Below are 57,671 nucleotides of genomic sequence, written 5' to 3' on the forward strand. Positions count from 1 at the left end.
CTGCATACTTTATAAAAGCTTCGGCTGTAGCTATTTAATTTTTGCTCCGCAATTTGAGCGATGATTTTCATATACAGCCTGACCTGTTTCAGGGAAATAACTTGTAAATGTAGATAAATCACTTTTAAGCTGTAAGGTAGTACCACGTTTAATTTCACGGGAGATAGTACTTGGACTACGTCCTAATTTTTTAGCAATATAGCGAATACTTTTACCTTCTTTTAGTAATGCATAAATTTCTCCACGCTCATAGCTATTTAGGTGTTTAAAAGAACGTACAGTTGTGTTAGAATTAATTTTATCAACCATAGTGAAAACCTCCTGTATGTTTGGATTTGACACCTATATCATACATGATTTTCACTATGGTTTTAATATTTTTTATCTGTTGCATTTAATTTTACAATGAACCTTGTATGAAATTTAATTAACCTTTATTTATGTATTGACCATTCAGTATAATTTTTATGTTAATTTAACTGTTAAATTTATCCATAATATTGTTTTAGTAGTATAATTATTATAAGGTGTATAATTTTTAATTTTATTTAATATATATTGAATAGTAAAATATGGGAGGGGTTTTAAATGAATTTAGCCAAAACAAAACTTGGCGAAGCCGCAATTAAAGAGGCTGTTAAGTATATTTTAAGAGACCCTGAAAAAAATATTCCAAAATTAATACGTTGGGGTGAAAAAATTGCAATACGTGAACAGGATAAAAAATACATCGCTTCTATAAAAAAATATTTAGATGATCCAAACAGTAACTGGTACAAGTACACATACAAACTTTTAACTGAACTTCATCCTAATGTTAGAGAAAAAGTAGGAATAAACTACTTTTTAAATGCGACTATGTTTGGAATACCGATTCAACTTGAAAATGAAAAAAAATATGACTGTAATATACCTTGGGCTATATTAATTGATCCTACTTCTGCATGTAACCTTAAATGCAAAGGATGCTGGGCTGGTGAATACAAGCCTTGGAATTTGTCCTTTGAAGATTTAGATAGAGTAATTACAGAAGGAAAAGAACTTGGAATATACATGTATATATTCTCAGGTGGAGAACCTCTCATGAGAAAGGATGATATAATAAAACTTTGTGAAAAGCATAGTGAATGTGCCTTTCTATCCTTTACAAATGGTACATTAGTAGATGAAGAATTTGCTAAAGAGATGCAAAGAGTTGGTAATTTTGCCCTAGCTTTTAGTATTGAAGGGTTTGAAGAAGAAACAGACATGAGACGTGGAAAAGGTTGTTTCAATGCAGTAATGAGGGCAATGGATATATTAAGAAGTTATGGATGTGCCTTTGGCTTCTCAACCTGTTATCATAGATATAATACTGAAGTTGTAGCTTCAAAGGAATATATTGATCTTATGATTCAAAAAGGATGTAGATTTGGCTGGTACTTCACTTATGTTCCTGTTGGAAGCGATAGTGATGTAAACTTTATGGCTACAGTTGAGCAGCGCGAATATATGTATAGGAGAATAAATGAAATTAGAGCTACTGAGCCTATATTTGTGCTGGATTTTTGGAATGATGGTGAATTTTCAAATGGATGTATTGCTGGGGGAAGAAGGTATTTCCACATAAATGCAAATGGAGATTGTGAACCATGTGCATTTATCCACTATTCTAACATGAACATAAAGGAACACAGCTTAATTGAGGTTCTTAAGTCACCTCTTTTTATGGCATATAGAAGAAATCAACCATTTAATAATAATATGCTAAGACCTTGTCCTATGATAGACAACCCTGATGCATTAAGAAAAATGGTTAAAGAATCTGGAGCATATTCAACACAATTAAATGACAATGAAACTGTTGATGAACTTGCTGATAAGCTTTTAGAATATGCAAAATCTTGGGGAGAAAGAGCAGATAAAATAATGATGGAAAAACAACAAAAAAATACATGTGCATAAATTATACAAGTGCCATGAACAATTGTTCAATGGCACTTGTTCTTTATTTAAAAATTCTTCTTAATATCCATGGTCTTTTTATATTAACTGCTTTTTTAGGACAAAGTTCATGGCAGCAAAAACATCTTATGCACTTTTTATAATCTATACTTGGTATTTTGTCACCCATTTTAAGAGCTTTTGGTGGGCAACTTTCAACACAAACACCACACCTTACACAAATATCTTTTGAAAACTCTGGCCTTGGGGATAAATAAAAGGTTAAAAAGTCCTCTACTCTTTTTGGAACTCTTCCTCTGAAAAAATTTACACTTCTAATATTAGGTACCCTAAATTTAGTTACATACTTTTCTATATCTTCTCCAACTATTTCTAATTTTTCTATACCACCTTTTATTAACCCTCTCTCTAAACTTCTTTTTATTGTAGGAACATCATCGACTTTTAATCCCATAATATGTGCTCCACATACGTCTAATTCATAAGGGTTATCTGAAGCTAAAAGTAAACCTACATGTTTTGGAACACCGGCGGTTGGTCCATCCCCCTCCATAGCAACTATTCCATCAATAATTGAAAATGAAGGTTTTACAGTCTCACATATATCAACTAATAAATTAGAAAAATCATATATCTCAGGCATTTTAAAATGATACTCTACCTTTAACACCCCAGGTATCATACCAAATAATACTTTTACAGCCCCAGTATAAACAGCCATACTATGTGTTTTAAGCTTTGAAATTGTAATTATTTTATCACATTTAAAGGGTGGATCAATCATAGTTAAAACCTTAGATATACAGCCATCGGAGGTTTTATAATCACTATAAGAACAATCAAAGTTCAGTTCGGCTCCGCTATTTTTGGCAGCCTCCTCTATCCCACATACCTTATAGAAGCTTCTAAGTATCTTCTCATTATATGGCCCACCTGGACTATCTCCTATAATCACTCTACACCCGTTTTCAACAAGTCTTTTACTTATCGCCTCTATAACCATTGGATGAGTTGTTGCTGCCTCATCTGGATGCTTTTTTATTACTAAATTAATCTTTAAAAAAACTGTTTCACCTTTTTTGGCTATTTTATCTATTCCACCATAGTGTTTTATCAATTCATCAACAGCCCTATACACATTTTCTCTTTCATAATCATTGCATTTAATTGCATAAACCTTTCCCATTCTATCACCTCAGTACATATTTTTTGACTTTTTACCTATTCTAATTTATAAAGGAGGGTTTTCATATGCTTTTTTATCCAAAACGTGCCTTTTTTGAACCTAAAACATTAGACTATCCAACAGGAAAATACATATACAATAAATTAAAGGAACTAAACATACCTGTATTTATTGAAAATAAATCCGTTAGTTTTGAAAAGGACTTTGATGACATAAAAGAATACTATGCTTACGCTAAAAGCTCTCTTGTAGTTTCAATTAAAAAAAGCATGAAACTTGAAAGTTGCAGACCTTCTGCAGATTATCAGTTTCCACTAGTTACAGGTTGTCCTGCTAGCTGTCAATACTGCTATTTACAGTCTAACCCAAATATTAAACCATTTGCAAGGGTATATGCTAATGTTGAAGAAATTTTACAAAACAACGAAAAATATATAAATCAAAATAAACCCAAAATTACATCATTCGAGCTTGCAAGCACTAGCGATCCCTTATCTGTTGAACATCTAACTGGTTCTGTAAAAAAGGCAATAGAGTTTTTTGCAGATCAAGAATACGGTAGACTAAGGCTTGTAACTAAATTTGCATATGTTGACTCACTACTTAATATAGATCACAAACAACATACAAAAATAAGATTTAGTATAAATTCAAAATATGTGATAAATAAATTTGAATTCAATGTTAGCCCACTAAACGAAAGACTAGAGGCTGCACAAAAAGTTTATGACGCAGGATATCCATTAGGATTTATTATTGCACCAATATACTATTATGATAATTACAAGCAAGAATATGCTGAACTTCTAGATATGTTAAGAGATAAAATTAAAAATCCAGAAAAAGCTGAAATAACTTTTGAACTGATACAGCATAGATTTACAACAAAGGCTATGGACACAATATTAGCTCGTTTTCCAAATACAGAGATAGACTTTTCAATGGAAAATAGACAGCAGAAATGGGGACCCTATGGAGTTTATAAATATGTATATAAAAAAGATATATCAACAGAAATGAAGGACTTTATAATTTCAGAAATAAAAAAGAGATTTCCTAAGGCTGAAGTTGAATACTTTACATAACTAAAGTGCCACCCAGGTGAAATGTGATATTATACACAAAACGGAAAATGTCACATTTCACCTGGGTGGCACTATTTGGCGGAGAGGGTGGGATTCGAACCCACGGTGGAGTTGCCCCCACGCCGGTTTTCAAGACCGGTGCCTTAAACCAGCTCGACCACCTCTCCATATTTAATTGGTGACCCCTAGGGGATTCGAACCCCTGTTACCACCGTGAAAGGGTGGTGTCTTAACCACTTGACCAAGGGGCCATGCCTTAAGCACATGTATTAATATATCATGTATTATGACATATGTCAACATATTTTTTTAAATTTTTTTAAGTTGAATTCCTCATTTACTAGTAATAAAATCAAAATATATTACTTTTATTAAAGAAGGTGTAAATATGAAAAAATTTATACACACTCTATACTACATATCTGGTAAAATATATATACCATCATCTCTTCTAAAGGTTAGAAATACTATTTTGCACATTAGCGACACACCTTCAAACATCTATCCAGAATTGATTAGACTTGTGAAAAAATTATCACCAGATTATATTATACATACAGGCGATGTGGTAGATAATATAAAGCTTGAACTATACCCCTTTAAACTAAAAGAATATGAAAAATTATCTATTAACTTTATTAAAAGCTTAACGCCTTTAGTAAAAAAGAAGTTATAATAGTACCTGGAAATCATGATTATCCTTATTTACTAAAGAATATTCCAAAAGTTAAACTAATAAATGAAGGAGAAACTATATCCATTAATAGTACAACAATTGGTCTTGCACATAAATTTGATAAATTGCCTTCTAAGGAATGTTCTTTCTATCTTTATGGACATGATAAAAGTACATCATCTAAAAAATTTTTAAATGGAATAAAAAATATACATGTAATAGAATTAGATACACATAAGGTATTTCATCTTAAATATCCTATCAATACAGATAGCTATAGATTGTTAAGAACAAAAATCGGTATGTAGTGTGGGGGGAAAATTTATGCTTTCACTTTTTAGATTGGGTCCAAAGATGATTGTAATAGGTAGTGAAAAACCAGAAGAGTTTACAAATTTATTGTTAAGTAACTTCGAAGCTGTAAAGACAAGTATTGTGGATGCTCTAAATACTTCATATGAAAATTCAACTATAGTTTTTATAACAAAACCAGGAATAAAAATTGCACACATTAAAGATATTATTGCAACAATTTATATAAATTTATCTGCTGATGAATTTTATACAACATTAATAAATAAAAGGTTATATGATCATATAAATGACATACGTAGTGCACCTGGAATGTTGATTATGAGAACTCAAGGAGATAAAGATAAAATCATAAGTTCTGTTGCCTATGAATACAAAGCAAATATGTATTCAATATTTGAAAGTTTGGACAATGGGTCATCTAATCAAACAATAATATTTTTTACAGACAGACCGCTTAACAGTAGGTTAACATTAAACTCCTTTGAAACAACAGCCCTATTAATTGATGAAAATATTAACACTGTATCAACTAAAATGCGAACCCAAGCTCTTAGATTTTTAAATGAAGGTCTTGTTGATAGAAATTGGTATGAAGTTAAAATACGCATTTATGATAGATATAGTGAATATGATTTACACTATAAAAGACTATCAGTTGCCCTTGATAACCTTGACATAGGACTTATATTGGGAGAATCATGGACAAAAGATACACCAAGATTTTTATTATCTGTACTAGTTTATCAGGTTAAACTTTTTACACTACTACCACCAACTGAAATTAAAAAAATATTATTAGGTTTAGAATATGCTGATGATGGCACAAGAATAGTTGATTTAGATTTAATATATAAAAATAAAAAAATTGATTGGACAGATGTAAAAATAAATAATATGGAAAGAAAAGAATTAGGCATGATGTTTAGACAAGAAATATTAAACAGTTTAAACAATGAGTCAAAAAAGAAACTGCTAGATCTTGAAAATGTAATTTTAAATACTCGAAGCTAAAAACAATGCCCATGAATAGATCACAATCTATTCATGGGCATTGCAATCTTTTAATACTATTTATTTAGTACAAACTTCTCTATAGCCTTTGCAACTCCATCATTATCATTTGTGTCTGTTACATATGCTGCTATTTTTTTAATTTCCTCTTCTGCATTTCCCATAGCAACTGGAAAACCTGCAAATTCAAACATAGTTTTGTCATTTTCATTGTCACCAAAACAAATTATCTCCTCTTTATTTATACCAAAATATTCTGCAAGTATTTTAAGTGCTCTTCCCTTTGATACCTCTTTATCCATAACTTCAAAATTATTAACGTATGATGAAAAAACAGATACATCCATATTTTCCCTAATATATTTTTTCAATCCCTGAAGCCTCTCTATTTGATCTTCATCTGCCATAACAACTACCTTTAAAAAATTTTCTCCCTCTTTATTTACAACATCCTCTAATCTATCTACTATTTTTATATTTATTTTTTCATCCTCAGGAACTGTTTCATTCCACCTTGTATAATTTAAGGATGAATGAATAAGCTTTTCTGAATATATTGTATCAGTTGTGTATATGTGAGGATAAAATCCCCATTCTCTTGAGACTTTTATTATTTTAATCAATGTATCTTTATTTATGTACTTTTCATATATAACCTCTTCTCTATCTTTTTCACGAATATATGCACCATTTGATGCAATTATAGGCGCCTTGGTACCTATTATTCTTGCGTAGGATTTTGCAGAGGTAAAAATTCTACCTGTACATACAACAAGTTTTACTCCCTCTTTAGCTGCCCTTCTTAAAACATCCTTTGTATATTCTGTTACTTCTTTTTTACTATTAAGAAGTGTCCCATCCATATCCATGGCAATAAGTTTGTATTTCAAAATCATCATCCTTTCGTTTTTAGTCCATAAAAAATTATACTATAAAATAATTTTTTATCAACCAACAACATAAAAAAGGATAGGCTACTTTAGCCCATCCTCAAGATACTTCCATTCTAATATATCTCCATTCTTCAATATATACCCTCCAGCACCAACAGGTGCCTTAACACCATTTACATAGTAACACCATCCACTTTTTTCACCATAGTCCCTCTCCCTTAATCCTGCAATTGAGGAGAAGTATATGCTACTTCCAGTACCCTTTGTTCTATAGGATATTTTGTTTTCTATTAATACCTTAAGCGTCACCTCTGCTGCTGTCTTAGAATTTATTTCTACATACCCTTTATAAATCACTTTGTTATTTATTGTATCAATAATATATACATTAGGCTTTTTAATGGTGTTTCTGCTTTCTAAAGTATTTTTTTTGTTGTCAGTTAATGTTGAAACCCCATTACTTTTTTGTTGTTTAGCTGTTTGTTTATTTTCGATTTGTTTTTGATTATTCTTCTCTTTTATGTTTGAGCTTTGCTTACTATTTTTGTTATCTGGTTTAGTTTGCTTTTGTATGTCCTCTTTTTTTACTTCTTTATTTTCCAATTTACTTTGTTTATTACTTTCAACTATCTTCTTACTATCTTTACCCTGCAGTTTATTCTGTAGACTTCCTGCAAATGAAATAGCTGATATTGAAATCACAAGCATTGCTACTATTAAAAGCAGCTTCTTTTTCATCTTCTTTCCTCCTAAGCCCTTGTTTGCTTTCTAACCATTATTACCCCTAAAACAATCATAATCACTGCTGAAGCTAAAATTACATTTAAATCAAACATTCCACCTGTTTTTGGCAGAAGCTTAGTAACCTCAACCTTATCTTCCTCTATTTCATAAATCTTTAATTTGCTAACGTCTATAGTATTTTCAAAGAAATTATATCTTCCTGTCTTTTTAAACTCTCTTATTGCAATTAATGCTCTAAGTGCCTGTTCTGTTGCCATATAGTCTGCCTTTTTTCCTATCTCATGGGCAAATTGTCCATTATCAAGTCTAAAACTTAATAATGCAGAATATAAGTCTCCATTTTTCTTTGTAAATTTTATTCCCTCTGGATTTACTCCAACAGCAGTTAATCCCAATATAACAAAGGATAATGTTTCACTATACGCTCCAAAACTATCTGGTATATATCCAGAATCAAGTTGCATCTTTGATAAACTATCAACTGCCTTATCTACTGCTACCTTTACCTTACTATTTGACATATAAGGTGATAATGCAGCAAGTGTAATACCTGTTATATCTGGGTTAATTCCCATTTGACTATTTAATGTCCAACCATAAAGCTCTATACCGTTTTTATTTACTGTAACTGCCTTATTAAGTATAAAATCCACAAGTTTTTCTCTTGTTATTTTATAATCCTTTCTATCGCCTGTATAGTCTAAAGCAAGAAGTGCAAATATTGCATCGTTTATAAGGAATTTATCTAAACTTCTTTTGTTATAAAGCTCATCCATTAAATTGTAACCTGCAAAATCATATGGGCTGTATCCTGCTGCTGTTAATGTTAGAATTAATTTTTCAATATCAGTATTAGTATATTCATCTATACCATAAGCTTTAAGTTCCTTTGCAGCTTCATCTACAAGGCCTTTATCTATTGATTTGCCCATTTTGGCTAAACTTAAAAATGCCCACATATCTAGCTGATTCTTTTCTATATAATTTAATGTTAATTTAACATCCTCTTCAATATTCTTATTGATTAAATTATTATTCTTTGAAACAAATTCTAAATACGCACTATCTCTATAATCTATATTTGGGCTATGAACTCCATCTATTGTAAATACACCCTCATCTTTAACAACAGTAGGTAATTTATCCACATTATACCCACTAATTCTGTAGCTGTGTACTCCCTCTTTTAATCCCTCTACACTAATTTCTCCATTTGCATCTGTTATATAATTCTTTTCATCTATAGTAACAATTGCTGAATCAATAGGAATTGTTACATTTTTATTTTGATACCAGTCAAAATAAGTATATGCAAATTGAATCTTTAAAGGTTTATTAGGCTCTACTATATCAGGCGTAAACTTTATTGTATTTGCATATGCTGTTGTAAAATCTCCATAGAATACAACTATCTCATCGCCTTCATTTGGAATATATGAGTCTATTCCCACCATAGGAGTCTCTATTTTATTCCTGCTCTTTATATAGTACATCCATCCATCATATCCACCAAATTTTCCTGCCTTTAGTCCATTTATTTCTTCAATATATTTACCCCACTGACCATCTATTACCTTATATGAAATCCCATTCTTATTTAGAAGTTGTTCCACTCCAGATAGAGCATTTACTCCTTCTACTTCTCCTCTTACTACTGTATCATGTAATCCTTCTACCCTTACAGTAAACTTAGGCCTTTTAATTTCAAATGTGATAGTATCTGCAACAATGTTAGGTATATCATTTCCTTCTTTAAAATCATAAAACTTAAGTTCATGTACTCCCTCTTGTAATCCCTGAGGAATTTCTATTCTATTTTCTACAACTTGTACACTTTTACCATCAATTTCAGCTTTAAATCCCTCTATCTTAGTTACTGTTCCATCCCAACCAATATTGTTGAATGTTATTGTAAGTGATTTGTTTGGGCTTAATGTTGAAAAACTAATATCATTTGCTAAATATGGCTTTGGATAACACACGTAGTAGAGTAATAGTTTATCGCCACTTTTTAACTCTGTTGAATCTATTGAATTCGGTATTTCATACTTGCCATCCCTTTGTATTGCATACATCCAACCTGAATATAAACCTAAATCATTTTCCTTAAGTCCATTTACTTCTGATATATATTTGCCATAACTACTGTCCTTTACTACATAAGTAATTCCCTTTGCCTTTAAAACTTCATCTAATGCCTCTAGTGCATTAGTTTTTGTTGTAGTACCTTCTGCAACTATACCTTGATTGCTTTGAACTACTACATAAACCTTTTGTGTATCTGCTAATACTTGTTTTGGTATAATAGATAGAAATTGTAATAATATGAAAATAGAAAGCATTAATTTTGATACTAATTTTTTCATATGTCTCCCCCCGCTTCTTTAATATATGTCACCTCAAGCCTATCCTTAAATCGTTTTAATATCTTATACATCTCATCATAGAACAGAACAGAAAAGACAAAGTTTGAACTTGCATGCAATATATCAAATACCAATCCTGTTAGATAGGCTAAGGCTATAGTTTTTATATTAATAGGCCTAATAAAGCCTATTACATGCCATAAATTCATTATCCAATCAAATAAAAATCCATAAACAAAACAGATTATAGAGAAATATTCCATTTTAATCTTTTTCCTTACTAGTCCTGAAGCTGCACCTATAATTCCCCATGCAAACATCTGCCATATAGTCCATGGTCCATGTCCTAAAAATATATTGGAAATAAAAGCAGCTGTACATCCAACTATAAATCCCACAAAGGATCCAAAAACATTACCTACTACAGCAACTATAAAAGTTGTGGGTTGAACATTAGGAATTGCCCCAAATGGTATCCTAAAAACTCCTGCAATAGCACCTAACGTTGCAATAAGGCTTATTTCCTTTGTTCCCATTTTACTTTTTTCAAAGTAAACAAATATAGTAAATATAAAAATTATAACAAACAGATTTATTAAAAACTCAATATTCACCTATTTCCCTCCAAAGCATTTAAAAACTGATTAAATGTAAAAACTCCACTTATAAACTCTCTAGTTAGCTTGTTAATTTCAGTTGTGTAAAAGATACAATCCTCTAATACTCTGCTATCACCAATATCAACTATTTCTCCATCAAACATTAGCATAAACTTATCGGCACAATCTGTTGCAAATTCCATATCGTGAGTTATAAGTAAAATTGAAACCCCATCCCTTGATAAATCCCTTATTATCTTTGAAATTTCACTTTTAATATTTACATCAATCCCCCTTGTAGGTTCATCTAAAAGCAAAAGTTTAGGTTTTAAAATCAAGGTATTTGCAAGTGCTAATCTCTGTTTTTCTCCACCACTTAAATCTCTTGGATTTTTGTCTTTATGTTTATATAAATCAAGCTTTTTTAAAATTTCATCTATAATACTTTTATCTTGTATATTAAAATTATTTAATGTAAATAAAAGCTCTTCATACACAGTATCTTTAGTAATATAATCATTAGGATTTTGGGAAAGATATCCAATATATTTTGCTCTTTCCTTTACCTTTAATCTATCTATCTTTTCTCCCTCTAATATAATAGTTCCCTTATAATCTAAAAGCCCCATAATCGCTTTTAAAAGTGTTGACTTACCAGCTCCATTGGCACCTATTAAGGCAGCTACTTCTCCCTTTTTTAAATTAAAACTTACTCCCTTAACTGCTGTTTTACTTTCATATTTTACCTTAACATCTTTAACTTCAAGCATATTGCTTTCTTTTTTTTCTTCTCTAGTTATTTTTTTAAATTCAATATTTTTTAACCCAATTTTTATACTTCTACTATCCTTTGGATATTCAATAATTCCTATCTTTTTGGCTAACTTTAATCTTGATGGAATGAGGTCCTCTATAGCATTTAAGTTACTCAAATATGCTTCTTCCTTCTTTCCACTAAATTCAATTTTTCCATCATTCATAACTACTAATCTATCTATATGATCAAACCATCTTGATACCCTCTGTTCAATAACAATAACATTAATCATAAGCTCTCTATTTATCTTCCTTACAATATTTAAAACCTCATCAGCACTAATTGGATCAAGCTGTGATGTTGGTTCATCCAATATAATACACTTTGGCATAAAAGAAAGAGCAGATGCTATTGCAACCTTTTGCTTTTGTCCTCCAGATAAAGTTGATATATCCCTATCATAAAGATCTGTAATACCACAGAACTCTAGAGATTCCCATATCCTTTTTTTTATTGTTCCTTCATCAAGTGCTATATTTTCTAATCCAAATGCTATCTCCCTATATACCTTATTCATTAAAATCTGCTTTTCTGGATCTTGAAATACCATTGTAACTAAACTCGATCTATTTTTTTGATTTAATTTAAATACATCTTCACCATCTAAAAAAACTTGACCACCAATTTTCCCACCATAAAAATTAGGTATAGCTCCTGTTATACACTTTGCCAAAGTTGATTTTCCTGAACCTGAGTACCCCACAACAAGTACAAACTCCCCATCATCAATATTTAAATTTATATTGTCTAACGCTTTTCTATTTGAGTTTGGATAATAATAGTTTAGATTGCTAATTTTAATCTGCATACCTATTCTCCTTATAATAGTAATTAATTACAGCAGTAAGTAAAAAAATCATAAAGGTAATTATAAGTGTTTCTAAGTTTAAACTTAATCTATAATCTTCATATGCGTTGTAGTCAATGATTTTTCTTAATAACAAAACAAGTATAAAAGCTACTAGGCTTAAAATAGATATAGCATAATCAACCAATTTAAACTTCTTTTTATTAAAAATACTTCTTCTACCCGATAGAAATCCCCTAACATAGCTTGACTCTGCAATATCAAAGGATGACTCTAAAGATTCCTCTATTAAAACCATCATCAAAGGAATTTGAGCCTTAATCCTTTCAAATCTACTCTTACTTTCAAACTCTACACCTCGAATTAAGTATATATCCTTTAAATCCTTAAGTTTATTTTTCATAGTAGGTATTAACTTTAAACACACCATAAAAATTAGCCCTGTCTTTGGCATTTTAGATAAAATAAATGTTAACGCTGAATCCGAATCAATAAGCATTTCCATTATGTAAAAGGCATATATTATAATTAATAGTTTTACTGCAAACAAAACAGAATATATTAAACTTTCAAGGGTGACATACTTATTAAAAAGTCTAAATAAAACTACAACTCCAGCACTTGAAAAAAACATATTAATCAATATTGTTATAATTATCAGTGGTAAAAAAACTTTAATTGTTACTAATATAATCCTTCTTTTTTTAAAATATAAAAACATCCCAAGTTCACATATCAATATACTCAATAGCAAAATTGGATTTAATGTTAAAAAGGATATACTAATTAGCATTACTGTATATAAAACCAAAGATAAAACATGTAATTCCATATAATCAACTCCATCAAAAAAAGGCCCGGTTAGGGCCTTAAAATACTCTTTAAATATTTTAAGTCTCCCTTCCCTCCGAAGGTAACTTTCCTCTTTACAGGCAGGTTTCCTGGCTTGTGGTTCATCCTCTGCCTAACCTTCCCAAAAAGGTGGTATACCTAGGCTTCGTCACCACTCACAGTAGCGGGGGCTGCAACGGATTCTAACCGTTTTCCCTTTTAACCATATACATGGCACCTGTAAAGCTATTTACTTTTTCATCTATAAATATATAACAATTATAGAAAATAATCAATGCTTTTTTCAAAAATTTTCTTTAAATTTATATTGAATAATATTTAGTATTTACTTAAATATATTTTTAATATAAACTATTTACAAATAGTCTATCGGGGGGATAGTATGACAAATATATGTCCTATGTGTAAAAAAGAAGGTGACCTAGTTCAAAGAATAACAGTTGAAAGCCTTGTTAACGACCATTTTAAAAAGCATCTTAAATCATTTGAATATGGACTATGTAAAAATCCTGATTGTGACATAGTGTACTTTAATAATGAAACATCTGAAATATATTTTCAAAGAGATATAAAGGTTCCTGTTTGGTATAAAAATCAAGAAAATCCCATTGTATGCTACTGTGCCAATGTGACGTTAAAGGATGTAATAGATCTAGTAGTGGAAAAACAAAAAATTAAAACTTTTCAAGAACTTGTTGATTTAACAGGTGCAATGAAAAGCTGTAGATGTAAAACACAAAACCCTTCAGGCAAATGCTGTAAAGAAGTACTAGAAGATGCCTTCAATTACGCATTAAGCTTAATTGATACTGAGATATAATTAAGTATAAATATTACCCCATGATGAATTTTAAGGTATTCATCATGGGGTGTTTTTGTGATTAATTACTAAAACATTTATGTTATTTTAAAAATGCAAATAACAACATTCCCGTTAATGAACTTATAAGATATAGTAAACCTATAATCTTTAAAGCATCAAGTTTACTTTTTGACTCTTTTACTAAATATATTAATCCTAAACCAGCATTTGCACAAAGACCTGCAATTGTACTTGAAAAACTTAAAATTCCTAATACAAAGGCCTGTATTATACCAACCGAAATAGCACAGTTTGGTATAAGACCAATTAATGATACAAATACAGGCTGTATAGCTGATGATTTACTCAAAACTCCTACACTTTTATCAATATGAAACATATCAACCAAATAAGCTAAAACTATGTTTATTAAAAACATGTATATAAATATTCTAAAACTCTTTCTTGCTGAATGTATTAAAACTTCCTTTAAATTAAAATGCTCTGTTAAGCACTCGTCTGCTACAGCAAGTTCAGCACCAGCATCCTCAATTTCAGATGTTTTTGATTTTAAAACATAATCAATTATATATCCCCAAACTACAGCTATGCTAAACTTAATAAGTATAAAAGGTAATACTTTATCCATAGCCTCTGGATGAGAAACAAGAACTGGAAGGGCTTCATCTGATGTTGCTAAAAATATTGAAAGCAGTGTACCTAAAGTAATATATCCTTGTAGATAAAACATAACTCCAAGTATTGAAAAACCACACTGAGGTATAATTCCTAAAGCTGCACCAATTATAGGACCAAATTTACCAGCACTCTTTATTTTATAGTCATATTTTTTACCCATCCTGTGTTCAATAAACTCAATGAAAACAAAAGCAACAATCAATATAGGCAATGCAATTATTGTATCATGAAGAGCTTCATGTATAAGTTCCATAGTCTCCCTCCTCTATTTGCAAATAATTTGCATTTTCTATTATAATATTATTCCCAATATATTTCAATATATACATTATTTAAGCAAAATAATAAATAAAGGCCTTATCAAAACAAATAAAAGTCTTGATAAAGCCTTTAAAATTCTATAACCATATAAACCAAGCAATGATATAACCTGAAAGAACAGCTGATAGCGTAAATGGAACGCTTAACTTCATAAAATCCCTTGCTTTTACTTGATATCCTTCATTCTTTAGTATTCCTAATGTTGTAATGTTAGCTGATGCACCAATTGGTGTTATATTTCCTCCAAGAGTTGCACCAATTAATAGTCCATAATATAAAATATATGGCTGAATTCCCATACCTGCAGCCACCTTTGCTGCAACTGGAAGCATTGTAGCAGTATATGGTATATTGTCTATAAAAGCTGACACTAAAACTGAAAACCATACAAATAGCGAATAAACTGTAAAAAGTCCTCCATTTCCAAATTTCAAAAACAGTCTACTTATGTCATTTATTACTCCAACCTCAGTTATTCCCCCTATTATTATAAAAAGGGACATTAAAATTAATATTGTTTGATAATCGATTTGAAGAAGTGTTACATTTAATGCATTTCTATTTTTATTGATTAAAAGTTCTTTAACTAAACCTATTTGTAAAAGAATAACGCAAATCAGTCCATTTGTTATGGATGGCTTATTTGGTATAAATGAAGCTAGTATTAAAAGCACTACCATTGCTATTATAAGATATGTTGGAAACATATCTTCAACCTTTTCCTTTTCTTCTAAATGGATAGGCTGGTTGTATTTTCTAAAGAAAACTATAAGCACTAAGCTTGATACTATAGCTCCAAGTTGAACAATAAAAAACAGCCCTATTCTCCCTTTAAAAAAGAAAAAGTCTAAAAAGTCCATATTGGCAAATCCACCAAGTAATAAAGATGTTGTATCACCTACAAGGGTAGCAGCTCCCTGAAGGTTTGAAGAAATTGAAATTGCAATAAGCATATACACAGGTGATATATTTATCCTCTTTGCTAAGTTTAATGCCACTGGAGCTACTATTAAAACAGTTGCAACATTGTCTATAAAAGCAGATATTATACCTGCAAATAAAGATAATGAAATTATAACCCACTTTACAGATCCTACCCTATCTATTATAAAATCAGCCATAGCTGCAGGCATTTTAGATTCTATAAACAAAGATACTATACCCATAGTACCAGAAATCATAAGTATTACGTTCCAGTCTATAGTAGTTAATACCTTATTAAATGGGAGTATACCTAAAGCTACAAATAAAATCGCAACAACTACAGCCGTCTGAGTTCTATATTTAGGTAAAAGTATTAACAATAAATATGTTAATAAGAATAATACTAATGCTAATGTTTTCATCATATGTCCCCCTCATTTTAAAACACATTTGAAAATATATCTTTTGAAATGCTTTTTAGGTACTACAGCATAGTCAACCGTTTTAAAGCCTACTTCTGCTAAATCCTCTCTTATGTCGCTTACGGCAGCTATTACTGCTTCTTTTGTTATATTTGTCGCTGATTTTAATATGTGCATAATCTCTTCATGGGAAGTTACTGATAGTATTCCATAGGGTAAATCAATTATTGCCAAGTCAAACTTTTTTTCTATTTGTGATATATCCTTATTTTGAACTTTAATATCATATCCAAAAAACTCAATATTTTTTATTGCGTTTTCAACCACCTTATCATTTAAATCATATCCTTCTATATCAACACCTAAAACTGCAGCTTCAAGTAGGACTGTTCCAACTCCACAACAAGGATCTACTACTTTTTTATTTAAATCATCTCCTAGACCTATATTAAGCATTGTCCTTGCTATTCTAACTGGCAGTGCATTACAATAATATACAGGTTTATGTTCGTGTTTATGCCACTCACCACTATTTTTTATGTACTTACCAAATATCCAACTGCCTTCAACATATGTCAATGCATAAATGGTACTTGGCTTATAGACATCAACATCTCCTTCTATTTGTTCGCCTATAATTCCCTCTAATCTATGTTTTTCATTAAACTCAACCTTAACATCATCATCCACATCGTAGTATTTAACTTTATATCCTTGAGTAGCTAAATTCAACTCCCTAACTTTAGTTACTAGATCCTCAAATTCTTTAGATTGTGCCAATATATCAATTTTGTACTTAATAAAAACACTTCTATTAATATCAAAATTTTTATCACTAAAAAAATATTTTTTATCTGGATTAACATCAAAAATAACTCTCATCTCTAATCTGCATAGTTCTGTTTCATCTGGCCTGTAATTTATGAAATACAAATACATATTATCACCTCAAAATATAAGGCTGCATAGTGCAGCCTAAATTCAATGCTTTATATTATCCCATACATAGGCTATTTTTCCAACTTTTCTACCATCAATCTCAACAACGATTTCCTTAAATACCTTTCCACCCATTTTTTCATAAAAAACTCTATTTTTATTATCTTTATATGTCCAAACTATAAGATTTAATATATCTTCCTCAACAAGCTTATCTAAAGCTGCATTAAAAAGCATGGTTCCTATACCTTGACGTTGGTAGTCTTCATAAACATAGATAGATTTAATAACTCCTCTATATCCTTCATCACCATCTGTAGCAACTACTATAAAACCTACAATATCTCCATCATCATTTTCTGCTACAAGCATAAATTCCTTAGTATCAGGATCTTCAAATAGTCTGTCTAACCAACTGTCCTCTAGTTCATCATATGTTCTTTGACTCAATACTTCACTAGGAATTATTCCCTCATAGGTATCTTTCCATACATCCATATGGATTTTGGCGACCGACGGGACATCGCTTGGAATAGCTTCTCTAACCACCATCACAACTCCTCCAAAATATAGTCTTATTATATTTATATTATCTTACAGACTAATTTTACATTTTTAATGATAAAAAGTAAAGAAAATATAATTTAAATAAACTTATATTTTCCTAATATAATAATATTTATTTCAAAATTTCTTTTTATTTTTAAATCACATTCCAGCTGCTATATTTATATTCCTATAGTGCATCTCAACATAACTTGATGATGTATCTTGACTGTGTGGCAGACTATTCTTTAAATATAAATCAAAATGTCCCGTTACACCATTATTGGTTATGGTTTGTGCTCCATGAGGCATTCCTGATAATGAAGCTGCTATATTCATGCCATCTTTAAATACTACAACTGGCCTTGGATTCCACTCCCATGTACCAAATAAACTTCTCATTATTTCTGTATCTTGAGAAGTTAAAGGCTCAACGTCACTATGGTTATAACCACCCATCATTTTAACTTTAAATTGTCTTCCTGTTTGAACATCTACAATTGTAAATATATCGCCCCTTTTTAATATATACTGGCCCTCCAAAAACCAATCCACAATTTTGCCTCTAGTTGATGGTGAAGTTGATTCACCTGGAGTTACTGTGTAAACTCTTGGTGCATATCCTGATATTGCAATTTTATCACCAGCATCTAACCAATCATCTGGAGACATATAATTATATCTTAAAATGTTATCTACAGTAGTATTAAACTTTTTAGCAACAGAATAAACTGTATCTCCTGGCTGAACTATATAAGTTACTGCTGGCCATTCGTATACTGGGGTTGGTGTTGTTACTTTGGGCTTAATTTCCTCTGAAGTCTTTTCAGGTATAAATAATCTTTGACCGATATTTATTATATCAGTTGTTAGTTTATTTATTCTCTTTATCTCATCAACTGATACACCAAAGCTTTGAGCTATCTTCCATAGGGTATCACCTGATTTTACGGTATAATAAGTTCCATATATAACTGTTTCTTTTACCTTTAAAACTTGACCTGGATATATAGTATCGGATGTTAAGTTGTTTAAAGCTTTTAGTTGAGATACAGAAATATTGAAACTCTGTGCTATTTTCCATAGAGTATCTCCTGCTTTTACTGTATATGTATCTGTAAGTGTTATTGAATCCTTTTGTGCTGCTCTTAGCCTTAGCGTCTGACCTACATATATAGTATCACCAGTTAAGTTATTTAAATTTTTTATAGTTTCTACGGAAATCCCAAAGGTCGTTGCAATCTTCCATAATGTATCTCCTGCTTTTACTGTATAAAATTCTGGTATCTGCTGTGCGGTTGTTTGTGCAGATGCTTTTGTATTAAAAGGATTTATACCAAGTGGAACAGTAGCAAGAAGCATTGTACCAAGCATTATTTTGGCTGACGAGATCTTTATATTAGGAAACTTATCATCTATAATCTTCTTAACATACTCTCTTAAGTCTTCGGAATTCTTTTTAATTATTTCTCCAAGTTCACTTGATATTTCTGTTGAATTTGTATTAACGTATAATATAAGTGTATATTCATCACCATGTCTTTCTAAGTTATATCCACGAAAAATTGACATCTTAACACCTCCTTTTATTTAGTTTTTCCAAAATAAAAGGAGTTATAAATAATAAAAATCCACCCATTTATTATTATTGATATTTAAAAAGCCCCATGATGTTTACATCATGGGGCTTAATATTTACTGAATTATACTATATTTAATGCAATATCTATCATTTGTGTAAATGTTGTTTGTCTTTCTTGTGCTGTTGTTTCTTCACCTGTTACTACGTGATCTGATACAGTTAAAATTGTTAATGCATTCACACCATATTTTGCAGCAAGTGTGTATAGAGCTGTAGTTTCCATTTCAACAGCTAATACTCCATATTTTGCCCAAATCTTATAAAACTCTCTATCATCATGATAGAATGAGTCTTCTGTTAGTATATTTCCAACTTTTACGTTTATTCCATTCTTCTTTGCATATTCGTATGCCTTATATAAAAGATCAAAACTTGCTGCTGGAGCATAATCTAATCCATTAAATGTTATTCTATTAATATTTGATGTAGTACATGATGTCATTGCTAGTATTACATCTCTAACCTTAACATCTTCTTTTATTGCACCACATGTTCCTATTCTTATTAAATTCTTAACACCATAGCTGTTTATCAATTCATTTACATATATTGAAATTGAAGGTACACCCATACCAGTTCCTTGAACTGATACTCTTTTACCCTTATAATATCCTGTAAATCCGTACATTCCTCTAACTTCGTTATAGCATTCAACATTCTCTAAAAAGTTTTCTGCTATAAACTTTGCTCTAAGTGGGTCACCTGGTAGAAGAACTGTTTCTGCTATTTGACCTTCCTTTGCACCAATATGTACGCTCATGCTCTTCCTCCTATTCATAATGTTTTTGTAATCATTCCACTTTTGCGAATTGTGTAACAAATCCTTTAATTGAGTCTATTTTAAATATTATCATATATAAAAAACCTTCTCAATATAAATTTTATTAAATTATTAGAACATATTTAGAATAAAATGGAATATATTAAATTACCCTCGTCCCCTTATAATTTTAGGTGACGAGGAGTTTTATATTAATCATCTACTTTAAATCCTTTTTTTTCAACTGTATATTTAATTTTATCCTTTATAACTTGATTTTCATCATAGTAAACATTTACTGTACCCTCTTGATAGTCTACATCAACATCTTGAATACCTCTAATTCCACTTATTATACTTGCAATTTCCTTTGCAGAAGTTTCATCATGCATTGATGGCACCCTAAATGAATATTCCTTCATACTATGCACCTCCTATTTTTATTTTTCCCAAAACAATTTATAAAATCCTAACTGGATTAAAATTAATTATATCGCAGGAGGTACATATGTATTCTATTCCATCAATTAAACCATTTTCACAAATATATCTTGCATCATAGTGAATATGACCATAAACAACCTTTTCAACTTTGTATTCCTTTAACAAATCTACAAACTCCTGATTTACTGCAATTTTAGTTACAGGTGGATAGTGCATCATAACTATTATTTTGGATAGTCCAGTTTTTACAGCACTATCAAGAGACATTCTAAGCCTTATAAGTTCCCTTTTATGAACTTTAACATCATGCTCATCATCGGTAGATTCTAAATTAATCCATCCTCTTGTGCCACATATAGCATAATCATTATAGGCATAATGAGTATTTTGGATAAAATACATATCTTCAAAAAGGGAATTGATTTTAGTTATTGAGCTCCACCAATAATCGTGGTTACCTTTTATAAAAACTTTCTTTCCATTCAAGTTATGTATAAACTCTAGATCCTTATATGCATCCTCAAGCTTCATAGCCCAAGATATATCACCTGCAACCAAAACTAAATCATCACTTCCTACTTTACTATTCCAATTCTCCATTATCTTTAGATGATGATCCTTCCACATCTCTCCAAAGACATCCATGGGTTTGTCTGCAGATAAAGATAAATGTAAATCTGATATTGCATATATTGCCACATTACCACATCCTAATTTATTATTTTATATTCCTATTTATTTTATAACATTTTTTCCGATAATTTAATAGGTGATTTGTATGAGAATAGAAGCTTTAGAAAAACTATTAAACAAATATCAAGATAACACTAAAAGACTATATGAAGGTTCGATTATTAGTGCTAAAATTATTGCTCTTGAAGAAGGAAAAGGAGCAATTAAACTTTATGATGGAACAGTTATACCTGCAATATTTATATCAAAGGATATCGACAAGAAGGATCAGTTTCTAAAATTTAAAATTGAAAAAATTGAAGATAACACAGTTATTTTAAGAGCTATTGAAAAAAATCAAGTTGAAAGGGAATATTCAAACATAAAACAGATTTCAGACAAGCTGTCAATTCCCATAAAGGATGCTGAAGAAATAATTAAATCTCTTATTAAATTTAGTTTACCAGCAACAGATGAAAATATTATGTTCATTTATAATTCTTCTAAAGCAGTTGATTCAATAAAAAGGTTAACTGAAGAGGATATAAAATCTTTACTTAATAATCTATTTAAAATAGATATTTCAAACGAACAGTTAAATGAAATAAAACAATATCTTAAAGAAATAAATGATATAGATACTGATTTTTTGACCTTCATGTTGGAAAATAAGCTTAAATTATCTTTACAAAATTTAATTGGTGCAAAGCATTTTTTAAATGAAAGTAAATTTATAAATGAAATAATTCAAAGTATAAACAAATTAAACGACGGCAAATTAACTAAAATTTTCACTCTTGAAGATATATCTAGGGAACTCTTAAAAAACTCTGACATACTAAAAACTTCTAATGAATTTATTGAAAAATTTGATATAATAAGATTGTTAAATAAAAATTACAATTTCTATTTTTTTAATACAAATATAAATAACCATACCTACAGCAACAGCATTATCATTAAAAATAAATATAAAAATAAAAATTTATTGGATGCCAACAATATAAAGTTTTATATTAAAGTAAATACTCAAAATCTAGGTACTGTTGAAAGCTATATTCAAAAATACAACCAAAACATGGTTATAAATTTAAAATGTGAAAAACAACACATACACTACATTAAAAATAATTTAAATCTATTAAGTTCAGCACTAGATGAAATTGGTATTAAGCTTATAAACGTAAATGTTGAAGAGATAAAAGAAAGCCATAAAAACATAATAAACTTTTTCAATGATTTCATAGTAAACGAACTGGATGTGAAGGTATGAAAAGAAAAAAGGCAGTTGCACTAAAATATAAAAAAGAATTTAATGCCCCTATTGTAACCGCAGTAGGATTTGGTGAAATTGCAGAAAAAATATTAAATAAGGCAAAAGAAAGTAATGTACCCATTGTTGAGGATGAATCTTTAGTAAATGAACTTTCCAAAATTGAACCTTCCTCTCCAATACCTTATGAGCTTTATGAAGCTGTTGCAAGGATTATAGCATTTATTTACCACTTAGACGAGAAACAAAATATCAAGGAGTGATATAAATGTCAGATCTTTTTTCAGGACTTGAAGATTTAGGATTTAAAGATATCAAATTAAACATATATGAAAAGGAGCAAGAGGCAAGAAAAAATACTGAAACTACTGTTAAAACTACAGATACATTTTTATATGAAAAGACTTTTGTTTGCCCTGTTTGTGAAAAGGAATTTAAATCAAAGGCATTAAAAAATGGTAAAACAAGAAGGATTGGGAGCGACACAGATTTAATGCCCATTTATCAAGGACCAAATCCTCTCTTTTATGACGTACACATATGTCCAAACTGTGGATATAGTGCACTAAATCAATATTTTGATAAAATTAAGCAGGAACAAGCTTTATTAATAAAAGCAGTTATTTCTCCTAAATTTAGACCTAAAACTTATCCAGAAACATATGATGAAAATATAGCAATAGAAAGGTATAAACTTGCTCTTTTAAATGCTGTTGTAAAAAAAGCAAAGACAAGCGAAAAGGCCTTTATATGTTTAAAAATTGCATGGATGTATAGGCTATTAAAAAACTTTGAAGAAGAAAAAAAGTTTTTAGAACAGGCTTATATTGGTTTTAAAGAAGCCTTTGAAAAGGAAGCATTCCCTATTTGTGGAATGGACAACTATACCCTATCCTACTTAATAGGAGAATTAGCAAGACGATTAGGAAATAATGAAGAAGCTCTTCTTTGGTTTAGTAAGGTTATTGTAACCCCAGGAGTAAATCCTCGTCTTAAAGAAATGGCAAGGGATCAGAAGGATTTAATAAAAGGAATGTAAACTATTTTTAAAGCCCCATTAACAGATTTTGCAATCTATTAATGGGGTCTTTATAAAATCACTTAGTCATTAATATCCTTACAATTTCTTCTTCAATCAACTTTATGTACTTACCTTCTCTGTACTTGTTTATTCTATCCTTCATTTCTTCGTAGGACAAATTTATAAGCAAATTTTTAAATTCTTGTGGAAATTCAACTATAATACCTCTTAAAGTATCATCTTTATTTATAAATATAACTGTAGGTATTCTTGCTTCACCTGTTAATTGCTTTAAAAGTTCCTCATTTCCCTGTCTTTTAAGAATTTTTACATCTATACCCATTTGATCATTTAAAAAACTTATAAATGGGAATAATATTAAACAATCAGGACAGAAGGATTCTGAAAACATCAGTATTCTAAAATCCAAATTTTCCTTCTTTAGATTATTTAGAAGGCTTGATCTATAAATTTCTTTAGCAAGTTCTCTGTGTTTATTTAATTTTTCTTCATCATAAGTTTTTAAATATTCTTCTACTGTTAATGCATTTATTAATTCTAACATAAAAACACCACCTATTTACAATATCTGTATTTAATTATACAATAAAAATAAAAAATATTCTATAAAGGGGACAATCAAATATGTACTACGAATTTAAATCAAGTTTTATAAGCAACGAAATAAATTTATATAAGATAGCCAGTCACTTTGGAATAAATAAAAAATTTAAATGGGAAGAACCTCTCATTTTAGATGATAGAAATCTTAAAGGTATAATTCCGCATCCTAATAATAAATACGTATATATATTCCACTTTGGATGTATAGTCTCTGCCAATCTCGCCTTCCACGAACTTAGAGATGTAATAGAATATATTAAAAAAGTTGACACAACCTTGAAAAACAACACGCCATTTAATTATATTGAAGATTTCAGAATGGTTGTAGATAATCGTATTAAGGAAATGGAACTTAGTTATGATTCTATAAAAGTAAATAGTTTAAAACCATACTATATGGAGATTGTTGCAACTGTACTTGCAAAATCAGTTGCTCTTAAAAAAATTGAAGTTGATATAGACAATTTGCTTGATGAAATTGAAAACATAATAGTCTACTTAGACAACGGAAAACTACACCTTAGTGATAATCATCTTGCTAAAATGTCTGCAAAGGTACTTAGATTTAAATATAATACGATATCATATATAATGCTTTTAGATAAACCTGATATTGCTTGGAAATTAGAAGATGCTGAGGAATTTTTCTTAACACTTTCTGATTTTTATGAACTAAAGGATAGATATGAAAAAATACGACATAAAACTGAAGTTCTGCTTGATATTACTGAAGTATTCACTAGCCTAACCCATGCCAAAAGAGGAACCAAACTTGAATGGATGGTTATATTACTATTTATAATTGAAATAATTATGTCAATACTTGAAAAAATATTTTAGGCACCATTATAGGTGCCTATAATTTATATGAACAGATTTACATTTGATTGTTCTGCTTCTCCAAGGTATGCTGCAACTCCACCAATTTCTACACCGTCAATTAATTCTTCCTTCTTTATTCCCATAACATCCATTGACATTGAGCAAGCAACAAGCTTTACACCATTTGCCTTTGCTTGTTCTATTAGCTCTTCAAGAGATGCTATATTCTTCTTCTTCATTATTCCACGAATCATCTTTGCACCAATTCCACCCATATTCATCTTAGATAGTGCAAGCTTTTTGCTTCCTCTTGGCATCATCTTAGCAAACATCTTTTCAATGAATGTTTTATTAACCTTAACTGCTGTATCCTTTCTTAGTATATTTAATCCCCAGAATGTAAAGAACATTGTAACAGGTCTTCCCATTGCTGCTGCACCATTTGCAATTATAAAGGATGCAATAGCCTTATCTAAGTCACCACTGAATACAACTATTGTCTTGCCCTGTGGCAGTTCTACATTTACTGGCTGGGCATTTGTCTTTTCTTTTCTTCCCTTCATAACATAAGCAACGTAATCGCAACAAGTCTTTTCAACTCCAATTAGGGTATTACCTGTTCTTTCACACCATGCCTTAATATCCTTTGTAAATCCTGCATCTGTTACATGTACTTCTAGTACATCTCCCTCATTTATCTTTTCTATTTCAGTCTTTACCCTCATTATTGGCCCTGGGCATTGAAGACCACAAGCATCTATCTTTATTGTATTTCCACTTGGCTTAACTTCCTTTTTTTCCTCCATTGGTTCAAATCTTGTCATCTCATCATTTAGCTTTAGTCCTTCTCCATACTTCATTTGATAAGCTAAAACTAAATCATATCCTCCGCTTAAGTTATATACATCATATCCATTTTGAACTAATATTCTATATGCTATATATCCTCTTAAACCAATCTTACAGTAAACAATTATCTTTTTGTCCTTTGGAATTTCATTCATTCTCTTTCTTAACTCATCAACTGGAATGTTTACTGCTCCTTCTAAGTGTCCACCTTCAAATTCTACATCTGTTCTAACGTCTACTATAAAGTATTCATCTGGATTAATATTCTTTAATTCATCAGCATGTATAATCTTCATATCTCCCTTTAGTATGTTTGCTGCTGTAAAACCAGCCATATTTACTGGGTCCTTAGCTGATGAATATGGTGGTGCATATGCAAGTTCTAATTCTTCTAGATCATATACTGTCATTCCAGCTCTTATTGCTGTTGCTATAACATCTATTCTCTTATCAACACCATCTCTACCTACTATTTGTGCACCAAGTATCTTTCCATCCTCTGGTGAGAAAAGTAGCTTTATTGTCATTGGGAATGCTCCTGGATAATATCCAGCATGTGAGCCTGAATGTGTATAGGACTTAATATATGGTATTCCTTGTCTCTTTAGTATCTTTTCATTATTTCCTGTTGATGCTGCAGTTAAATCAAACACCTTTATGATTGAAGTTCCTTGTGTTCCCTTATATACACTTTCTCTACCACAAATATTATCTGCAGCTATTCTTCCTTGCTTATTTGCTGGACCTGCAAGTGGAATTAGTGTATTTGTACCATTAATATAGTCTTCAACTTCAATAGCGTCTCCAACTGCATAAATATATGGGTCTGATGTTCTCATGTGAGCATCAACTTTAATTCCACCACGTTCACCAATTTCAAGTCCTGCTTCCTTTGCAAGCTTAACCTCAGGTCTTACCCCTATTGCCATTATAACCATATCCGCATTAAGCTTCTTACCACTCTTTAAAGTCATCTCTAGTCCGTTATTCTTCTCAAATCTTTCAACAGCATCACCAACTATTAGGTTAACACCGTTGTCTATCATATGCTTTTCTATCATTTTTGCCATTTCAAAGTCAAGTGGTCCCATAACTTGATCTGCAGCTTCAACTAGAGTAACATCTACTCCAATATGCTTTAGGTTTTCTGCCATTTCTATACCAACATATCCGCCACCTATTACAACTGCCTTATTTGGCTTATTCTTTGTAACGTGTTCTTTGATTCTATCAACATCTTCCATGTTTCTTAAAGTATAAATCCCATCTAAGTTTACTCCTTCAATTGGCGGAACAAATGGGGCTGCACCTGGTGATAAAATTAAATAATCATATTTTTCTCTATAAGTTTTACCATTTGATACAACTTCAACTTCCTTTGTATCTCTGAATATCTTTGTAACTTCACTGTGAGTTCTTACATCGATGTTAAATCTTTGTTCCATTCCTTCTTCTGTTTGAACAAGAAGGTTTTGTCTCTCCTTTATAGTCTCACCAATGTAGTATGGAAGACCACAGTTTGCAAAGGAGATATATCCTCCTCTTTCAAACATTATAATTTCTATATTCTCGTCAAGTCTTCTAAGTCTTGCTGCAGCGCTAGCGCCACCTGCAACTCCACCTACTATTAAAACTCTCTTTGACATATTATCCTCTCCTTAACATTGTTATAAACTTCACTAATTTAATCATTATATTGCTATACTGTAATTTTATAATATTACAAGTTTCGTCAATTGTCAATATACCCTGTAAGGGTAACAAAAATTTTATATTTATATTATTTGCAGTTTTTGAGAAAATAATTATAAGGAGGTGTTTTAGTATGACCAGAATTGCAGTTGACAGCAGTCTAAAAAGTATAAAGGAAGCTTTGGAACAAAATGGTATAAATTATACTGTTGTTCCTCAGAAGAATATAGGTCAGATAAAACCCTCTGATTTTGACATATTGATTGTATCGGAAGAAGATTAGGCGTGCCTCTTTGCACGCCTTTTTATGTTATAATATTAAAGAATAAAATATGTGAGGTGATAAAATGCTAAAAGACATAAAGGCCGTAATATTTGATATGGATGGTACATTAATTGATTCTATGTGGGTATGGAAGGAAGTTGATGTAGAATTTTTAAAAAAGAGAGGAATAGAACTTCCTGAAGATCTACAAAGAGCAATAGAAGGACTAAGTTTTAAAGAGACTGCTGTATATTTTAAAGAAAGATTTAATCTTAAAGAGAGTATTGAAGAGATAATGAATGAGTGGATGGAAATGGTAGATCATTATTATAGAAATGTAATTGAAGCTAAAAAGGGAGTACATAAATTTCTTGATTATTTAAAGGAAAATGGATATTTAATAGGTATGGCAACCAGCAACAATCGTCAACTTGTAGAGGCTGTTCTATCTAGAAATAATATACTTCACTATTTTGATGAAATAGTAACAACCTGTGAAGTACCAAGGGATAAATCCTTCCCTGATGTGTTTTTAGAAACAGCAAAAAGACTAAATGTTTCTCCTCAAGAATGCATTGTTTTTGAGGATACTGTTCCTGCTGTTCGTGGTGCTCGTGCTGCAGGTATGAAGGTTGTGGGTGTATATGATGAACATGGTACATGTACACCTGAGGAACTTAAAGAAATTACTGACCACTTAATTGAGGATTTTGAGAACATTGTAGAAGAGCTAAAAAGATAACCTATTTAAATTAACTTTAAAAGCCCCAATGTTTATTGGGGCTAATATTGTTCAACTACATCTAATCTATTATGTTAAGTCCCCTTAAAAGTTAAAAATGCTCTCCATTTTCATAGTATCTCTTCTCTTTATATTTTATAAAAACAACATCTACAGTTTCTGCTCCTGTTACATCTTTAACCTTTTCAGTTATCTTCTTTGCAACCTTATCCTGAACTTCACTTCCTCTATCAAACCAAGCAACTTCAATAAAGGGATACATTTTTACCTCTTCACCATCAAATATAAAATCTGAGTTTATCACTTCTAATACAAAATAGTCTCTAGGACATCCTATGATTTCTTGTAGGTTATCTACTAAATCTTTGCTTATTGCCTTAACCTTATCTTTCTCTACGCCTCTAAATCTTAAATGTGGCATTATATCCCTCCTAAATATTTATATATCTTTCAAGGTATGGAGTTATGTTGAATTTTTCCTTTAAAGCCTTGTATTCATTTATAGCCTTAATGTTTTTATCTGAAACCTTTACTGCTCTAATAAGCAAGTTCTTTGGAGTTTCAAGTGGGGATATATATTCAACTACTGAAACCTTATATCCTTGAGTTTCAAGTAGAAGAGCTCTAACACCATCTGTTAGAATATCTGAAAATCTTGCTCTAAACACTCCATGTTTTAGTACAGAATTGAATTCATCAAATCTGTACTGATCTAGAAGTTCTCTATGACAACAAGGAACACACATTATTGCCCTTGCATTTACATTTATTGCAGTACCAAGTGCCATATCTGTTGCAATATCACAGGCATGAAGGCTGATTACTATATCAATCCTTCTATCTGGTATATATTCATTTAGATCCATACACAAAAACTGCATATTTTTGTAATTTAACCTTTTTGCAATTTCCCTGGAGGTATTTATTACGTTCTCTGATCTATCAATTCCGATAAAGAAGCAATTCTTCTTTTTTACTTCCTTTATGTAATAGTTTAATACAAAGGTTAAATAGGACTTACCACAGGCACAGTCTAAAACGTTTATAGTGTCTACATCGCCAAGTTCATCTATCATTGAATCTACAAGCTCAACAAAATGGTCTATCTGATTGTATTTTCTTATCATATCATTTTTTACTTTGCCGTCTTTAGTGAGTATTCCTATCTCCTTTAAAAGCTCATCTGCCTCTCCTACTCTAATTAAATAGTTTCTATTTAAAAGAGTTGACTTGGTAAATGCGTGTTCATCGCTTTTCTCTTCTCTGCTGTCAACCTGCTTAGTCTTAACATTTTTATTATCTGCATTTAATATAAACTTTTTGCCTCTTTCATTTATTACAAATTCTAGTTCATCATATTTTAAAGCATGTTCAGATATGTAGCTTGGTATATCATCTATTTTTAGTTCTTCATCCTTACCATTAAAATTAACCTTTTCATCATCAATATAGATAATTCCTATATAATTCTTTGTACCTGATTTGAATTTAAATGTAACATCGTTTATAAAATCTTTATTCTCCTTAAGTCTTGATGTCATTCCCCAAAGCATAAACTTTATCTTATCGCATATTCCTTTATTCATCTATCTTCCTCCCTTTTGTTTTGCATCCTAATTATAGCAAAAAAATAAAGGGAGAAAACTCCCCTTATACAGCCATGTACTCAATATTTAATCCTTCCTGAGCAGTTTGTTCACACTTTGCTCCTATTACAAACTTAACTGAGTTTAATTCTGCGAATTTTTTTGCATCTACAAAGAAGCGCACTATATCATCGTTTGATATAATCGCATTAAGGTTGTCTATAAATATTGTTTCTATATCGTAATCTTCGGAAATCATGCCGTACAGGAAACCTATGAAGCTGTCATAAGAGGAAATGGGGAACTCTGAGATATTCACAAGACGGATTTTTGAATTTAATTGATACATACCTTCAGAAGAATTGCTAAGATACACAATGTGACCCTTTGCATCTTGAACAAGTTCATTTGCCATTGAAATTAATTTTTTGGTCTTTCCGGCTCCTTTGTCACCGGTTAATACATGAACCATCTTAATCACCCCATTTTTTTATTTACCCTTAATATTAGGATACTATATTCTGAAAATTTTTGCAATTGAAATAAGTAATTTTTTTAATCTATTTTTATTCTTATCAAATACGCTTTTTTTATACAGTTAAACTTTATTTTTCTCAAATAAAAAAGTGTTGTAACAACTAGTAGCTACACTAGTAATTACAACACCCTATTTATATTATGATACAAGATAAAAATTTACATCCTTCATGCTTTCCTTTAAAAGATCCACTATGCTTTCCTGTTGACATCCCTTTGGAGGCTCTCCTAAAACTATATGTCCCACACCATTTTCAGTAGCAAACTTTGTAATAGCAGCACATACATCATTTGAACGCAAAACTGTCATATCTGCGCCTACTGACTTTGAAATACCATATAAATATTCTATTGCATCTGCTTGTTTGCTATTACCTAAAAAGTTTTCATCTTCACGTGCAACATGAACAACATGTAATTCACCATCTATCTTATCCTTTAATTCTTTACCCTTTTTTATCAATCTTTCACATGTTTTTTGTTGTGTAACACATACCATGATATTTTTATCTTTTTTCACATTAATTCCCCTTTCTGGGTATATTATTTCTACTATTATTATACTTCATTTATTGCACTAACAATACAATTTTATCAAATTTTAATTAATTATTCAAAATTAATCTGTAATTACAACCTTTGTTCCTATAGGAACGAGAGGAAATAACCTTTCAATATCTCTATTATACATTCTAACACACCCATTTGTAACAGCATAGCCTATAGATGAAGGATTGTTTGTACCATGAATACCATAACCCCTGTAAAATCCCATCCACCTTGTTCCAAAAACTCCTCCAGGATTAACAGCCTTATTTAATATTCTAAAAACTCCCTTTGGAGTTGGAGTTGTTCTTTTACCTACCGCTATCCTAAAAGCCAAGTATACTTTACCATTTACAATTAAATAAAGCCTTCTCTGATTTAATCTTATTAAAATATATTTATTCAAAATAGATCCCCCCAAAGTGCCACCCAAGTGAAATGTGACATTCTCCATATTTTTCTAATTTATTATATTAAATACATAATTTTTATGTGTAATAAAAATAAACACCACATATATTCAATTTGCTATGTGGTGTTTATTTTTACCTAAAATATACCTTTTGCCTTTTCCTTTATAGCTCTTATACTACAGCTAATATTAGTGCATTCTCTACAGGAATGCCTTCTCTTTATCTTTTCAAGCTTCTCATCCACTCCATGCACATAAGTTAAAGATTTTGGTGGATGAACTGCATAACCTTTTATAGTGTATATGCCATAAGGCTTTGCAGCCTCTAACCTATCGATTATATCTGACTGATACTCGATAGGTATTTCACCATCACCCGGTGCAACTCTACATGTTATACCAAATCCTAAATTATAAAAATAGTTAAAGATGTGTTCATACATTTGACTATTATATTCAAATAAAAGTGTGCTAGCCATTACATCCAACATTACAGCATCTACAAATTTATTCTCATTAAATAAATTATCTATCTTATCAGTAATCCTAGAACCTAATGTTATAAGACAAGGAGCTATTTTGCTGCATTCTTTAAAGGATTCAAAATCATATTCCTTTGGTTTATCTATTAGCTTAAAAAATCCAATAGGATCTATGTTATCATAAAGTTCATTAATTAGTGTATCATAAATCTTGCTTCTATCTTCCCCACTTGAGGGAAGATATGTTTCAAGAACTTCAAGTACATGCTGTTTATCTAAATTAAATGTAAAATCTTTAATAAGCTCCATTAGCATCACCCCTTAATTTAATTATTATATATCAAAAAAATAAAAAAGTCTTCTATATAAAACATAGAAGACTTCAAAATTGACTAATTATAAAATATAGCAAAAGTGATTAATAGAGATCTTTAAAAATCTTATTACTAATAAATAGAAAATGTCACATTTCACCTGGGTGGCACTTTTTTATTTGATTCTAACAAGGACTGATGCTATGTTGGTTGCTCCGCTACCACCTATATTTAATGTTAAACCAGCCTTTGCGTTTTCAACTTGAAGTCCTATTGCTTCACCTAAAAGCTGTTTTGCAACTAAAACATGCATTGAAACACCTGTTGCACCAACTGGATGTCCTTTAGCCTTCAATCCTCCTGATGGGTTAACAGGTAATCTTCCTCCAACATAAACATCACCATTTAATATGGCATCAAATCCTCTTCCTTCCTTTGCAAGTCCCATAGCTTCGTATATTAATAGTTCTGTTATAGTAAAGCAGTCATGAACTTCTGCTACGTTTATATCGTTTATTGTCATATTAGCATCCTTTAATGCCCTTTGAATTGCAACTTCTGCTGCTTCTAGCTTATAATTTGGCCTCTTTCCTTCAACAATAGATAGATAGTCTGATGTATGTGCAAGTGATCTTATTTCAACTACTTTATCCTTAAGAGAAAGTGCTGTTTCTGTCTTAGTTAATACAACTGCAGCTGCACCATCTGAAACAAGTGAGCAGTCTGAAAGTTTAAGTGGATCTGCTATAAGTGGGTTCTTTTCCTGTATAGTCCTTACATACTCTCTTTCATATTCAACGTGCATTTGAGCAAGTGGATTTGCCATAGCATTTTTATGTGCCTTAACTGTAATATAGGATAGCATATCCCAAAGTTCTTCCTTGGAATATCCATACTTTGCCATATATCCCTTTGCATATTCTGCATAAAGCCCTGGGAAGGAGTATCCCTTTCCACCTTCTTCTGGATAGTAGGAAGCCATTGCTAGAACCTCTGTAACTCCAGCAGTTTTTAGGGATGTCATCTTTTCAACGCCTATTACAAGAGCATTTTTTATTCTACCAGATTCTATCGCAAACATTGCTTGTTCAATTGCTGTAGACCCAGAAGCACAGGCATTTTCAACTCTTATACAAGGCTTAAATCTTAAGTCAGGATGAATCTCAACTGCAAAAGGAGCTATATGTTCTTGCTTATTAAATCCGCCACCACTATAATTTCCAACAAATATAGCATCAATATCCTTAGGTTCAAGTCCTGAATCTTCAATTGCTCTTCTACCAGCTTCTACTAACAAGCTGTATATAGTTTCATTCTCTAATTTTCCTACCTTTGAATGATAAAATCCTATCATTGATACTGACATTCTAAACACCCCTTTATCTTATTATTCTTTAATATAAATCATACATGTGAGGACAGCCAAGCTGTCCTCAATTATTAAAGAACAATTCCTCCATCTACACTTAAAACAGCACCAGTTATAAAGCTTGCCTCATCTGATGCTAAAAATGCATATGCATTTGCTATATCCTCAGGCATACCTAGTCTCTTAAGTGGAGCCTTATCCTTCATCATTTCAAGAACCTTCTCTGGCATCTTTTCTGTCATAGGTGTTAGTATAAATCCAGGTGCTACTGCATTTACTCTTATTCCCTTCTTTCCAAGTTCCTTTGCCCAAGTCTTTGTCATACCTATAACTCCCCACTTAGTTGCAGCATAATTTGTTTGTCCATAATTACCATATAGGCCTACAACAGAAGTTGCATTTAATATAACTCCACTTCCTTGGTCCACCATAACCTTAGCAACAGCTTGACCACAATTAAATACTCCCTTTAAATTTATGTTTATTACTCTATCCCATTCCTCTTCAGTCATTTTAAGCAGTGTATTGTCTGCTGTTATACCTGCGTTATTTACAAGGCAGTCTATTCTACCAAACTTTTCAAGTGTAAACCTTACCATTTCATCTACTTCAGCTCTATTTGTTACATCAACTTTAATCCCTGCAATGTTTTCACTTATAGCCTTAAGTTCATTAACTGTAGCATCAACTTGTTCCTGACTAATATCACAGATTACAACACTTGCTCCTTCCTTTAAAAATTTTTCTGCAGTTGCCTTACCTATACCTCTTGCTGCTCCTGTAATAATTGCCACCTTTCCATTTAATCTCATAATAATTACCTCCATTCTTTAATTTTGATTTAATGTTAAATTTGTTTAATTTTTATCATTGTATATATACTACTAAAGGACAGTACCAAAATCGGCACTGTCCTTGTATACTAATTAAACTATTCCAAAGCTTGCTAGTATTAATGCTACAACTAATGCAATTAATGGAATAACAACACTTACCATACCAATATCCTTATATGATTCCTTATGTGTCATTCCACAAATTCCAAGCAATGTTACAACTGCACCATTATGTGGAAGTGAATCTAATCCACCACAGGCAATTGTTGCAATTCTATGAAGTGCTTCTGGATTAATTCCCATTTGTGTTGCCATTTCCATATATTGTTTTCCAAGTGCACCAAGTGCAATACTCATACCACCAGAAGCTGATCCTGTAATACCTGCAAGAATATTAACTGATATTGCTTCTGAAATAAGTGGGTTTGATGAAATTCCAAGTATTGCATTCTTGATAATTACAAATGATGCAAGTGATGCAATAACATTACCATATCCAACCTCTGATGCTGTATTTAATATTGGTAAGAATGATCCAAATATACCATTGTTTAATGTCTTTAAAATATTATCTATTCTATTTCTATGGATTACAAAGGCAGTTATAATAGCTATAACTAACGCTATTATTAAACTCCAAATACCTGCAACACTCTTTAGAGATGTTTTATATGGTTCTTGTGCTAAGTAGTCTGCATTAATTCTTGGGAAGTAGTATTTTGAAAGTATAAAGTTAATAACAAGAACTAATATAATTGGAACTAGTGCTACCCAGAAGCTTGGAAGCTTGCTTTCGTCTATTTCTGTAAAGGATTCATTTGGATGATATCCATAACCTTCGCCTTCAGCCATTGCCTTTTTAGCTCTTGTTTGTAGCCACCAAATTCCAAGACCAGCCATTATGATTGCTGCTACTATACCAAGTATTGGAGCTGCATATGCGTTTGTTCCAAAGAATGGCATAGGAATAGCATTTTGAATTTGTGGTGTTCCTGGAAGAGCTGTCATTGTAAATGTAAAGGAACCTAATGCAATAGCACCTGGTATTAATCTCTTTGGAATGCCTGCTTCTTTAAATAGGTGTGCTGCAACTGGATAAACAGCAAAAGCAACAACGAAAAGTGATACTCCACCATATGTTAAGATAGCACATGATAAAACAACTGCCATTATAGCCTTTTCTTTACCTAATTTGCTTGCAATGTAATGTGCAATAGCCTTAGCACTACCTGAATCTTCCATAACCTTACCAAACAATGCACCTAACATAAATACAGGGAAGTACAATTTTACATAGTTAGCTAAGTTCTTCATAAAAACTTCTGTATAGGTTGCCATAAGAGGTGTTCCACCTGTAAATAGTGCAGCAAGTAAAGCTAATAGTGGAGCAAGTACAAGAACTGTAATACCTCTATAAGCTAAATACATAAGTAGGGCAAGCGATAATATAATACCTATTACTCCTAACATATTAATCCCCCTTTATTTATTTAATTTTCAATCCCATAACCTCGTCCTTAAATATCCTTTCATCCATAATCTTTAAGTGTTCATCAATGATTGGCTTAAAGTCCATTAAATTTAATACATCCTTTTCTAAGTCAACACCTGGTGCTATTTCCTTTAATACCATTCCATCCTTTGTTAGCTCAAATACAGCTCTTTCTGTAATATAAAGTACCTTTTGACCTACTTCTCTTGCATAATCACCACTGAAGGTTATTTGTTCTACATGCTTTAAGAACTTCTTAACCTTTCCCTCTGATTTTATAACTAGCTTTCCATTATCTACGCCTACCTCAAGTCCTGATGCTGTAAATGTTCCGCAGTAAACAACCTTTTTAGCATTTTGAGTTATGTTTATAAATCCACCACATCCTGCTATCTTTGGTCCAAACTTACTTACGTTAACATTACCCTTTTCATCACATTGTGCAAGTCCTAAGAAGGCAACATCTAGTCCGCCTCCATCATAGAAGTCAAACTGACAGTTTTGATCAATTATTGCATCTGGATTGATAGTTGCTCCAAAGCTCAATCCTCCTGCTGGAACTCCTCCAATTCCACCTGCCTCAACAGTAAGTACCATGTCATTTATTCCCTCTTCACTTGCAACCATAGCAACACCCTCAGGCATACCTATACCTAAGTTTGTTACTGCATTAGGTATAAGTTCCATAGCTGCTCTTCTTGCTATTATCTTTCTTTCATCAAGAGGCATCTTTGGAATTTGTCCAACAGGAATCTTAATTTCACCTGTGTAGCTTGGGTTGTATTGTTCTGCAAATGTCTGCATATGGTTTTTAGCTTCTGCTACAACAATTGCATCAACAAGTATACCAGGTATCTTTACAAGCTTTGGATCAAGTGATCCATATTTTACTACCTTTTCTACTTGTAAAATAACTATTCCACCTGAATTCTTAGCAGCCTGTGCCATTGCTAGAGAATCTAATGTAACAGCTTCTTTTACAAGTGTTGCATTTCCGAATTCATCTGCATATGTAGCTCTAATTAAAGCAACATTTATAGGAAATGCTCTGTAGAAAAGGTATTCTGAACCATGAATATTAATAAGTTCAACTATATCTTCCTTTGTAACTTCATTTATTTTTCCGCCCTCAATTCTTGGGTCAACAAATGTTTTAAGTCCAACCCTAGTTATAGTACCTGGTTTACCTGCTGCTATGTCTCTAAATAGATGGCTTATAACTCCTTGTGGTAGGTTGTAAGCTTCAATTTTGTTCTCAATTGCTAACTTTTGAAGCTTTGGAGCAAGTCCCCAGTGTCCACCTATAACCCTTTTGATAAGTCCTTCATGAGCGATATGATTTAGTCCTCTTTCCTTTCCATCACCTTGACCTGCAGCATAAACCAATGTAATATTTCTAGGTTGTCCCTCTTCTAAGAAGCGCTTTTCAAGTGCAATGGTGAGCTCCTCAGGATGTCCATTACCAACGAATCCCCCTGTTGCAACAACATCTCCATCCTTTATAAGCTTTACTGCTTCATAAGCTGTCATAACCTTGTTTCTCATAGTCTCCCCTCCACATCATTCGAATAAATCTTTAGTCACAATTAATTAAAGCAAAATATATGCCAATTCTTTTATGTTTTAAGTTCCATAAAAAGTTATCTGCTTTTTTATTATTCTGAATTTTTGTATTATTTTTCGAACACTTTTGCCTTAAACATATAAAATGGTGTCCTAATTTTAGGACACCATTTTTGACATATTTTTAACATTGTCCTGATTTTTGTACACATTTAATACTTAATTATCTTTTTACTTCTTCATTCAGATTATATTTTTGTAACTTTTCATAAAAATTAGATCTACTTATCTTTAAAAGCTTTGCTGCTTCGCTTTTGTTACCTTTTGTATACTTTAAGGCATCAATCAAAACATTCCTTTCTGTTTCCCTCAAAATATCATCTAAAGGCTTTATGTATGTCATCCTGCTTATTCCTGAAATCTTGCTAGGTAGATGATGAAGATCAAGCTCCTGTTCATCTTCAATTATATTAACCGCTCGCTCAATTACGTTTATAAGCTCTCTAATGTTACCTGGCCAGCTGTATTCTACTAGCTTCTTTAGAGCATTTTTGGATATACTCTCTACCCTTTTATTATATTTAGCCGAAAGTTTATTTAAATAATAATAAGCAAGCTCGCTTATATCCTTCTTTCTTTCACGAAGTGGAGGTATATTTAGCGTTATTACGTTTAGTCTATAATACAAATCTTCCCTAAATTTGCCTTGAGCTACAAGTTCCTCAAGATTTTTATTTGTTGCTGCAATTATTCTAACATCAATCTTTTTAGGTGTTGTACTTCCAACCCTTTCAATTTCCTTTTCCTGAATTACCCTTAAAAGTTTTGCCTGCATATTTAAAGGCATGTCTCCTATTTCATCTAAAAAAATAGTTCCTCCATCTGCTATTTCAAACTTACCAATTTTTCCACCCTTTTTAGCACCTGTAAAGGCTCCTTCATCATATCCAAAAAGTTCAGCCTCAAGAAGTTCATGAGGAATTGCTGCACAGTTTACCTTAACAAAAGCTGAATAACATCTCTTGCTGTTTCTATGTATAGCATGGGCAAATAGCTCCTTACCTGTCCCACTTTCAGCCATGATTAAAACATTTGAGTCTGTTAGCGATGCCTTCATGGCTAATTTTTTCACTTCAACTATTTTTGAACTACTTCCAATTATATCTTCAAAGTTATACTGTGATTGATTTAAGTTCTTAAGTTCTCCTTTATACTCCTTAAGCTCATTTTCAAATCCTCTTATTTTGTTATGTAAATCCTCAAGTTCATCTAAATTTCTAAATAGGACCTTACCAACTACCCCCATTATTTTACCATCTTTAAATACAGGTATTCTTGTCGCCACCATGTAATTTCCATTTATCTTTTGAATATGAGCATACTCTGGAATACCAGTTTTTGCAACAATATGCATCCTAGTGTTTTCAATTACCTGCGTAACGTGTTTGCCTACTACTTCCTCCTCTTTTACTCCTAAAAATTTACAGTATGCTTTACTTATAAATTTTATATATCCTTCTGCGTCAACAACTAGTATTCCATCATATACTGTCTCTAGTATAGTATTTAATACAAAGGAATAGTCCATCTGCTTATCAAACTCATCTATAATTTCTTTAAAACCAGCTCCTAACTTGTCATAATCAATCATTCCTAAAAATTCATCTTTTTCATCTAAAACAACTGTTTTATATATATTGCTTACTATCTCTTTTATATTTGTTTCTCTTTTTGCTATGATAACTTTACTTAAATCCTTATCAATCATTTTGCAAAATTCTTTATCCTTTAAGCATTTAAAAATATCCTTTCTTTCAATAAATCCTATAAATTTCTTTTTTGAATTTATAACTGGTAATATATCATACCTGCTTTCTATAAACTTCTCAATAACATCTTGATTATCCTCATAATCCTTTAAACACAGTGAGTTTTCATTTATATAATTTTTTACTTTAAATTGAACCAACTTAATCCCCCTTTACCCTTTATCTAATAATATTTTATCTTTAGAAAATTAAAAATAAAAGAGGGCAAAGCCCTCTTTATGCTTTTTTAGGTGGCATTACAGTAGCAATACCATCTATTACAACCTTACCCTCTTGATTTATGCATTGTGTCTTTAATTTAATTCTATTCTTTTCCTCTATCTTTTCTATAACCTCAACCTCTGCCCTTATAGTGTCACCTATTCTAACTGGAGCTAAAAATTTCAATTCCTGTCCTAGATATATTGTTCCAGGTCCTGGCAAATACATTCCTAAAACAGTTGAAATCAACCCTGAAACTAATATCCCATGAGCTATTCTTCCTTTAAACATGCTCTTTTCAGCTTCAACTTGATCTATATGTGCTGGATTTAAATCCCCTGTAATACCTGCAAATAAATATATGTCTGTTTCTGAAATTGTCTTTTCAAAGGATGCCCTATCCCCTAAATTAATTTCATTAATTGATTTACCTAACATAGTCTCCCCCCTATTTTATATTAAAGGTCAACTGCCAATATGGTCAGCTGCCTTACATTACTTCACAGGACTGCTTATAGGCTTTAATTTCATTAATAAGTTCAGGAACAACTTTATATAGGTCTCCAACAATAGCAAGGTCTGCAACAGACATAATTGGAGCATCTCCATCCTTGTTTATAGCCACTATATACTCACTCTCCTGCATACCAGCAAGATGCTGAATAGCACCTGAAATACCGCAGGCAATGTAAAGCTTTGGTCTTACTGTCTTTCCTGTTTGTCCTACTTGTCTGTCCTTTTCTATCCATCCTGAGTCAACAGCTGCTCTTGAACCTGCAACTATTCCTCCAAGTACATCTGCAAGCTCCTTAAGTAAATTAAATCCTTCCTTATTTCCAACTCCACGTCCACCTGCAACTATAATATCTGCTTCAGTTATATCTATCTTTTCCTTCATTGACTTTACAATCTCTTCAATCTTAACCTTTATATCATCTTCCTTTATGTCAACATTAAATCTTTCAACTTCTCCCTTTCTTGCATAATCAGCACAAGGAACATTAAACACCCCTGGTCTTACAGTTGACATTTGAGGTCTATGGTTTGGACACTCAATTGTTGCCATAATATTTCCGCCAAAGGCTGGACGAGTCATAAGAAGGTTCTTTGTTTCATCATCTACATCAAGGCCTGTACAGTCTGCTGTAAGTCCTGTTTTTAGCCTTGCGGCAACTCTTGGACCAAGGTCACGTCCTATATATGTTGCACCTATAAATATGATTTCAGGTTTCTTTTCATTTGCTAGTTCACAAATTGCCTTAGTGTAGGCATCTGTTGTATAGTGTTTTAAATTGATGTTATCTATTAATATAACCCTATCTGCACCATGGTGGATTAAGGTATCTGTTAACTTGTCTACTTCATATCCTAATAAAACTGCAACAACTTCACCATCAAGCTTATCTGCAATCTCCCTTGCCTTACCTAAAAGCTCAAGGCTAACCTTNAGGAAGCTTAACGCGTAGCGTTTCGTATCCATCCTCTAGTGCACGTCTTACCCTAACTTCACCATCTAAAACCTCAACCTTTTCAACATATGTAACTTGAGGAAGGTTTAAGTGCTCCGCAATTTCAGGTCCAACCTGTGCAGTATCACCATCTATTGCCTGTCTTCCTGCAAATATTAAGTCATAGCCAAGCTTTTCTGCAGCCTTTGCAAGAACAAGGGATGTTGCCCAAGTATCTGCCCCTGCAAATGCTCTATCTGTTAATAAAACAGCCTCATCAACACCCATAGCAAGTGCTTCTCTTAGAGCCTTTTCTGCTTGAGGTGGTCCCATAGTAACAACAGTTACCTTAGCTCCAACCTCTTCCTTTATTCTAAGTGCCTCTTCAATTGCATTTTTATCATCTGGATTTATAATACTTGGAACACCTTCACGAATTAGAGTTCCTGTCTTTGGATCTATTCTAACTTCGTTAGTATCTGGAACCTGCTTTATAAAAACTAAAATATTCATACCATCACCCCACTACTTTAGAATGTTTGCAGAAATAACCATCTTTTGAACTTCTGAAGTTCCTTCGTATATTTCAGTGATCTTAGCATCCCTCATCATTCTTTCAACAGGGTAGTCCTTAGTATATCCATAACCACCAAATATCTGAACAGCCTTAGTTGTAACCTCCATAGCAGTTTCTGAAGCGTAAAGCTTTGCCATAGAAGCATCCATGCTGTAATTTTGTCCTGTCTGCTTTTTCCAAGCAGCCTTGTACACTAAGTTTCTTGCAGCCTCAACCTTAGTTGCCATCTCTGCTATATAGAACTGTAGGCCTTGGAATGTTGCAATAGTCTTTCCAAACTGTTTTCTCTCCTTCATGTACTTTACAGCCTCATTTAGTGCGCCTTCGGCAATACCTAGAGCCTGTGCTGCAATACCTATTCTACCGCCATCTAGTGTTGCCATAGCAATCTTAAAGCCCATACCTTCTTTACCAAGTAGATTTTCCTTTGGAACCTTACAATCTTTAAAAATTAACTCTGCTGTTGAGGAAGCACGAATACCCATCTTCTCCTCAATTTTTCCTATTGAAAAGCCTTCAAATCCCTTCTCTACGATGAAGGCTGATATTCCCTTTGTTCCTTTGCTTCTATCTGTCATAGCAAAAACAATAAATACATCAGCATATCCACCGTTTGTTATAAATACCTTGCTACCATTTAGTATGTAGTAGTCTCCCTCAAGCTTTGCTGTTGTTTGCTGGCTTGCTGCATCTGTTCCTGCGTTTGGTTCAGTTAGTGCAAAGGCACCAAGATACTCTCCCTTTAAAAGCTTTGGAAGATATTTTTGTTTCTGCTCATCTGTACCAAATGTATATATTGGCCAGCAGCATAGGGATGTATGGGCAGATAGAATAACTGAAGTTGTAGCACAAGCCTTTGCAAGTTCTTCAACTGCCATGATGTATGTTATGAAGTCTCCACCTGCACCCCCTACTTCTCTTTCAAATGGGATACCCATCATTCCAAGCTTGCCCATCTTCTTTACAGTTTCAATTGGAAATCTTTCTGTTTCATCAATTTCAGCTGCAATTGGTCTTACTTCATTCTCTACAAACTTTTCAAACATTTCCTTTGCAAGCTGCTGTTCCCTTGTTAGTGAAAAATCCATATTATCACCCCAAATTTGTTATTTATTTAACTTGAAATCAACATTATATAAGCAATTACCATGCCAAAATAAATATGTATAGGATAGTTAAAATATAAACATTGTGTAATAAAATAAAAACAGGACATTTTAATTTGTCCTGTTTTTAATACACTATGCTTAATATAAAATTTTAATTTGTCCTGAATTCTGTACATTTATAAAGACACAAAACTTAATATGTCCTGATTTTAATACATCTATCAATCTATCATCATTATATCGTCAAATTTAATCTTTCCAAGCGAACTTAATCTAACTCCTGCTAAATGTTTATGGTATGCAAAACCAGATTGAGGATGATATAAGAATACCCATGGTGCATCATCTACTATTATCTCTTGTATGTGTTTATACATCTCAACCCTCTTTTCAGGGTTTATAATTGTTTTAGCCTTAGCCATTAACTCTACTACTTCTTTGTTATCATATCCTGTAAAGTCTGTAAAGTTTGCAGGATTAAATAACGGTTCTAGGAAGTTGTCAGCATCACCTGTATCTGCAACCCATCCACTAATAAACATGTGACATCTTGCAATACTCTCTGGCTTTAAATATTTTTCTGCAGGAACTTTATCTATAACACAGTCAATACCTACAGCCTTTAAATCCTGAGCAACGTATTCAGCTATCTTTTCATTTGCAGTATTGCCATTTCCTTGTCTTACTTGAATTACAAGTTTTTCTCTAATTCCCTTGCCACTTAATAGTTGTTTTGCTCTTTGAGGATTATATTCATATCCTTTTAAATACTTGTTATCGATTATACTTGGTGGAAGTGGTCCTCTTGATTCAACCGCCATTCCTCCCATTATATCCTCAATTATCCTTCTCTTATTTATTGCATAGTTTAGTGCCTTTCTAACATCCTTATCACGAACAAACTCTGAAGAACTTCTTAAATTTATACCTATATAGGTTGTTGTCATAACATTTTGTAATTTTACACTACCTTCAAGACCAGCTTCCTTAATCTTCTCAAATGTAAATTTATCATCAACCGGAATGAAGTCATATTCTTTATTAACAAATTTTTCTACTAGGTCACTATCCTCATATACTATTTCTACCCTATCAATATAGGCTGTTCCACCAAAGAAATCCTTAAATGCTTCTAAAACGCAACCATTCTCACTAGTTTCTATAATCCTATAAGGTCCACAACCTGTAAATATACCCCTTTCTACATCTTCTTTTGCAATAACTGAACAGCAGCTTTGAGCAAGATTTAATAAAAATCCTGTATACGGCTTTTTAAGTTTTAATGAAATAGAATATCTATCTAAAACGTTTATTCCACTCACTTCTCTTGCCTTACCTTGATTAAACTCTAAAGCCCCTTCAATATCAAATAGGAACCATGAGTTTGGTGAATTCAACTTTGGGCTTAATAATCTTTCAAAGGAATATTTAACATCCTGTGCAGTTACTTCTCTTCCATTATGAAATTTGATACCTCTTTTAAGATTAAACACCCATGTTAAATTGTCATCCTTAACATACCAGCTTTTTGCAATACCAGGATATACATCTACACCAAGACCTGGCATTAAAAGACCTGCATGTACATTTATAAATATCTTGGCACTTTGCTGATCAAATGCCATTGCAGGATCTAAAGTTGATGGCTTTCCATTTATTATTGTCCTTAATACCTTCTTTTCTTCCTCTCCCTCTTCTAATCTTGATAATAGGCTATCTGAAACATTCCTTAAATCATGTGATACTTCAATTAATGATTCAATTGCATTTTTAGTATATTCAGTTGATAGTGCTGCAGATTCAACCTTTGCCATTACCTTCTCTGAAGTTGAATTCATTTCTTGAGTTGAATTTATAACCTTCTCTAGACTCTGTGTCTGCTCTTGTATTGCATTTTTAATCTCTAATGAAGTTCTTGCTGTTGTATTTACAGCCTCTATAATATCATTAAATACCTCCATTGTATGATGTGCCTTTTCAACACCCTCTTTAACCTTTTGATTGCTCTTTGATATAGCATCTATTGTTTCCCTTATGCTTGAGTTTATCTCCTTAATTGTATTTGATATTTTATCGGCAGACTCCCTACTTCTTTCTGCAAGCTTTTTAACTTCAGATGCAACAACTGCAAATCCTCTTCCTGCTTCTCCTGCACGTGCAGCCTCAATTGAAGCATTTAATGAAAGTAAATTTGTCTGCTCTGCAATATCTCTTATAATTTTTAACATTTCATTTATCTGTGCTGCCTTTTCCTCTAAAGAAACAACAGCATCCCTTACATAATTCATTGAAGTTTCTATTTGATTCATTGCATCTATTGAAACTTGAACAGCACTATTACCTTTTTTTGCAGTTTCAAGTGTTTCAACAGCTATCTGCTCTGAATTTATTGTACTTGCATAAACTTCTTCTGCAAGGGCAGTATATTGATTTATCTCATTTACTAGATTTTCTATAGCACTCATTTGAACTTCTACATCTTTTGTTATGGTAGTAATAGAGCCAATTAAGGATTCAGCTGTATTTTTAGTCTCATCAAGTTTTGCTGTTATTCTATCAACTATAGATTTTTGATTTTTCTTTAATAAATATAGCTTCTTATCAGATTCAACCTTTTTAATCTCTGGAATAAAATCTGTTTTAGTCGCGGCTGTCTCTGAAACTTTGCGTCTAAAAAACATATAGCTACCCCCTATAAAATCTAATATTACATTTATTTATCGGCATTATTTAATTTTTCTTAACACCTGTATGATAAAATAAATTTAACATCATTTTAAATATAATATCATACTATCTTACTAGAATAGTAGCGAGGTGAACTAAGTGAATATAAAAAAACTTCAATTACTATTATCTAAGCCTGAAGGACCAAAACTTGATTTTAAGGAAAACATATATTTAAATACAGAAGGTGAAAAAAAAGAACTTGCAAGGGACGTCTGTGCTATTGCAAACAGTTTTGGTGGAAGAGGATATATAATATATGGTGTTGAAGATAAAACAAAAAAGGTAGTTGGGATTAATAAGGAGGATTTTAATGAAGAAAAAATACAACAAATAATAAGTACAAGAATAGACCCACCTGTTTCTATAACAGCTGAGGTTGTAAACCTTCACGGGAAAAATATTGGCATCATTACAATCTACAATTCAAACAATCGTCCACATCAACTTAAAGAAAATGGAACATTTTATATAAGACGTGGTTCAACAACAGATTTTATGCACAAAGAAGAAATTGCATATATGCTTCAGGAGTATGGGCTTATACATTTTGAACAAACTCCTGTGTTTAATGGTCAAATCTCAGACTATGATGTCAATCTTATCAAGAAATATTTCAGCTTATCTGGACTAAACTACACTGGTGATGAATCCCAGCTTTTATCTTCTGGTTTTATATATCAAGATAAAGAAACAAAAAAATTTTATCCAACAATAGGTGGAATACTTCTTTTTTCAAGTAACCCTCAGATTTACCTTCCCCATACAACTATTTTAATAAAAAATTTCATCGATAGTGCAAATGTTGATATCACAACCTGCTGTGGAAACATAATAAATTGTCTTGAAAAAGCTAGTAGCACAATTTTTTCTTTAAAGAAGTTTGAAAATCATGACTCTGTTAATTTCTGTTTAGCAAAATCAATTATAGAAAGAAACTATCTAAAAATAAATAAATGCATAGAAGTTAATGTATATAAGGACAAATTAGAAATAATTGTCCCTGGATTAATTAACAAAAATAATTTTAAAAAAGTTGAGTTTAAGAATATATGGCTGTATCTTAAACTGCTTGTTTTAGATGAAAATAAAAAATTTTTATATCCTAACGTAAAGAAACTAAAGAAAGTAAAGGTATTTGAGGGACCATCGCAAGATATAACTAAAATAATAATAAGGTAAGGCTAAAGCCTTACCTTATTAGATTTTAAATTTACTTACAGCATTTGCTAATTTATTTGCCATCTGATTTAAGTTTTGTGCAGTAGCTGCAACTTCTTGAGATGAAGCTGAAAGTTCTTCAGATGATGCTGCAACTTCCTCTGAAGCAGCTGTATTTTCTTGTGTAACAGCACTTAATGTTTCTACTTTTGCCAGTACATTTTCTCTAGCTTTTTCCATTTCATCCATTTCTCTATAAGTCTTTGTAACCAGTGGACCTATCTTTTCAACCGACTCCATTATGTCAGTAAATGCCATAACTGAATTTTCAACTACACTTGTTTGTTCATCAATAAAATTACTTACTTCATTTGATGTTTTAATAACTTCAACTGTATCAACTTGTATTGAATTTATCAATGATACTATTTCTGCAGTTGATTTTTTAGATTCTTCTGCTAATTTTCTAACCTCTTCAGCAACAACTGCAAAACCTCGGCCTACTTCTCCTGCTCGTGCTGCTTCTATTGCTGCATTTAATGCTAAAAGATTTGTTTGTTCTGATATTGAATTTATCGCAGCTGTTATATTGTTTATTTCTTTTATTGAATTAGTTAAATTATTAACTTTATTAATAACTAAATTAAATGCATTTTTAATTTCATTTATAGACCTAACAAGCTTTTCCATTTCTTTAGTACCAGCATTAGCCTTTACTACAGCATTATCAGACTCCAATTTTACATCTTTTAATTCATTATATACATTTTCTATCTTATTAGATAACTCATTCATAAGAATAGCTACTTCTTGTAAATCACTAGCTTGAGATGAGGATCCCTCTGCTACTTGCTGCATAGTTTTTGCTACTTCTTGTGAGGAAGCTGCCATCTCATCTGAAATTGCAGATAAACTTTCCGAATTAATTAGGACATCCTCTGTGCTTTGTTTAACCTCTTGTATCATGATTTTTACAGAATTTAACATGTTGTTAACTGCTAATGCTATTTGACCAAATTCATCTTTTCTTCTTAATAATTTATCAGATATATTTACTTTAAAATTACCTTCTGATAATAAAACCATATCTTCTTCTATTTTTTTAATTATTTTAACTGCATCACTAGCTGTATAATATAAGACAAAAGCTAAAAGCACAAAAATAATAAGACCTAAAATAATTATATTCAATAAATTTTTATTTATAGTTTTATAAATAGGTTCCATCGAAAAACCTATATCAATAGCCCCTATATGTTTTCCATCTACAAAAACAGGCAATATTACATCATAAACTTTAACCTTTTCTGCTTCATAATAAAATTCTGAACTATATACCTTCCCCTCAATTGCTGCAGCTTTACTTCCCTGATCATTTAGCTCTATTCCAATTCTATCTTTATTACTATGAGCAACTGCCTTTAAATTTTTATCTATAAAAAGAGCATAAACAATATTCCCTCTAGATGCCAATTCTTCAACTAATCTTTGCTTTGAAAACTTTTTTGTAAGTTCATTAATTTCATTTGCATTTATCCCTACTTGAACAAAATATCCATCTTTATCCCTAACATATCCATATTTTTTAAATTCTCCTGATACAGAATCCTTCCTTATTTCCTCAACTTCAAAATTTTCATTCCCTTTTAAAAATTTATATGCTGCATGATCTTCTGGTGCTTTCCACCCAACATATTCATCATAATTGGAATATATAATTTGTCCATTATAAAACAAATTTATCTCATCTGCTTTCAAATCCTTTGCAAGATTTTTTAAATACTCATTATTTATATTTGCTCTATTTCTTATGACAACATTACCTATGTTTTTAATTTTCTCATTTAATGTATTATCTACTATTTCTAAAGCCTTTTCATTATCTTCTATTCTCTTTGCTATATCATTTAATAATGCTAATCCATCTTCTTTCGTTTTATTGATAAGACTCTTTTTAGTAGTATAGGAGATTGTCCAACTTAATACTAACATTGATATTAATATAATCAGTATTGGTATAAAGATAAGTTTATTTCTAATCGAATTAGTGCTTATCTTATTTTTAAGCAAAATTATCACCTCTTTTTAATATATTTTATATTTTGTTTTTTTAAAGTTAAATTTATTGTCTATTAATTTAAATTATAATGAAATTTTACAAAATATTCAACATTTTTTCTTCATAATTCTGCATATTCTGTCAATTTTAAAATTTTAAAAAAACTAATCTAATATCAAAAAGATATAGATTAGTTTTTAAAAATTTAATTTATTTAACGCCTTGATAAAATTAATTATTAATATGTCTACTAATTGACTCTGTTTTAATGCCTTTTGATCTGTTTACTTTCTTTCATTGCTTTAATCAATAAATTCTTTAATATACCTCTTATTACTACACTTTTATTTTTGTTATAATACATATTCTTCTATAAACATTGTTACATTATGTAAAAACAGTTATATTTTCTGTTAAATAATGATTAAATTAAGAAAACAATATCATTTGTTATATTCTTTTAACAAAATTGATAATCTCTCTGAATCAATTGGTTTTGAATATACATATCCTTGAACATAATCACATCCTATCTCCTTTAATATTTCAACTTGTTCTCTATTTTCTATTCCTTCAGCAGTTACAAGCAAGTTTAAACTTTTTATAAGACCAATAATATTTTTAATTGTTTCTATAGACTCTCTCTTTAAAAATTTATCATTTAAAGATTTGTCCAATTTGATCTTATCAACTGGAATATATGTTAAGTAGCTCAATGAAGAATAACCTGTTCCAAAATCATCTAATATTATTGTAATTCCTAATTCTTTTAAAGTTTTTAGTTTTTGGATAGTATAATCATTTTTTTCTAATAACAAGCCTTCAGTAATTTCTAATTGTATTAAGTTAGTTGGAATGTTAAATTTATTAATATATTCTTTTAATATGTTTAAAAAAGTTCCATCTACAAACTGTTTTACTGATATGTTAATTGAAACTGGTTTCACATCTATTCCTAAGTCTATCCATTCTTTTATTTTCAGTACAACATTTTTTATAACCCAATTACCTATGTCAACTATTAAATTACTTTTTTCAGCGATTGGTATAAACTTGGCTGGTGATATATTAAAATCTTTTATCCTTAAAAGCGCTTCAAATGATGCAATCTTTTCTGTTTTGATATCATATATAGGTTGATACAATATTTCAAAATTATTATATTTAAGTGACTCTATTAATTTGTTTTCTATATATGTTCTCTCTTTAATAGCATCCTGCATTTTAACATTAAAATAAAAATATGTATTTTTACCCCTTCCCTTTGCCTCATACATAGCCATATCAGCCTTCATTAATAACTCTTCAATTAATGTCCCATCCTTTGGATACAATGCTATACCTATGCTTGTTGATATATTTATTCCTCTGCTCCTTGTATAATCAATAATCCTATTTTTTATCTCTTTTACTAAAACTTCTATTTTAATTTCATTTATACAATTGTATGTAGCTATAAATTCATCTCCACCCATCCTATAAAATTTTACTCCATCATAATTATTTTCTATTTCTTTAAATATTTTTGATATGTCTATTAAAACATTGTCTCCATAAACATGTCCTAATGTATCATTAATATTTTTAAAATTATCTAAATCTAATAATAAGATACATCCCTCTAAGTTTTTTCTAATTCTAATTTAAGTTCTTGTTGTAAGCTTGCCCTATTAGGTAGTCCCGTAAGATAATCATTATAAGCAAGATATTTTATCTCTTCTCTAGTATTTTCCAATTCTTTTACATATTTTTTTATTTCATCATATTTATCCTGAAGTTCTTCTTCATATGCAACAAGTTGTTCCAATGCTGCACTCAATTCTTCATTTGAAGCTTCAAGTTCTTGTTTATTTTCATTTATCTCTTTAATATATTGGTAAATCCTTTTTAATAAATTATTGATATATACCTTTAAATTTCTAAATGCATCATCTTCTTTAATATGAAGATATTCTTCAAAATTATGTTTAAAGTTTATTTTTTCTAGTTCATTTTTTAAATTATCAAATGGTATAATCAATCTAAATTTAATTATCAATATTGATGCAACTAAAATTAAAAATATTATAGCAGATGAAAAAGCAATGTTAGTAACTATTATTTTTTTAACATCACTAATTGAAATCCCTATAATTAAATACCCAAATACATTATTATCTTTTTTTATAATTTTTTTGCTGTTTCTTATACTTGAAAGATATATAATCATATTATTTTCTTTATCTATCCAATATCTTTGATTTTTTATTTTATTGCTGATTATATTTTTACTAAGTATTTTAGAATCATCTATACCACAATGATAAAATTTATTAAATTCTAAATCATAAATTGAACAAAAGCTTAATTTATTTTCTTCTATCAATTTTTCTATGTTTTTTCTATAATTCATCCTATCTTTTAAATTGTTAATTTTAGTAGCTAGCAAGCCAACTTGAATTATTTTACCATCCTTTCTTTTTGCATATCCATATCTTAAATATCTATCTGATTCTTGGTCCTTTCTAATTGCCTCTTCTAACCATTCGTTATAACCCAATATTAAAAATTTATTTAAAGGATGCTCTTTAGGAGCTATCGCTCCAACATATTGATCTATATTAGAATATAGTATTTCTCCTTTTGGAGAAAATACATTTATCTCAAATACATTTTGCTTAAGAGCTATATTTTTTAAAACTTCGTTAGAAAAATATTCTAAATCTGAAACATATTTTGCAGTTGATATTATCTTGTCTTCTATTAAGTTATTTACAATGTCTAATGCATTTATTTCGTTTTCTATTCCTAGTGTAATTTGATTAGAAAGCGTAATTAAATAATTTTTACTCTTATTTAGAATTACATTATTAATAAGAAATGTTGTATATATTGTAATAGATGCTATTAAAATTACTATTACAATTAAAGGCTTCCCTATCAACTTATAGGCATTAACCAAACTCTTATTTTCTTTCTTAACTCTCATAACAATCACCATTTTAACTTATATTTTACTTGTTAATAATATACATATTTTTCAACATTTTTACAATATTTTCGACAAATGTAGACATATGTAATTTGTATATTAATAGAAATGCCCACCTTATTTAGATAGGTGGGCATTAAATTACCTTAGCTCTGAATATATCCTATTTATTTCACTATTGTGATATGAAATCACCTCATTCAATCTAGCTTCCATCTCTTCATGATCATCAATAAAATCTAAAATTACGCACCACATTGGGTTGTATTCGTCGTCAACTTCCTCTACTTCGTATCCCATTTGAGTTAACTTATCTAGATCATACATATCGTATATTTGTGTGAATTCCTCATCTGAAACATCATCCTTTGTTGTAAGGTAAAGATATACCTTATCTTCTTCTACATATGCCTTATAAACTAAATTTATTCCCTCATCTATTTCATAACTCCCAAGTTCTTCTTGTAGCACTCCGTTCTCCCTCTTCATTAGAACAAGAGCCTTTGCATCTAATTCCATAAACTACACCTCTTTAGAATTCTAATCTTTCTTCTATATATTTTGCAACTTCGTTTATTGGTATTCTAACTTGGGTCATTGTATCTCTATCTCTTATTGTTACTGAGTTGTCATTTAATGAATCAAAGTCAAATGTTATACAGAATGGAGTACCTATTTCATCTTGTCTTCTATATCTCTTTCCTATACTTCCTGTTTCATCAAAGTCAACCATAAACTTCTTACTTAACATTTCGTATACTTTATATGCTTCATCTGAAAGTTTCTTTGAAAGAGGTAGTACTGCTGCCTTAAATGGAGCAAGAGCTGGGTGTAGTCTTAAAACTGTTCTTACATCTCCACCTTCTAATTCTTCTTCATCATATGCATCAATCAAGAAGGCAAGAGCAACTCTGTCTGCACCAACAGATGGTTCGATACAATATGGAACAATCTTTTCGTTTGTTTCTGGGTCAAAGTAAACAAGGTCTTCTCCTGAATGGTTGATGTGTTGTTTTAAATCAAAGTCTGTTCTATCTGCAATACCCCAAAGTTCTCCCCAACCAAATGGGAATTTATATTCTATATCTGTTGTTGCATTGCTATAGTGGGACAATTCTTCCTTTGAATGATCTCTAAGTCTAATATTTTCTTCCTTCATGCCAAGGCTAAGTAGCCAATTTTTACAGAAATCCTTCCAATACTCAAACCACTTTAGATCCTCTCCTGGCTTGCAGAAGAATTCAAGTTCCATTTGCTCAAATTCTCTTGTTCTAAAAGTGAAGTTTCCAGGTGTTATTTCATTTCTAAAGGATTTTCCTATCTGTCCTATACCAAATGGAAGCTTCTTTCTTGTTGTTCTTTGAACGTTTTTAAAGTTTACAAATATACCTTGAGCAGTTTCAGGTCTTAAGTAAACAAGTGCCTTTGAATCTTCTGTAACCCCTTGGAATGTCTTAAACATTAAATTGAACTGTCTTATATCTGTAAAGTTTGTAGCACCACATTCTGGACATGGAACTTTGTTTTCATCTATGTACTGCTTCATCTTTTCGTTGCTCCAACCATCTACGATTGGATTTTCAACACCTTGACTCTTCATAAAATCTTCAATTAGTTTATCTGCCCTAAATCTTGCTTTACACTCTTTACAGTCCATAAGTGGATCTGAAAATCCTCCAACGTGACCTGATGCAACCCAAACTTGAGGATTCATAAGTATTGCAGAATCTAGACCTACATTATATGGACATTCTTGAATAAACTTCTTCCACCAAGCCCTCTTTACATTATTCTTAAATTCTACCCCTAGAGGACCATAATCCCATGTGTTTGCAAGTCCGCCATATATCTCTGAGCCTGGAAATATAAAGCCTCTTGTTTTACAAAGCGCAACAATCTTATCCATAGTCTTTTCGACTGCCATATATATACCTCCTTTTATTTATTTTACCAAAAACAAAAACCTTTCATCCCGGCAAGGGACGAAAGGTTAACTTCCGCGGTTCCACCCTTATTGGCACAAGGCCCAACTCTTAAAATGTGCTCAAGGCTGCCCTTCACTGAAACCCACTGCCGAGCTTTCACCCTCCTCGACTCGCTAGAAGTGAGCCCTTCAGCTACTCCTTCCTTTCATTGCACAAATATTTACTTCTTTAAAATTTATGATAACAAATAGATAAAATTTGTCAAGGACTATTAATATGCATTCTTATATAATGTATTATATCTAAAAAATTTATTTTAAATTACAACAATTAATCATTTTTTTACCTCAACGCTATGATTCTTCATATATTCTATCTGCTTTTGTGTTGGCTTACCATTTTTTATTATAACTTCAACTGCCTCTTTTGGAAGATATGCTTCTTCTTTTAATTCAATCTCAATACCTTTATAAAAAGCTACAAACGCTCTAACAGCACCTGTACCTATATCCTTACCTTGTGTATCAGAAAAATTTGTCTCTAAATCTTTACATTTAAATATACTAATTTGGCTTATATCTATTAAAAATGCATCTGCTAAATCCTGCTCTGGTATATTAAAATTTTTAGCTACATCTTTAAAGGTATATGAACCTCTTATATCATTTGGATTTAGTTGACCTGCAAATTCACCCTCTGTAATTTTACTTGGTACCTTTGTTGAAGTTATCCTCCAAATTCCCATAAGCTTAGCTACTCCTATACCTCCAAATATAATTAAAAATATACTAATAGCTATTATCTTGCTATTTACCTTCATATTCTTCACCATCCTTTGTACTTAAAACTACTGTATTTTCAACTGGACAGCTAACTTCAGAAGTACACTTTAGGCACCTTATACATTGATGATTTTTAATTACTTCTTTATCAGATACGACTATATTCATTGGACATACCATATCACATGCTTTACATGAAATGCATGTATTTTTATTTCTTCTAATCTTGAATATGCTTAGAAAATTAAATAATCCTAAAAATCCACCAAGTGGGCATAAATATTTACACCAAGGTCTTTCTATAAATAGAGATGAAATTATTACAATAATAAGTAAAATAATTGCTTGTATTGTAACTTCGCCTGTCCAAAAATTAAATAGTGCATAATAAGGGTCAATATCATTAAATAATAACTTACCTGTCTTAGCTATAACATATACTATCCATGCGAATGTAAAATATCTTATATATCTAAGTTTATTATCCAATTTATTTGGAACAAATTTATTATATCTTTTTCCAAATATTTTTTCTCCTATATTTCCTAACCATTCTTGAACTGATCCTAATGGACATATCCACCCACAAAATACAGGTCCAAATAAAATAGATAAAAATACTATTAATCCAAGCATAACAAAGGATGATTCGTGTATCTTTTGGACAAAACTTCCCTCTGTAACAAATTTATATATTGATACTACTCCACCAAATGGACATAATCCATGTAATGATGCATTTGAAATAAAAGGAATGGTTATATTTTTTTTAGAAAGGTATTGATTTATTGCGGTTAATAAAATGATTGTAAAAAAGAATATCTGAACAAATAACCTTATTTTTACATTTCTTTTTCTATCCAAAGATTTAATCTTTGTCATTTAATCCACCACCTTTTAATAATTGTAAGGGGGAAAATCCCCCTTATTAATCTGTTGATTACTTGTTATAGCCGTTTCCTAATCCTCTTCTCATTCCTTGACCTAATCCTAAACCATTTCCCTTACCTTTACCTTGTCCGTTTCCAAAACCAACACCATATTTTTGTCCTAGTCTTTGTGAACCTGTACCATCACAATTTGCCATATTGTTTTTTATTGAGTTTAAAATTTGCTCTGCCTGTGCTTGAGTTAGTTTTCCTTCCTTTACTTTTTGGTCTAATATCTCTTTTTTGTTCTTTAGCATTTCATTCTTAAATTCTTCAAGTTTTCCCGCTTCCTTCGCTATTGTACCATATGTTTTTCCTTGTGCTCTTTCTTGATAAAGAGTTTCTACTGTTTTTCCAGTTAACTTAGAAACTATGTCAACTGGTCTTGTTGCTGCATATGCAAGTGCAGATGTTGAAACTACTCCTGTTATAAGAAGTCCTAAAGCTATCTTTTTCATCTTCATAATAATCTACCTCCTAAAAAATTTAATTGATTTATCTTATACTTTGATTATATTTTCATAGTGTGATTTAATTATGAGAGTTTTGTGTAGATTTTGTGAAGTTGATTTTATTTTTTAAATTTATGTATTAATATATAGTTAAAGCAGAATTAGGGGGTGCTTTTATGAGTAGAATTCTGATTGTCGAAGATGAAGATAAATTAAGACGTGTTTTAAAACTTTATCTTGAAAATGAAGGCTATATTGTAGATGAAGCAAAGGATGGTGAAGAGGCTATAAATCTTTTCTCACCTCTTGCGCATTCACTTGTTATACTTGATGTTATGCTTCCAAAACGCGACGGATGGAGTGTTTTAAGGTCAATAAGAAAGGAAAGTGATGTGCCTGTTATAATGCTAACTGCACGTGGTGAAGAGGATGATAAGCTGTTTGGTTTTGATCTTGGAGTTGACGACTACGTTGTAAAACCTGCAAGCCCTAGAGAAATAGTTGCAAGAACTCGTGCTATTTTAAAAAGAGTTAATAAGTCTAATGAATTAGAGGAAATAGTGATTGATAAATCAGCAAGAGAAGTTAAAGTTAATGGCAATACGATAGATTTAACTTTAAAAGAATTTGAACTTCTTTTATATCTTTATGAACATAAGAATGTAGCCCTATCTAGAGAACAAATACTTGATGCTGTTTGGGGATATGAATATTATGGAGACCTTAGAACTGTTGATACTCATATTAAAAATATAAGAGAAAAGCTTGGTGAATATAGGGACTATATTCAAACTGTTCGAGGATTTGGATATAAATTTGAGGTGAAAAAATGAAGGGAATTAGATCAAAATTAATTATATATACGAGCCTTCTTATGATTATACTTTTAGTATTTAATGTACTCCTTCAAAGTAACATATTAAATAGATACTATTCAAATACTGAAAAGGATAAGCTTATCTCATATGCTCAAATTATTGAAAAAAATCTTTTAACCCCTAATAAGCTAACTTCAGAAACAGAGAAAATTTCATCCACTTTAAATGCTAGAATATCAATTTATGATGGCAGTGGAAATATAATTTTCAAAGAGTATTCACATATGATGGGTATGACTGGTAAGATAATGAACATTGAAAAAAATTATTTATATGATGTTTTAAACGGTAAAATTATATATAGAACAGACGAAATTATGCTAAGACAAAGTAAAATTATCTCTCTTGGGTATCCTGCTAAATATAACGGAGACACTTTTGCTATATTTATCCACATACCAACAGTTGAAATAAATAATGCTATAACAAATATCTCTAAGCAATTTACTTATTTACTATTAATTGCAATAATTTTATCATTTTTAGGTGCTTATCTAATTAGTAATAAATTTACAAAACCAATTATTGAAATAAATACTGCTGCTAAAAAAATATCTAAAGGAGATTATAATGTTAGGTTAAAGATTAAAACTAATGATGAAATAGAAGAGCTATCAAATACTATAAATTCAATGGCAGAAAACCTATCTAAAACTGAGAAATTAAGACGAGATTTTATTGCAAATGTTACCCATGAATTTAGAACTCCCCTTGGTATAATAAAGGGGTAT

At 31.1% G+C, this 57,671-nt stretch carries 55 protein-coding genes, 2 tRNA genes, 2 pseudogenes and 1 riboswitch (1 of these 60 running past the window's edge); of the genes and pseudogenes, 15 read left to right on the forward strand and 44 right to left on the reverse strand.

The window, feature by feature from the left end; all coding sequences use genetic code 11:
- A pseudogene (locus TCEL_RS08055) lies at positions 1 to 309 on the reverse strand (transposase); the annotation flags it as partial.
- Between the two features lie 279 nt (positions 310 to 588).
- Here TCEL_RS08055 and TCEL_RS08060 point away from each other — a divergent pair.
- Positions 589 to 1,944 (forward strand): radical SAM/SPASM domain-containing protein, encoded by a 1,356-nt coding sequence (locus TCEL_RS08060; protein WP_018663004.1) that lies wholly within the window; start codon positions 589 to 591, stop codon positions 1,942 to 1,944.
- Positions 1,945 to 1,987: 43 nt separating this feature from the next.
- Here TCEL_RS08060 and TCEL_RS08065 read toward each other — a convergent pair whose 3' ends face one another.
- Entirely contained in the window at positions 1,988 to 3,130 is a 1,143-nt protein-coding gene (locus TCEL_RS08065) for a DUF362 domain-containing protein (protein ID WP_018663006.1), read from the reverse strand.
- Between the two features lie 65 nt (positions 3,131 to 3,195).
- Here TCEL_RS08065 and splB point away from each other — a divergent pair, with 65 nt between their 5' ends.
- Positions 3,196 to 4,215 carry a spore photoproduct lyase gene (gene splB / locus TCEL_RS08070; RefSeq protein WP_018663009.1) on the forward strand — a complete coding sequence of 340 codons (1,020 nt, stop codon included), beginning with the start codon at positions 3,196 to 3,198 and terminating at the stop codon, positions 4,213 to 4,215.
- A gap of 76 nt (positions 4,216 to 4,291) precedes the next feature.
- On the opposite strand, the gene TCEL_RS08075 is transcribed toward splB, so the two are convergent.
- Both TCEL_RS08075 and TCEL_RS08080 read right to left on the reverse strand, forming a co-directional pair.
- Positions 4,292 to 4,382: transfer RNA gene (locus TCEL_RS08075), tRNA-Ser, on the reverse strand.
- A 9-nt stretch (positions 4,383 to 4,391) separates the two neighbouring features.
- Positions 4,392 to 4,466 (reverse strand) — tRNA-Glu (locus TCEL_RS08080).
- Positions 4,467 to 4,603: 137 nt separating this feature from the next.
- Between TCEL_RS08080 and TCEL_RS08085 the strand changes: the two genes are divergently transcribed.
- From TCEL_RS08085 to TCEL_RS08090, 3 genes are all read left to right on the forward strand, one after another.
- A complete protein-coding gene (locus tag TCEL_RS08085; RefSeq protein WP_018663011.1) occupies positions 4,604 to 4,891 on the forward strand; it encodes a metallophosphoesterase in 288 nt (95 codons plus the stop codon).
- 125 nt (positions 4,892 to 5,016) lie between these two features.
- On the forward strand, positions 5,017 to 5,199 hold the full coding sequence (locus tag TCEL_RS13850) for a hypothetical protein (RefSeq protein WP_198010653.1): 183 nt from the start codon (positions 5,017 to 5,019) through the stop codon (positions 5,197 to 5,199).
- A gap of 16 nt (positions 5,200 to 5,215) precedes the next feature.
- Positions 5,216 to 6,217, forward strand: coding sequence for a hypothetical protein (locus TCEL_RS08090; protein ID WP_018663013.1), 1,002 nt, complete (start codon positions 5,216 to 5,218; stop codon positions 6,215 to 6,217).
- 56 nt (positions 6,218 to 6,273) lie between these two features.
- Here TCEL_RS08090 and TCEL_RS08095 read toward each other — a convergent pair whose 3' ends face one another.
- The 6 genes from TCEL_RS08095 to TCEL_RS13500 all read right to left on the reverse strand — a co-directional run bounded on the left by TCEL_RS08095 (position 6,274) and on the right by TCEL_RS13500 (position 13,276).
- Positions 6,274 to 7,107 (reverse strand): Cof-type HAD-IIB family hydrolase, encoded by an 834-nt coding sequence (locus TCEL_RS08095; RefSeq protein ID WP_018663016.1) that lies wholly within the window; start codon positions 7,105 to 7,107, stop codon positions 6,274 to 6,276.
- 84 nt (positions 7,108 to 7,191) lie between these two features.
- A complete protein-coding gene (locus TCEL_RS08100; RefSeq protein WP_018663018.1) occupies positions 7,192 to 7,848 on the reverse strand; it encodes a DUF4430 domain-containing protein in 657 nt (218 codons plus the stop codon).
- A gap of 11 nt (positions 7,849 to 7,859) precedes the next feature.
- Positions 7,860 to 10,220: a DUF4430 domain-containing protein gene (locus TCEL_RS12830; RefSeq protein ID WP_018663019.1), complete on the reverse strand. Its 2,361-nt coding sequence runs from the start codon at positions 10,218 to 10,220 to the stop codon at positions 7,860 to 7,862.
- A complete protein-coding gene (locus TCEL_RS08110) occupies positions 10,217 to 10,834 on the reverse strand; it encodes an ECF transporter S component (RefSeq protein WP_018663020.1) in 618 nt (205 codons plus the stop codon). Before TCEL_RS08110 ends, TCEL_RS12830 begins: the two co-directional genes overlap by 4 nt.
- Positions 10,831 to 12,444: an ABC transporter ATP-binding protein gene (locus tag TCEL_RS08115; RefSeq protein WP_018663021.1), complete on the reverse strand. Its 1,614-nt coding sequence runs from the start codon at positions 12,442 to 12,444 to the stop codon at positions 10,831 to 10,833. The genes TCEL_RS08110 and TCEL_RS08115 overlap by 4 nt, the downstream gene beginning before the upstream one ends.
- Positions 12,434 to 13,276 carry an energy-coupling factor transporter transmembrane component T gene (locus tag TCEL_RS13500; RefSeq protein ID WP_018663022.1) on the reverse strand — a complete coding sequence of 281 codons (843 nt, stop codon included), beginning with the start codon at positions 13,274 to 13,276 and terminating at the stop codon, positions 12,434 to 12,436. Before TCEL_RS13500 ends, TCEL_RS08115 begins: the two co-directional genes overlap by 11 nt.
- 82 nt (positions 13,277 to 13,358) lie before the next feature.
- A riboswitch (cobalamin riboswitch) is annotated at positions 13,359 to 13,532 on the reverse strand.
- Between the two features lie 146 nt (positions 13,533 to 13,678).
- On the opposite strand from TCEL_RS13500, the gene TCEL_RS08125 reads away from it, so the two are divergent.
- A complete protein-coding gene (locus TCEL_RS08125) occupies positions 13,679 to 14,116 on the forward strand; it encodes a copper chaperone Copz family protein (protein WP_018663024.1) in 438 nt (145 codons plus the stop codon).
- Positions 14,117 to 14,198: 82 nt separating this feature from the next.
- On the opposite strand, the gene TCEL_RS08130 is transcribed toward TCEL_RS08125, so the two are convergent.
- The 8 genes from TCEL_RS08130 to TCEL_RS08165 form a co-directional block, all read right to left on the reverse strand.
- Positions 14,199 to 15,050, reverse strand: coding sequence for a putative manganese transporter (locus tag TCEL_RS08130; RefSeq protein ID WP_018663026.1), 852 nt, complete (start codon positions 15,048 to 15,050; stop codon positions 14,199 to 14,201).
- A gap of 145 nt (positions 15,051 to 15,195) precedes the next feature.
- A complete protein-coding gene (locus TCEL_RS08135) occupies positions 15,196 to 16,464 on the reverse strand; it encodes an ArsB/NhaD family transporter (protein WP_018663028.1) in 1,269 nt (422 codons plus the stop codon).
- A 12-nt stretch (positions 16,465 to 16,476) separates the two neighbouring features.
- On the reverse strand, positions 16,477 to 17,403 hold the full coding sequence (locus TCEL_RS08140; RefSeq protein WP_018663030.1) for a TRM11 family SAM-dependent methyltransferase: 927 nt from the start codon (positions 17,401 to 17,403) through the stop codon (positions 16,477 to 16,479).
- Between the two features lie 42 nt (positions 17,404 to 17,445).
- Complete coding sequence (locus TCEL_RS08145) at positions 17,446 to 17,955, reverse strand: GNAT family N-acetyltransferase (protein WP_018663032.1); 510 nt, start codon at positions 17,953 to 17,955, stop codon at positions 17,446 to 17,448.
- Between the two features lie 156 nt (positions 17,956 to 18,111).
- The gene (locus TCEL_RS12835; RefSeq protein ID WP_018663034.1) at positions 18,112 to 19,521 is read right to left on the reverse strand and encodes a LysM peptidoglycan-binding domain-containing protein; all 1,410 of its coding nucleotides are present in this window, start codon (positions 19,519 to 19,521) and stop codon (positions 18,112 to 18,114) included.
- A gap of 131 nt (positions 19,522 to 19,652) precedes the next feature.
- Complete coding sequence (gene deoD, locus TCEL_RS08155; protein ID WP_018663036.1) at positions 19,653 to 20,351, reverse strand: purine-nucleoside phosphorylase; 699 nt, start codon at positions 20,349 to 20,351, stop codon at positions 19,653 to 19,655.
- Positions 20,352 to 20,563: 212 nt separating this feature from the next.
- Positions 20,564 to 20,773: a heavy-metal-associated domain-containing protein gene (locus tag TCEL_RS08160; protein ID WP_018663038.1), complete on the reverse strand. Its 210-nt coding sequence runs from the start codon at positions 20,771 to 20,773 to the stop codon at positions 20,564 to 20,566.
- A gap of 37 nt (positions 20,774 to 20,810) precedes the next feature.
- A complete protein-coding gene (locus TCEL_RS08165) occupies positions 20,811 to 21,494 on the reverse strand; it encodes a metallophosphoesterase (RefSeq protein WP_018663040.1) in 684 nt (227 codons plus the stop codon).
- A 79-nt stretch (positions 21,495 to 21,573) separates the two neighbouring features.
- On the opposite strand from TCEL_RS08165, the gene fliK reads away from it, so the two are divergent.
- The 3 genes from fliK to TCEL_RS08180 are packed head-to-tail and all read left to right on the forward strand — an operon-like array spanning position 21,574 to position 23,779.
- Positions 21,574 to 22,740 carry a flagellar hook-length control protein FliK gene (gene fliK / locus TCEL_RS08170; RefSeq protein ID WP_018663042.1) on the forward strand — a complete coding sequence of 389 codons (1,167 nt, stop codon included), beginning with the start codon at positions 21,574 to 21,576 and terminating at the stop codon, positions 22,738 to 22,740.
- Positions 22,737 to 23,003 carry an EscU/YscU/HrcU family type III secretion system export apparatus switch protein gene (locus TCEL_RS08175; RefSeq protein ID WP_018663044.1) on the forward strand — a complete coding sequence of 89 codons (267 nt, stop codon included), beginning with the start codon at positions 22,737 to 22,739 and terminating at the stop codon, positions 23,001 to 23,003. Before fliK ends, TCEL_RS08175 begins: the two co-directional genes overlap by 4 nt.
- Positions 23,004 to 23,008: 5 nt before the next feature.
- A complete protein-coding gene (locus TCEL_RS08180) occupies positions 23,009 to 23,779 on the forward strand; it encodes a DUF2225 domain-containing protein (protein WP_018663046.1) in 771 nt (256 codons plus the stop codon).
- A gap of 58 nt (positions 23,780 to 23,837) precedes the next feature.
- Here the strand turns inward: TCEL_RS08180 and TCEL_RS08185 are convergent, their stop codons facing one another.
- Positions 23,838 to 24,326, reverse strand: a complete 489-nt coding sequence (locus tag TCEL_RS08185) for a thioredoxin family protein (protein WP_018663048.1) — start codon at positions 24,324 to 24,326, stop codon at positions 23,838 to 23,840.
- 80 nt (positions 24,327 to 24,406) lie between these two features.
- Here TCEL_RS08185 and TCEL_RS08190 point away from each other — a divergent pair, with 80 nt between their 5' ends.
- A complete protein-coding gene (locus TCEL_RS08190; protein ID WP_040683786.1) occupies positions 24,407 to 25,225 on the forward strand; it encodes an RMD1 family protein in 819 nt (272 codons plus the stop codon).
- 23 nt (positions 25,226 to 25,248) lie between these two features.
- Here the strand turns inward: TCEL_RS08190 and TCEL_RS08195 are convergent, their stop codons facing one another.
- Positions 25,249 to 27,702, reverse strand: coding sequence for a DsrE/DsrF/DrsH-like family protein (locus TCEL_RS08195; RefSeq protein ID WP_018663057.1), 2,454 nt, complete (start codon positions 27,700 to 27,702; stop codon positions 25,249 to 25,251).
- 179 nt (positions 27,703 to 27,881) lie between these two features.
- Between TCEL_RS08195 and TCEL_RS13505 the strand changes: the two genes are divergently transcribed.
- Positions 27,882 to 28,031, forward strand: a complete 150-nt coding sequence (locus TCEL_RS13505) for a hypothetical protein (RefSeq protein ID WP_018663059.1) — start codon at positions 27,882 to 27,884, stop codon at positions 28,029 to 28,031.
- Positions 28,032 to 28,095: 64 nt separating this feature from the next.
- Positions 28,096 to 28,755 carry an HAD family hydrolase gene (locus tag TCEL_RS08200; RefSeq protein WP_018663061.1) on the forward strand — a complete coding sequence of 220 codons (660 nt, stop codon included), beginning with the start codon at positions 28,096 to 28,098 and terminating at the stop codon, positions 28,753 to 28,755.
- A gap of 91 nt (positions 28,756 to 28,846) precedes the next feature.
- Here TCEL_RS08200 and TCEL_RS08205 read toward each other — a convergent pair whose 3' ends face one another.
- From TCEL_RS08205 to TCEL_RS08275, 16 genes and pseudogenes are all read right to left on the reverse strand, one after another.
- On the reverse strand, positions 28,847 to 29,176 hold the full coding sequence (locus tag TCEL_RS08205) for a DUF1904 domain-containing protein (protein WP_018663063.1): 330 nt from the start codon (positions 29,174 to 29,176) through the stop codon (positions 28,847 to 28,849).
- A gap of 10 nt (positions 29,177 to 29,186) precedes the next feature.
- Positions 29,187 to 30,341, reverse strand: coding sequence for a class I SAM-dependent methyltransferase (locus TCEL_RS08210; RefSeq protein WP_018663065.1), 1,155 nt, complete (start codon positions 30,339 to 30,341; stop codon positions 29,187 to 29,189).
- Between the two features lie 64 nt (positions 30,342 to 30,405).
- The gene (locus tag TCEL_RS12840; RefSeq protein ID WP_051150548.1) at positions 30,406 to 30,813 is read right to left on the reverse strand and encodes a hypothetical protein; all 408 of its coding nucleotides are present in this window, start codon (positions 30,811 to 30,813) and stop codon (positions 30,406 to 30,408) included.
- Positions 30,814 to 31,017: 204 nt separating this feature from the next.
- Entirely contained in the window at positions 31,018 to 31,398 is a 381-nt protein-coding gene (locus tag TCEL_RS08220) for an adenine nucleotide alpha hydrolase family protein (protein WP_018663069.1), read from the reverse strand.
- Positions 31,399 to 31,497: 99 nt separating this feature from the next.
- Positions 31,498 to 31,878 carry a L,D-transpeptidase gene (locus tag TCEL_RS08225; RefSeq protein WP_051150549.1) on the reverse strand — a complete coding sequence of 127 codons (381 nt, stop codon included), beginning with the start codon at positions 31,876 to 31,878 and terminating at the stop codon, positions 31,498 to 31,500.
- Positions 31,879 to 31,973: 95 nt separating this feature from the next.
- Complete coding sequence (locus TCEL_RS08230) at positions 31,974 to 32,627, reverse strand: Vitamin B12 dependent methionine synthase activation region (RefSeq protein ID WP_018663072.1); 654 nt, start codon at positions 32,625 to 32,627, stop codon at positions 31,974 to 31,976.
- 180 nt (positions 32,628 to 32,807) lie between these two features.
- Positions 32,808 to 33,998, reverse strand: a complete 1,191-nt coding sequence (locus TCEL_RS08235) for a thiolase domain-containing protein (RefSeq protein WP_018663074.1) — start codon at positions 33,996 to 33,998, stop codon at positions 32,808 to 32,810.
- Between the two features lie 74 nt (positions 33,999 to 34,072).
- On the reverse strand, positions 34,073 to 34,813 hold the full coding sequence (fabG, locus tag TCEL_RS08240) for a 3-oxoacyl-[acyl-carrier-protein] reductase (RefSeq protein WP_018663076.1): 741 nt from the start codon (positions 34,811 to 34,813) through the stop codon (positions 34,073 to 34,075).
- Between the two features lie 114 nt (positions 34,814 to 34,927).
- Entirely contained in the window at positions 34,928 to 36,307 is a 1,380-nt protein-coding gene (locus TCEL_RS08245) for a GntP family permease (protein ID WP_018663078.1), read from the reverse strand.
- 16 nt (positions 36,308 to 36,323) lie between these two features.
- On the reverse strand, positions 36,324 to 37,874 hold the full coding sequence (locus TCEL_RS08250) for an acetyl-CoA--acetoacetyl-CoA transferase subunit alpha (RefSeq protein WP_018663080.1): 1,551 nt from the start codon (positions 37,872 to 37,874) through the stop codon (positions 36,324 to 36,326).
- 241 nt (positions 37,875 to 38,115) lie between these two features.
- Positions 38,116 to 39,861: a sigma 54-interacting transcriptional regulator gene (locus TCEL_RS08255; protein ID WP_018663082.1), complete on the reverse strand. Its 1,746-nt coding sequence runs from the start codon at positions 39,859 to 39,861 to the stop codon at positions 38,116 to 38,118.
- Between the two features lie 76 nt (positions 39,862 to 39,937).
- Entirely contained in the window at positions 39,938 to 40,360 is a 423-nt protein-coding gene (locus TCEL_RS08260) for a MaoC family dehydratase (RefSeq protein WP_018663084.1), read from the reverse strand.
- 52 nt (positions 40,361 to 40,412) lie between these two features.
- Positions 40,413 to 41,402, reverse strand: coding sequence for an electron transfer flavoprotein subunit alpha/FixB family protein (locus tag TCEL_RS13210; protein ID WP_018663085.1), 990 nt, complete (start codon positions 41,400 to 41,402; stop codon positions 40,413 to 40,415).
- Positions 41,371 to 41,883 (reverse strand): annotated as a pseudogene (locus tag TCEL_RS08265) (electron transfer flavoprotein subunit beta); the annotation flags it as partial. The pseudogene TCEL_RS08265 and the gene TCEL_RS13210, both read right to left, overlap by 32 nt.
- A 12-nt stretch (positions 41,884 to 41,895) precedes the next feature.
- Complete coding sequence (locus TCEL_RS08270) at positions 41,896 to 43,035, reverse strand: acyl-CoA dehydrogenase (protein WP_018663089.1); 1,140 nt, start codon at positions 43,033 to 43,035, stop codon at positions 41,896 to 41,898.
- 242 nt (positions 43,036 to 43,277) lie between these two features.
- Positions 43,278 to 45,737 carry an ABC transporter substrate-binding protein gene (locus TCEL_RS08275; RefSeq protein WP_018663091.1) on the reverse strand — a complete coding sequence of 820 codons (2,460 nt, stop codon included), beginning with the start codon at positions 45,735 to 45,737 and terminating at the stop codon, positions 43,278 to 43,280.
- A gap of 145 nt (positions 45,738 to 45,882) precedes the next feature.
- Here TCEL_RS08275 and TCEL_RS08280 point away from each other — a divergent pair, with 145 nt between their 5' ends.
- Complete coding sequence (locus TCEL_RS08280) at positions 45,883 to 46,965, forward strand: AlbA family DNA-binding domain-containing protein (RefSeq protein ID WP_018663093.1); 1,083 nt, start codon at positions 45,883 to 45,885, stop codon at positions 46,963 to 46,965.
- A gap of 18 nt (positions 46,966 to 46,983) precedes the next feature.
- On the opposite strand, the gene TCEL_RS13510 is transcribed toward TCEL_RS08280, so the two are convergent.
- The 8 genes from TCEL_RS13510 to TCEL_RS08315 form a co-directional block, all read right to left on the reverse strand.
- Positions 46,984 to 49,014 carry a methyl-accepting chemotaxis protein gene (locus TCEL_RS13510; protein ID WP_040683788.1) on the reverse strand — a complete coding sequence of 677 codons (2,031 nt, stop codon included), beginning with the start codon at positions 49,012 to 49,014 and terminating at the stop codon, positions 46,984 to 46,986.
- Positions 49,015 to 49,446: 432 nt separating this feature from the next.
- Positions 49,447 to 50,646 (reverse strand): putative bifunctional diguanylate cyclase/phosphodiesterase, encoded by a 1,200-nt coding sequence (locus tag TCEL_RS08290; RefSeq protein ID WP_341348980.1) that lies wholly within the window; start codon positions 50,644 to 50,646, stop codon positions 49,447 to 49,449.
- On the reverse strand, positions 50,625 to 51,971 hold the full coding sequence (locus TCEL_RS12845) for a GGDEF domain-containing protein (RefSeq protein WP_018663099.1): 1,347 nt from the start codon (positions 51,969 to 51,971) through the stop codon (positions 50,625 to 50,627). The genes TCEL_RS08290 and TCEL_RS12845 overlap by 22 nt, the downstream gene beginning before the upstream one ends.
- A 144-nt stretch (positions 51,972 to 52,115) precedes the next feature.
- Positions 52,116 to 52,493, reverse strand: coding sequence for a DUF6762 family protein (locus TCEL_RS08295; protein WP_018663101.1), 378 nt, complete (start codon positions 52,491 to 52,493; stop codon positions 52,116 to 52,118).
- Positions 52,494 to 52,506: 13 nt separating this feature from the next.
- Entirely contained in the window at positions 52,507 to 53,898 is a 1,392-nt protein-coding gene (locus TCEL_RS08300) for a glycine--tRNA ligase (protein WP_018663102.1), read from the reverse strand.
- A gap of 335 nt (positions 53,899 to 54,233) precedes the next feature.
- Positions 54,234 to 54,719 carry a hypothetical protein gene (locus tag TCEL_RS08305; RefSeq protein ID WP_018663104.1) on the reverse strand — a complete coding sequence of 162 codons (486 nt, stop codon included), beginning with the start codon at positions 54,717 to 54,719 and terminating at the stop codon, positions 54,234 to 54,236.
- Positions 54,706 to 55,563, reverse strand: a complete 858-nt coding sequence (locus TCEL_RS08310) for a 4Fe-4S binding protein (RefSeq protein WP_018663105.1) — start codon at positions 55,561 to 55,563, stop codon at positions 54,706 to 54,708. The genes TCEL_RS08305 and TCEL_RS08310 overlap by 14 nt, the downstream gene beginning before the upstream one ends.
- A 58-nt stretch (positions 55,564 to 55,621) precedes the next feature.
- Positions 55,622 to 56,074, reverse strand: a complete 453-nt coding sequence (locus TCEL_RS08315) for a DUF2680 domain-containing protein (protein ID WP_018663107.1) — start codon at positions 56,072 to 56,074, stop codon at positions 55,622 to 55,624.
- 164 nt (positions 56,075 to 56,238) lie between these two features.
- Between TCEL_RS08315 and TCEL_RS08320 the strand changes: the two genes are divergently transcribed.
- Both TCEL_RS08320 and TCEL_RS08325 read left to right on the forward strand, forming a co-directional pair.
- Positions 56,239 to 56,895 (forward strand): response regulator transcription factor, encoded by a 657-nt coding sequence (locus TCEL_RS08320; RefSeq protein ID WP_018663109.1) that lies wholly within the window; start codon positions 56,239 to 56,241, stop codon positions 56,893 to 56,895.
- Positions 56,892 to 57,671, forward strand: partial view of a sensor histidine kinase gene (locus TCEL_RS08325; RefSeq protein ID WP_018663110.1) — the 5' portion only. Its footprint extends 570 nt past the window's final position; the window shows 780 of its 1,350 coding nt (coding positions 1-780); it begins with the start codon at positions 56,892 to 56,894; its stop codon lies beyond the right edge, outside the window. The genes TCEL_RS08320 and TCEL_RS08325 overlap by 4 nt, the downstream gene beginning before the upstream one ends.

It is taken from the genome of Thermobrachium celere DSM 8682, from assembly GCF_000430995.1.
Taxonomy (GTDB): Bacteria; Bacillota; Clostridia; order Clostridiales; family Caloramatoraceae; genus Thermobrachium; species Thermobrachium celere.

Bases quoted from the DNA above. Each gene is read 5' to 3' on its own strand.
- TCEL_RS08060 (WP_018663004.1), top strand. From the start codon at position 589: ATGAATTTAGCCAAAACAAAACTTGGCGAAGCCGCAATTAAAGAGGCT.
- TCEL_RS08065 (WP_018663006.1), bottom strand. From the start codon at position 3,130: ATGGGAAAGGTTTATGCAATTAAATGCAATGATTATGAAAGAGAAAAT.
- splB (WP_018663009.1), top strand. From the start codon at position 3,196: ATGCTTTTTTATCCAAAACGTGCCTTTTTTGAACCTAAAACATTAGAC.
- TCEL_RS08085 (WP_018663011.1), top strand. From the start codon at position 4,604: ATGAAAAAATTTATACACACTCTATACTACATATCTGGTAAAATATAT.
- TCEL_RS08090 (WP_018663013.1), top strand. From the start codon at position 5,216: ATGCTTTCACTTTTTAGATTGGGTCCAAAGATGATTGTAATAGGTAGT.
- TCEL_RS08100 (WP_018663018.1), bottom strand. From the start codon at position 7,848: ATGAAAAAGAAGCTGCTTTTAATAGTAGCAATGCTTGTGATTTCAATA.
- TCEL_RS12830 (WP_018663019.1), bottom strand. From the start codon at position 10,220: ATGAAAAAATTAGTATCAAAATTAATGCTTTCTATTTTCATATTATTA.
- TCEL_RS08115 (WP_018663021.1), bottom strand. From the start codon at position 12,444: ATGCAGATTAAAATTAGCAATCTAAACTATTATTATCCAAACTCAAAT.
- TCEL_RS13500 (WP_018663022.1), bottom strand. From the start codon at position 13,276: ATGGAATTACATGTTTTATCTTTGGTTTTATATACAGTAATGCTAATT.
- TCEL_RS08125 (WP_018663024.1), top strand. From the start codon at position 13,679: ATGACAAATATATGTCCTATGTGTAAAAAAGAAGGTGACCTAGTTCAA.
- TCEL_RS08130 (WP_018663026.1), bottom strand. From the start codon at position 15,050: ATGGAACTTATACATGAAGCTCTTCATGATACAATAATTGCATTGCCT.
- TCEL_RS08135 (WP_018663028.1), bottom strand. From the start codon at position 16,464: ATGAAAACATTAGCATTAGTATTATTCTTATTAACATATTTATTGTTA.
- TCEL_RS08140 (WP_018663030.1), bottom strand. From the start codon at position 17,403: ATGTATTTGTATTTCATAAATTACAGGCCAGATGAAACAGAACTATGC.
- TCEL_RS08145 (WP_018663032.1), bottom strand. From the start codon at position 17,955: ATGGTGGTTAGAGAAGCTATTCCAAGCGATGTCCCGTCGGTCGCCAAA.
- TCEL_RS12835 (WP_018663034.1), bottom strand. From the start codon at position 19,521: ATGTCAATTTTTCGTGGATATAACTTAGAAAGACATGGTGATGAATAT.
- deoD (WP_018663036.1), bottom strand. From the start codon at position 20,351: ATGAGCGTACATATTGGTGCAAAGGAAGGTCAAATAGCAGAAACAGTT.
- TCEL_RS08160 (WP_018663038.1), bottom strand. From the start codon at position 20,773: ATGAAGGAATATTCATTTAGGGTGCCATCAATGCATGATGAAACTTCT.
- fliK (WP_018663042.1), top strand. From the start codon at position 21,574: ATGAGAATAGAAGCTTTAGAAAAACTATTAAACAAATATCAAGATAAC.
- TCEL_RS08175 (WP_018663044.1), top strand. From the start codon at position 22,737: ATGAAAAGAAAAAAGGCAGTTGCACTAAAATATAAAAAAGAATTTAAT.
- TCEL_RS08180 (WP_018663046.1), top strand. From the start codon at position 23,009: ATGTCAGATCTTTTTTCAGGACTTGAAGATTTAGGATTTAAAGATATC.
- TCEL_RS08185 (WP_018663048.1), bottom strand. From the start codon at position 24,326: ATGTTAGAATTAATAAATGCATTAACAGTAGAAGAATATTTAAAAACT.
- TCEL_RS08190 (WP_040683786.1), top strand. From the start codon at position 24,407: ATGTACTACGAATTTAAATCAAGTTTTATAAGCAACGAAATAAATTTA.
- TCEL_RS08195 (WP_018663057.1), bottom strand. From the start codon at position 27,702: ATGTCAAAGAGAGTTTTAATAGTAGGTGGAGTTGCAGGTGGCGCTAGC.
- TCEL_RS13505 (WP_018663059.1), top strand. From the start codon at position 27,882: ATGACCAGAATTGCAGTTGACAGCAGTCTAAAAAGTATAAAGGAAGCT.
- TCEL_RS08200 (WP_018663061.1), top strand. From the start codon at position 28,096: ATGCTAAAAGACATAAAGGCCGTAATATTTGATATGGATGGTACATTA.
- TCEL_RS08205 (WP_018663063.1), bottom strand. From the start codon at position 29,176: ATGCCACATTTAAGATTTAGAGGCGTAGAGAAAGATAAGGTTAAGGCA.
- TCEL_RS08210 (WP_018663065.1), bottom strand. From the start codon at position 30,341: ATGAATAAAGGAATATGCGATAAGATAAAGTTTATGCTTTGGGGAATG.
- TCEL_RS12840 (WP_051150548.1), bottom strand. From the start codon at position 30,813: ATGGTTCATGTATTAACCGGTGACAAAGGAGCCGGAAAGACCAAAAAA.
- TCEL_RS08225 (WP_051150549.1), bottom strand. From the start codon at position 31,878: ATGGAGAATGTCACATTTCACTTGGGTGGCACTTTGGGGGGATCTATT.
- TCEL_RS08230 (WP_018663072.1), bottom strand. From the start codon at position 32,627: ATGGAGCTTATTAAAGATTTTACATTTAATTTAGATAAACAGCATGTA.
- TCEL_RS08235 (WP_018663074.1), bottom strand. From the start codon at position 33,998: ATGTCAGTATCAATGATAGGATTTTATCATTCAAAGGTAGGAAAATTA.
- fabG (WP_018663076.1), bottom strand. From the start codon at position 34,813: ATGAGATTAAATGGAAAGGTGGCAATTATTACAGGAGCAGCAAGAGGT.
- TCEL_RS08245 (WP_018663078.1), bottom strand. From the start codon at position 36,307: ATGTTAGGAGTAATAGGTATTATATTATCGCTTGCCCTACTTATGTAT.
- TCEL_RS08250 (WP_018663080.1), bottom strand. From the start codon at position 37,874: ATGAGAAACAAGGTTATGACAGCTTATGAAGCAGTAAAGCTTATAAAG.
- TCEL_RS08260 (WP_018663084.1), bottom strand. From the start codon at position 40,360: ATGTTAGGTAAATCAATTAATGAAATTAATTTAGGGGATAGGGCATCC.
- TCEL_RS08270 (WP_018663089.1), bottom strand. From the start codon at position 43,035: ATGGATTTTTCACTAACAAGGGAACAGCAGCTTGCAAAGGAAATGTTT.
- TCEL_RS08275 (WP_018663091.1), bottom strand. From the start codon at position 45,737: ATGTTTTTTAGACGCAAAGTTTCAGAGACAGCCGCGACTAAAACAGAT.
- TCEL_RS12845 (WP_018663099.1), bottom strand. From the start codon at position 51,971: ATGAGAGTTAAGAAAGAAAATAAGAGTTTGGTTAATGCCTATAAGTTG.
- TCEL_RS08295 (WP_018663101.1), bottom strand. From the start codon at position 52,493: ATGGAATTAGATGCAAAGGCTCTTGTTCTAATGAAGAGGGAGAACGGA.
- TCEL_RS08300 (WP_018663102.1), bottom strand. From the start codon at position 53,898: ATGGCAGTCGAAAAGACTATGGATAAGATTGTTGCGCTTTGTAAAACA.
- TCEL_RS08305 (WP_018663104.1), bottom strand. From the start codon at position 54,719: ATGAAGGTAAATAGCAAGATAATAGCTATTAGTATATTTTTAATTATA.
- TCEL_RS08310 (WP_018663105.1), bottom strand. From the start codon at position 55,563: ATGACAAAGATTAAATCTTTGGATAGAAAAAGAAATGTAAAAATAAGG.
- TCEL_RS08315 (WP_018663107.1), bottom strand. From the start codon at position 56,074: ATGAAGATGAAAAAGATAGCTTTAGGACTTCTTATAACAGGAGTAGTT.
- TCEL_RS08320 (WP_018663109.1), top strand. From the start codon at position 56,239: ATGAGTAGAATTCTGATTGTCGAAGATGAAGATAAATTAAGACGTGTT.